General features: G+C 71.1%; 51 protein-coding genes and 1 tRNA gene. 18 read left to right on the forward strand and 34 right to left on the reverse strand.

Features of this window, described 5'->3' with window-relative positions; genetic code table 11:
- Window positions 1–122 precede the first annotated feature (122 nt).
- Window positions 123–2,990: a discoidin domain-containing protein gene (locus ABGB10_RS31950; protein WP_347664698.1), complete on the forward strand. Its 2,868-nt coding sequence runs from the start codon at window positions 123–125 to the stop codon at window positions 2,988–2,990.
- A gap of 183 nt (window positions 2,991–3,173) precedes the next feature.
- Window positions 3,174–6,857 (forward strand): discoidin domain-containing protein, encoded by a 3,684-nt coding sequence (locus ABGB10_RS31955; RefSeq protein WP_347664699.1) that lies wholly within the window; start codon window positions 3,174–3,176, stop codon window positions 6,855–6,857.
- On the opposite strand, the gene ABGB10_RS31960 is transcribed toward ABGB10_RS31955, so the two are convergent.
- The gene (locus tag ABGB10_RS31960) at window positions 6,844–7,659 is read right to left on the reverse strand and encodes a crotonase/enoyl-CoA hydratase family protein (protein WP_347664700.1); all 816 of its coding nucleotides are present in this window, start codon (window positions 7,657–7,659) and stop codon (window positions 6,844–6,846) included. The genes ABGB10_RS31955 and ABGB10_RS31960 overlap by 14 nt on opposite strands.
- Before the next feature lie 163 nt (window positions 7,660–7,822).
- On the opposite strand from ABGB10_RS31960, the gene ABGB10_RS31965 reads away from it, so the two are divergent.
- Window positions 7,823–8,677 carry a DUF2231 domain-containing protein gene (locus ABGB10_RS31965; RefSeq protein ID WP_347664701.1) on the forward strand — a complete coding sequence of 285 codons (855 nt, stop codon included), beginning with the start codon at window positions 7,823–7,825 and terminating at the stop codon, window positions 8,675–8,677.
- Window positions 8,678–8,771: 94 nt separating this feature from the next.
- On the opposite strand, the gene ABGB10_RS31970 is transcribed toward ABGB10_RS31965, so the two are convergent.
- The 12 genes from ABGB10_RS31970 to ABGB10_RS32025 are packed head-to-tail and all read right to left on the reverse strand — an operon-like array spanning window position 8,772 to window position 18,218.
- The gene (locus tag ABGB10_RS31970; protein ID WP_347664702.1) at window positions 8,772–10,289 is read right to left on the reverse strand and encodes a LysM domain-containing protein; all 1,518 of its coding nucleotides are present in this window, start codon (window positions 10,287–10,289) and stop codon (window positions 8,772–8,774) included.
- A gap of 14 nt (window positions 10,290–10,303) precedes the next feature.
- Window positions 10,304–10,753, reverse strand: coding sequence for a pilus assembly protein TadG-related protein (locus tag ABGB10_RS31975; RefSeq protein ID WP_347664703.1), 450 nt, complete (start codon window positions 10,751–10,753; stop codon window positions 10,304–10,306).
- Entirely contained in the window at window positions 10,750–11,217 is a 468-nt protein-coding gene (locus ABGB10_RS31980; protein WP_347664704.1) for a TadE/TadG family type IV pilus assembly protein, read from the reverse strand. Before ABGB10_RS31980 ends, ABGB10_RS31975 begins: the two co-directional genes overlap by 4 nt.
- Window positions 11,214–11,660 (reverse strand): TadE family protein, encoded by a 447-nt coding sequence (locus ABGB10_RS31985; RefSeq protein WP_347664705.1) that lies wholly within the window; start codon window positions 11,658–11,660, stop codon window positions 11,214–11,216. Before ABGB10_RS31985 ends, ABGB10_RS31980 begins: the two co-directional genes overlap by 4 nt.
- 5 nt (window positions 11,661–11,665) lie before the next feature.
- Entirely contained in the window at window positions 11,666–11,869 is a 204-nt protein-coding gene (locus ABGB10_RS31990; protein ID WP_347664706.1) for a hypothetical protein, read from the reverse strand.
- Between the two features lie 25 nt (window positions 11,870–11,894).
- Complete coding sequence (locus tag ABGB10_RS31995) at window positions 11,895–12,764, reverse strand: type II secretion system F family protein (RefSeq protein WP_347664741.1); 870 nt, start codon at window positions 12,762–12,764, stop codon at window positions 11,895–11,897.
- On the reverse strand, window positions 12,764–13,663 hold the full coding sequence (locus ABGB10_RS32000) for a type II secretion system F family protein (RefSeq protein ID WP_347664707.1): 900 nt from the start codon (window positions 13,661–13,663) through the stop codon (window positions 12,764–12,766). Before ABGB10_RS32000 ends, ABGB10_RS31995 begins: the two co-directional genes overlap by 1 nt.
- A 7-nt stretch (window positions 13,664–13,670) precedes the next feature.
- The gene (locus ABGB10_RS32005; RefSeq protein WP_347664708.1) at window positions 13,671–15,209 is read right to left on the reverse strand and encodes a CpaF/VirB11 family protein; all 1,539 of its coding nucleotides are present in this window, start codon (window positions 15,207–15,209) and stop codon (window positions 13,671–13,673) included.
- On the reverse strand, window positions 15,199–15,999 hold the full coding sequence (locus ABGB10_RS32010) for a ParA family protein (RefSeq protein WP_347664709.1): 801 nt from the start codon (window positions 15,997–15,999) through the stop codon (window positions 15,199–15,201). Before ABGB10_RS32010 ends, ABGB10_RS32005 begins: the two co-directional genes overlap by 11 nt.
- A 2-nt stretch (window positions 16,000–16,001) precedes the next feature.
- Window positions 16,002–16,664 carry an SAF domain-containing protein gene (locus ABGB10_RS32015; protein ID WP_347664710.1) on the reverse strand — a complete coding sequence of 221 codons (663 nt, stop codon included), beginning with the start codon at window positions 16,662–16,664 and terminating at the stop codon, window positions 16,002–16,004.
- 40 nt (window positions 16,665–16,704) lie between these two features.
- Complete coding sequence (locus ABGB10_RS32020; protein ID WP_347664711.1) at window positions 16,705–17,658, reverse strand: hypothetical protein; 954 nt, start codon at window positions 17,656–17,658, stop codon at window positions 16,705–16,707.
- Window positions 17,652–18,218: a hypothetical protein gene (locus ABGB10_RS32025; protein WP_347664712.1), complete on the reverse strand. Its 567-nt coding sequence runs from the start codon at window positions 18,216–18,218 to the stop codon at window positions 17,652–17,654. The genes ABGB10_RS32020 and ABGB10_RS32025 overlap by 7 nt, the downstream gene beginning before the upstream one ends.
- A gap of 787 nt (window positions 18,219–19,005) precedes the next feature.
- On the opposite strand from ABGB10_RS32025, the gene ABGB10_RS32030 reads away from it, so the two are divergent.
- Entirely contained in the window at window positions 19,006–19,686 is a 681-nt protein-coding gene (locus tag ABGB10_RS32030) for an A24 family peptidase (protein WP_347664742.1), read from the forward strand.
- A gap of 32 nt (window positions 19,687–19,718) precedes the next feature.
- Here ABGB10_RS32030 and ABGB10_RS32035 read toward each other — a convergent pair whose 3' ends face one another.
- Window positions 19,719–20,339, reverse strand: coding sequence for a phosphatase PAP2 family protein (locus ABGB10_RS32035; protein WP_347664713.1), 621 nt, complete (start codon window positions 20,337–20,339; stop codon window positions 19,719–19,721).
- Between the two features lie 170 nt (window positions 20,340–20,509).
- Between ABGB10_RS32035 and ABGB10_RS32040 the strand changes: the two genes are divergently transcribed.
- Window positions 20,510–21,100, forward strand: coding sequence for a hypothetical protein (locus ABGB10_RS32040; protein ID WP_347664714.1), 591 nt, complete (start codon window positions 20,510–20,512; stop codon window positions 21,098–21,100).
- 77 nt (window positions 21,101–21,177) lie between these two features.
- Here the strand turns inward: ABGB10_RS32040 and ABGB10_RS32045 are convergent, their stop codons facing one another.
- Window positions 21,178–21,642 (reverse strand): hypothetical protein, encoded by a 465-nt coding sequence (locus ABGB10_RS32045; RefSeq protein ID WP_347664715.1) that lies wholly within the window; start codon window positions 21,640–21,642, stop codon window positions 21,178–21,180.
- A 174-nt stretch (window positions 21,643–21,816) separates the two neighbouring features.
- On the opposite strand from ABGB10_RS32045, the gene ABGB10_RS32050 reads away from it, so the two are divergent.
- The gene (locus ABGB10_RS32050) at window positions 21,817–22,977 is read left to right on the forward strand and encodes a low temperature requirement protein A (protein WP_347664716.1); all 1,161 of its coding nucleotides are present in this window, start codon (window positions 21,817–21,819) and stop codon (window positions 22,975–22,977) included.
- 27 nt (window positions 22,978–23,004) lie between these two features.
- Window positions 23,005–23,901: a helix-turn-helix domain-containing GNAT family N-acetyltransferase gene (locus ABGB10_RS32055; protein ID WP_347664717.1), complete on the forward strand. Its 897-nt coding sequence runs from the start codon at window positions 23,005–23,007 to the stop codon at window positions 23,899–23,901.
- Between the two features lie 103 nt (window positions 23,902–24,004).
- Here ABGB10_RS32055 and ABGB10_RS32060 read toward each other — a convergent pair whose 3' ends face one another.
- The 3 genes from ABGB10_RS32060 to ABGB10_RS32070 all read right to left on the reverse strand — a co-directional run bounded on the left by ABGB10_RS32060 (window position 24,005) and on the right by ABGB10_RS32070 (window position 28,543).
- Window positions 24,005–25,912: an ABC transporter permease subunit gene (locus tag ABGB10_RS32060; protein ID WP_347664718.1), complete on the reverse strand. Its 1,908-nt coding sequence runs from the start codon at window positions 25,910–25,912 to the stop codon at window positions 24,005–24,007.
- 125 nt (window positions 25,913–26,037) lie between these two features.
- Complete coding sequence (locus tag ABGB10_RS32065; RefSeq protein ID WP_347664719.1) at window positions 26,038–27,468, reverse strand: extracellular solute-binding protein; 1,431 nt, start codon at window positions 27,466–27,468, stop codon at window positions 26,038–26,040.
- Window positions 27,469–27,772: 304 nt separating this feature from the next.
- Entirely contained in the window at window positions 27,773–28,543 is a 771-nt protein-coding gene (locus tag ABGB10_RS32070; RefSeq protein ID WP_347664720.1) for an IclR family transcriptional regulator, read from the reverse strand.
- Between the two features lie 130 nt (window positions 28,544–28,673).
- Between ABGB10_RS32070 and ABGB10_RS32075 the strand changes: the two genes are divergently transcribed.
- Window positions 28,674–29,162 (forward strand): hypothetical protein, encoded by a 489-nt coding sequence (locus ABGB10_RS32075; protein WP_347664721.1) that lies wholly within the window; start codon window positions 28,674–28,676, stop codon window positions 29,160–29,162.
- A 71-nt stretch (window positions 29,163–29,233) separates the two neighbouring features.
- On the opposite strand, the gene ABGB10_RS32080 is transcribed toward ABGB10_RS32075, so the two are convergent.
- The 3 genes from ABGB10_RS32080 to ABGB10_RS32090 form a co-directional block, all read right to left on the reverse strand.
- Entirely contained in the window at window positions 29,234–29,737 is a 504-nt protein-coding gene (locus ABGB10_RS32080; RefSeq protein WP_347664722.1) for a hypothetical protein, read from the reverse strand.
- A gap of 272 nt (window positions 29,738–30,009) precedes the next feature.
- The gene (locus tag ABGB10_RS32085; RefSeq protein WP_347664723.1) at window positions 30,010–30,627 is read right to left on the reverse strand and encodes a DUF2625 family protein; all 618 of its coding nucleotides are present in this window, start codon (window positions 30,625–30,627) and stop codon (window positions 30,010–30,012) included.
- A gap of 136 nt (window positions 30,628–30,763) precedes the next feature.
- A tRNA-Lys gene (locus ABGB10_RS32090) sits at window positions 30,764–30,835 on the reverse strand.
- A 599-nt stretch (window positions 30,836–31,434) separates the two neighbouring features.
- On the opposite strand from ABGB10_RS32090, the gene ABGB10_RS32095 reads away from it, so the two are divergent.
- Window positions 31,435–32,517 (forward strand): NAD-dependent epimerase/dehydratase family protein, encoded by a 1,083-nt coding sequence (locus tag ABGB10_RS32095; RefSeq protein ID WP_347664724.1) that lies wholly within the window; start codon window positions 31,435–31,437, stop codon window positions 32,515–32,517.
- Window positions 32,518–32,632: 115 nt separating this feature from the next.
- Here the strand turns inward: ABGB10_RS32095 and ABGB10_RS32100 are convergent, their stop codons facing one another.
- The 7 genes from ABGB10_RS32100 to ABGB10_RS32130 all read right to left on the reverse strand — a co-directional run bounded on the left by ABGB10_RS32100 (window position 32,633) and on the right by ABGB10_RS32130 (window position 38,505).
- Window positions 32,633–33,817, reverse strand: a complete 1,185-nt coding sequence (locus ABGB10_RS32100) for a hypothetical protein (protein WP_347664743.1) — start codon at window positions 33,815–33,817, stop codon at window positions 32,633–32,635.
- A gap of 78 nt (window positions 33,818–33,895) precedes the next feature.
- Complete coding sequence (locus ABGB10_RS32105) at window positions 33,896–35,086, reverse strand: GNAT family N-acetyltransferase (protein ID WP_347664725.1); 1,191 nt, start codon at window positions 35,084–35,086, stop codon at window positions 33,896–33,898.
- Between the two features lie 73 nt (window positions 35,087–35,159).
- Complete coding sequence (locus ABGB10_RS32110) at window positions 35,160–35,852, reverse strand: hypothetical protein (protein WP_347664726.1); 693 nt, start codon at window positions 35,850–35,852, stop codon at window positions 35,160–35,162.
- A complete protein-coding gene (locus ABGB10_RS32115; RefSeq protein WP_347664727.1) occupies window positions 35,849–36,694 on the reverse strand; it encodes an ATP-binding cassette domain-containing protein in 846 nt (281 codons plus the stop codon). The genes ABGB10_RS32110 and ABGB10_RS32115 overlap by 4 nt, the downstream gene beginning before the upstream one ends.
- Window positions 36,691–37,029: a PadR family transcriptional regulator gene (locus tag ABGB10_RS32120; protein ID WP_347664728.1), complete on the reverse strand. Its 339-nt coding sequence runs from the start codon at window positions 37,027–37,029 to the stop codon at window positions 36,691–36,693. Before ABGB10_RS32120 ends, ABGB10_RS32115 begins: the two co-directional genes overlap by 4 nt.
- Window positions 37,030–37,132: 103 nt before the next feature.
- A complete protein-coding gene (locus ABGB10_RS32125) occupies window positions 37,133–37,852 on the reverse strand; it encodes a protein phosphatase 2C domain-containing protein (protein ID WP_347664729.1) in 720 nt (239 codons plus the stop codon).
- A 92-nt stretch (window positions 37,853–37,944) separates the two neighbouring features.
- The gene (locus ABGB10_RS32130) at window positions 37,945–38,505 is read right to left on the reverse strand and encodes an XRE family transcriptional regulator (RefSeq protein WP_347664730.1); all 561 of its coding nucleotides are present in this window, start codon (window positions 38,503–38,505) and stop codon (window positions 37,945–37,947) included.
- Between the two features lie 55 nt (window positions 38,506–38,560).
- Here ABGB10_RS32130 and ABGB10_RS32135 point away from each other — a divergent pair, with 55 nt between their 5' ends.
- Window positions 38,561–39,814 (forward strand): benzoate/H(+) symporter BenE family transporter, encoded by a 1,254-nt coding sequence (locus tag ABGB10_RS32135; RefSeq protein WP_347664731.1) that lies wholly within the window; start codon window positions 38,561–38,563, stop codon window positions 39,812–39,814.
- 67 nt (window positions 39,815–39,881) lie between these two features.
- On the opposite strand, the gene ABGB10_RS32140 is transcribed toward ABGB10_RS32135, so the two are convergent.
- From ABGB10_RS32140 to ABGB10_RS32155, 4 genes are all read right to left on the reverse strand, one after another.
- On the reverse strand, window positions 39,882–40,253 hold the full coding sequence (locus ABGB10_RS32140) for a hypothetical protein (RefSeq protein ID WP_347664732.1): 372 nt from the start codon (window positions 40,251–40,253) through the stop codon (window positions 39,882–39,884).
- A gap of 263 nt (window positions 40,254–40,516) precedes the next feature.
- Entirely contained in the window at window positions 40,517–40,768 is a 252-nt protein-coding gene (locus tag ABGB10_RS32145) for a hypothetical protein (protein ID WP_347664733.1), read from the reverse strand.
- Window positions 40,769–40,849: 81 nt separating this feature from the next.
- Complete coding sequence (mscL, locus tag ABGB10_RS32150; RefSeq protein ID WP_347664734.1) at window positions 40,850–41,311, reverse strand: large conductance mechanosensitive channel protein MscL; 462 nt, start codon at window positions 41,309–41,311, stop codon at window positions 40,850–40,852.
- A gap of 39 nt (window positions 41,312–41,350) precedes the next feature.
- Entirely contained in the window at window positions 41,351–42,031 is a 681-nt protein-coding gene (locus tag ABGB10_RS32155; RefSeq protein WP_347664744.1) for a FadR/GntR family transcriptional regulator, read from the reverse strand.
- Window positions 42,032–42,117: 86 nt separating this feature from the next.
- Between ABGB10_RS32155 and ABGB10_RS32160 the strand changes: the two genes are divergently transcribed.
- Window positions 42,118–43,398, forward strand: coding sequence for an MFS transporter (locus ABGB10_RS32160; RefSeq protein ID WP_347664735.1), 1,281 nt, complete (start codon window positions 42,118–42,120; stop codon window positions 43,396–43,398).
- A gap of 13 nt (window positions 43,399–43,411) precedes the next feature.
- On the opposite strand, the gene ABGB10_RS32165 is transcribed toward ABGB10_RS32160, so the two are convergent.
- Window positions 43,412–43,768, reverse strand: coding sequence for an STAS domain-containing protein (locus tag ABGB10_RS32165; protein ID WP_179781714.1), 357 nt, complete (start codon window positions 43,766–43,768; stop codon window positions 43,412–43,414).
- A gap of 163 nt (window positions 43,769–43,931) precedes the next feature.
- Between ABGB10_RS32165 and ABGB10_RS32170 the strand changes: the two genes are divergently transcribed.
- Genes ABGB10_RS32170 through ABGB10_RS32195 form a run of 6 tightly spaced genes read left to right on the forward strand, consistent with a single transcriptional unit; the run spans window position 43,932 to window position 49,523 of the window.
- Window positions 43,932–44,792: an STAS domain-containing protein gene (locus ABGB10_RS32170; protein WP_347664736.1), complete on the forward strand. Its 861-nt coding sequence runs from the start codon at window positions 43,932–43,934 to the stop codon at window positions 44,790–44,792.
- On the forward strand, window positions 44,792–45,202 hold the full coding sequence (locus ABGB10_RS32175; RefSeq protein ID WP_112586344.1) for an STAS domain-containing protein: 411 nt from the start codon (window positions 44,792–44,794) through the stop codon (window positions 45,200–45,202). The genes ABGB10_RS32170 and ABGB10_RS32175 overlap by 1 nt, the downstream gene beginning before the upstream one ends.
- Complete coding sequence (locus ABGB10_RS32180) at window positions 45,199–45,618, forward strand: anti-sigma regulatory factor (RefSeq protein WP_347664737.1); 420 nt, start codon at window positions 45,199–45,201, stop codon at window positions 45,616–45,618. The genes ABGB10_RS32175 and ABGB10_RS32180 overlap by 4 nt, the downstream gene beginning before the upstream one ends.
- A complete protein-coding gene (locus ABGB10_RS32185) occupies window positions 45,615–46,628 on the forward strand; it encodes a SpoIIE family protein phosphatase (protein WP_347664745.1) in 1,014 nt (337 codons plus the stop codon). Before ABGB10_RS32180 ends, ABGB10_RS32185 begins: the two co-directional genes overlap by 4 nt.
- Window positions 46,625–47,980, forward strand: coding sequence for a sensor histidine kinase (locus tag ABGB10_RS32190; RefSeq protein ID WP_347664738.1), 1,356 nt, complete (start codon window positions 46,625–46,627; stop codon window positions 47,978–47,980). The genes ABGB10_RS32185 and ABGB10_RS32190 overlap by 4 nt, the downstream gene beginning before the upstream one ends.
- 4 nt (window positions 47,981–47,984) lie before the next feature.
- Entirely contained in the window at window positions 47,985–49,523 is a 1,539-nt protein-coding gene (locus tag ABGB10_RS32195; protein ID WP_347664746.1) for a SpoIIE family protein phosphatase, read from the forward strand.
- A 22-nt stretch (window positions 49,524–49,545) separates the two neighbouring features.
- On the opposite strand, the gene ABGB10_RS32200 is transcribed toward ABGB10_RS32195, so the two are convergent.
- On the reverse strand, window positions 49,546–50,373 hold the full coding sequence (locus ABGB10_RS32200) for an AraC family transcriptional regulator (protein ID WP_347664739.1): 828 nt from the start codon (window positions 50,371–50,373) through the stop codon (window positions 49,546–49,548).
- Between the two features lie 31 nt (window positions 50,374–50,404).
- Between ABGB10_RS32200 and ABGB10_RS32205 the strand changes: the two genes are divergently transcribed.
- Window positions 50,405–51,001 (forward strand): TIGR03086 family metal-binding protein, encoded by a 597-nt coding sequence (locus ABGB10_RS32205; protein ID WP_347664740.1) that lies wholly within the window; start codon window positions 50,405–50,407, stop codon window positions 50,999–51,001.
- The last annotated feature ends 47 nt before the right edge of the window (window positions 51,002–51,048 follow it).

Here is a 51,048-nt window from a genome sequence, read left to right on the forward strand (position 1 = left end):
CGCCCCCCCCCCCCCGCCCCCCCCCCCCACGCCACCCGAACGGAAGGAAGGAGGAACGAGGGGGACGCGCCGCACCGACACGGGGGGATCTGGCCTGCCTGACGAAAGGGAGAGCGCAGCTCATGGCCAACCACACCACCGGCACCCCGCACCACCTTCGACACCCGACCCGGGCAGGGTTGGCCGCCATTGCCGCCGCCCTGCTCGCCGCCACCTCGTTGACCGCTCTCGCGGTCACCGGCACCGCGACCCCGGCCTCGGCGGCCGGGCTGTCCCCCTTCGACATCCCCAACCGGGGCGCGACCGTGCCGTTCGTCGAGCAGGAGGCGGAGGAGACCGCCCACAACGGCACGAAGATCGGCCCGGACCGGCGCTACGGCACGCTGCCGTCCGAGGCGTCCGGCCGGGAGGCGGTCACCCTCGACGCCGTCGGCGAGTACGTCGAGTTCACCCTCACCGCCCCGGCCAACGCGGTCACCTTCCGGTACAGCCTGCCGGACAGCCCGTCCGGCACCGGCCGGGACGCCGCCATCGACCTGCGGGCCAACGGGTCGCTGCTGAAGTCGGTCCCGGTGACGTCGAGGTACGGCTGGTACTACGGCGGATACCCGTTCAACAACAACCCGGGCGACACCAACCCGCACCACTTCTACGACGAGACCCGGGCGATGTTCGGCAGCACCCAGCCGGCCGGCACGAAGATCCGTTTCCAGGTCTCCTCCACCGCGCAGTCGCCCACGTTCACCATCGACCTGGCCGACTTCGAGCTGGTCGCCCCGGCGATCACGAAGCCCTCCGGTGTCATCGACGTGGTCACCGACTTCGGCGCCGACCCGAGCGGCGCGACCGACTCGACCGCCAGGTTCCAGGCGGCGGTCGACGCCGGTAAGGCCCAGGGCCGGGCGGTCTGGATTCCCACCGGGACCTTCACCCTCTGGGACCACGTGGTGGTCGACGGGGTGACCCTGCGCGGCGCCGGACCCTGGTACTCGGTGCTCGGCGGCCGGCACCCCACCGAGCGGAACAGGTCCGTCGGCATCTACGGCAAGTACGTCCCCGGTGGTGGCTACACCGGCCCGGTCCGCGCACACGAGGCGAACGGGCCGAGCCGCAACGTCACCCTGCGGGACTTCGCCATCATCGGCGACATCCGGGAGCGGGTCGACGACGACCAGGTCAACGCGCTGGGCGGGGCGATGACGAACTCGGTGGTCGACAACCTGTGGTTGGAGAACACCAAGGTCGGGGCGTGGATGGACGGCCCGATGGACAACTTCACCATCCGCAACACCCGGATCCTGGACCAGACCGCGGACGGGGTGAACTTCCACACCGGCGTGACCAACTCGACGGTGACCAACACCTTCGTCCGCAACACCGGCGACGACGCGTTGGCGATGTGGGCGCAGAGCGTGCCGAACGTCAACAACTCCTTCACCCACAACACCATCGGCGTGACCCTGCTGGCGAACCACCTGGTCAGCTACGGCGGTCGGGACATCACCATCACCGACAACGTGACGGCCGACTCGCTGACCAACGGCGGCGGCATCCACGTCGCGAACCGCTACCCCGGTGTGCAGGGCGCCACCGGTGTCCAGGGCACCTGGACGATCGCCCGGAACACCCTGATCCGCAACGGCAACTCGGACTACAACTGGAACTTCGGTGTCGGCGCGATCTGGTTCTCCGCCCTCAACGAGGCGTTCCAGAACCCCACCATCAACATCACCGACACCGACATCCTGGACAGCTCGTACGCGGCGCTGCACTGGATCGAGGGCCAGACCAACGGGATCAACCTCGACAACGTGCGGATCGACGGCGCCGGCACGTACGCGCTCCAGGTGCAGGCGAACAGCCAGGTGTCGTTCACCAACGTGCGGGCCACCAACATCGCGCAGAGCAACCCGATCCACAACTGCGTCGGCGCCGGCTTCCAGATCACCCAGGGGTCGGGCAACTCCGGCTGGTACACCCCGACCCCGTACTGCGGCCCGTGGCCGAACCCGCAGTGGGGCGGAGGACCCACCTCGCCGCCGCCGACCACCCCGCCTCCCACCACCCCGCCCCCGACCACGCCGCCTCCCACCAGCGGGAACCTGGCACTGAACCGGTCGACGACCGCGACCAGCACCAACCAGAGCTACACGGCGGGCAATGCGGTGGACGGCAACGCGGCCAGCTACTGGGAGAGCGCCAACAACGCGTTCCCGCAGTCGATCACCGTCGACCTCGGCGCGGTCCGATCGGTCGACCGGGTGGTGCTCAAGCTGCCCGCCGGCTGGGGAAGCCGTACCCAGACGTTGTCGGTGCTCGGCTCCACCGACGGCTCGTCGTACGCCACCCTCGCCGGGTCCGCCGGCCGGGTCTTCGACCCCGGCACGGGCAACGCCGTGTCGATCGGGTTGCCCTCCGGTGACCGCCGCTACATCCGGGTCACCGTCACCGGCAACACCGGCTGGCCGGCAGCGCAACTCTCCGAGGTCGAGGTGTACGGCGGCACGACCACCACGCCACCGCCGACCACGCCACCGCCGACCACCCCGCCACCCACGACCCCGCCGCCCAGCGGCAACCTGGCGGCCGGGCGATCGGTCACCGAGACCAGCCACTCCGACGTGTACGTCGCCGCCAACACGGTGGACAGCAACCCGAACACCTACTGGGAGAGCGCCAACAACGCCTTCCCGCAGTCGCTGACGGTGGACCTGGGCGCCGACCGATCGGTGTCCCGGGTCGTGCTGAAGCTCCCACCGTCGTCGGCCTGGCAGACGCGTACGCAGACGTTGGCGGTGCTCGGCTCCACCAACGGCTCGACGTTCACCACCCTGAAGGCGTCCGCCGGCTACACCTTCAACCCGGCCAGCGGCAACACGGCCACCGTGACCTTCACAGCGACCAACCAGCGGTACCTGCGGCTCACCGTCACCGGCAACAGCGGCTGGCCGGCCGGCCAGCTCAGCGAGTTCGAGGTCTATTCCAGCTAGGCCGGCGGCCCCGCCCGGACCGGGCGGGGCCACCGGTCCGGTCCGGCGCAACGCGGCGTCGGCCGCCCACCCCGTCCCCCAACCCGCACCGTCCCCCACCTGTCGCGGAACGACGGGCGTACCCCTGCACCCGTCGCCGGGCAACGCACCCCACACCCACCCCCGAAAGAGGTGTAGCGACCCATGTTCAGAGACGGCACCAGACGAGGCACGCCGCCGCCCGGCGCGCCCAATCCCGTCCCCCGCACGAGCCACCGACGGCTGCTCGCCAGCGTGCTCGCCGGGATGCTCCTCGCGACCGCCCCGGTCGTCATCCCCGCGGCGAGCGCGGCACCGGCGGTCGACCCGGCCGCCGCCGCCGCGCGGATGGCCATGCTCGCCGGGCTCTCCGCGACCATGACCGCCAGCAGCTACAACCAGAACTACGTGGCGGGCAACGCCAACGACGGCAACGCCTCGACCTACTGGGAGAGCGCCAACAACGCGTTCCCGCAGTGGATCCAGGCGGACCTCGGCGCCACGGTCAACGTGGACCGGGTGGTGCTCAAGCTGCCACCGTCGTCGGACTGGCAGACCCGTACCCAGACACTGTCGGTGCTCGGCTCGACCAACGGCTCGTCCTTCACCACCCTGAAGGCGTCCGCCGGCTACACCTTCAACCCGAGCAGCGGCAACACCGCGACGGTCAGCTTCACCGCCGCCAGCACCCGCTACGTGCGGGTGCAGGTCACCGGCAACACCGGCTGGCCGGCCGCGCAGTTCTCCGAGGTCGAGGTGTACGGCGGCACCGGCAGCACCGACACGCAGGCCCCGAGCGTTCCCGGCAACCTGGCGTACACCCAGCCGGCCAGCGGGCAGATCCGGCTCACCTGGTCGGCATCCACCGACAACGTCGGGGTGACCGGCTACGACGTCTACGCCAACGGCGCGCTGCGCGGCAGCGTCAACGGCTCGACGCTCGTGTACACCGACAGCCAGGCGGACAGCGCCACCGTCTCGTACCACGTCCGGGCCAAGGACGCGGCCGGCAACCAGTCGGCGAACAGCAACACCGTGACCCGGACCGGCACCGGCAACCCGACCGGTTCCAACCTGGCGATCGGCAAGCCGATCACCGCCTCCGGGTACGTGCACACGTTCGTGGCCACCAACGCCAACGACAACAACGTGGCCACCTACTGGGAGGGCAACGGCAACCCGAGCACGCTGACCGTGCAGCTCGGCGCGAACGCCAGCCTCAGCCAGATCGTGCTCAAGCTGAACCCGGACTCGGCCTGGGGCGCGCGTACGCAGAACATCGCAGTGCTCGGCCGGGACCAGGGCTCGTCGAGCTTCACCACCCTGGTCGGCGCGGCGAACTACGGCTTCAACCCGGGCAGCGGCAACACGGTGACCATCCCGGTCAGCGGCGCGGCGGCCGACGTGCGGCTCTCGATCGCCTCGAACACCGGCGCTCCGGCCGGGCAGGTGGCCGAGTTCCAGGTCTTCGGCACCCCGGCGCCGAACCCGGACCTGACCGTGACCGGCATGTCGATCAGCCCGTCCGCACCCGTGGAGACCAGCACCATCACCCTCTCCGCGACCGTACGCAACGCCGGCTCGGCGGCCTCCGGCGCGACGAACGTCAACTTCTACCTGGGCTCCACCAGGGTCGGCACCGCGTCGGTCGGCGGCCTCGCGGCCGGCGCCTCGACCACGGTCAGCGCCAGCATCGGCACCCGCGACTCCGGCAGCTACCCGCTCAGCGCGAAGGTCGACGAGTCGAACACCGTCGTCGAGCAGGACGACACCAACAACAGCTACTCCAACCCCAGCCCGCTGGTGGTCAGCCCGGTCGCCACGTCAGACCTGGTCGCCTCTTCGGTGGCCTGGTCGCCGGGCAACCCGTCGGCCGGCAACACGGTCACCTTCTCGGTGTCGGTGCGCAACGCCGGCAGTGTGGCGTCCGCGTCCGGGGCGCACGGCATCACGCTCACCGTCCTCAACGAGTCCGGCACCGTGGTCCGTACGCTGACCGGCTCGTACTCCGGCGTGATCAACGCCGGCGCCACGGTCGGCCCGATCAACCTGGGCACGTGGACCGCCGCGAACGGCAAGTACACCGTCCGGGTGGTGCTCGCCGCCGACGCCAACGAGCTACCGGTCAAGCAGGCCAACAACACCAGCGACCGCCCGCTCTTCGTCGGTCGCGGCGCCAACATGCCGTACGACATGTACGAGGCCGAGGACGGCGCGGTCGGCGGCGGCGCCAGCGTCGTCGGGCCGAACCGGGAGATCGGCGACCTGGCCGGTGAGGCGTCCGGTCGGCGGGCGGTGACCCTCAACTCGACCGGCAGCTACGTCGAGTTCACCACCCGGGCCAGCACCAACACGCTGGTCACCCGCTTCTCCATCCCGGACGCACCGGGCGGCGGCGGCATCAACTCGACGCTGAACGTCTACGTCGACGGCACGTTCCACAAGGCCATCGACCTGACGTCCCGGTACGCCTGGCTCTACGGCAACGAGGCCAGCCCGGGCAACTCACCGAGCGCGGGCGGACCCCGGCACATCTACGACGAAGCCAACGTCATGCTCAACTCCACCGTCCCGGCCGGCAGCAAGATCCGCCTCCAGAAGGACCCGGCCAACACCACCACGTACGCGATCGACTTCATCAACACCGAGCAGGTGTCGCCGATCGCCAACCCGGACCCGTCCCGCTACACCACGCCGACCGGCTTCACCCACCAGGACGTGCAGAACGCCCTGGACCGGGTGCGGATGGACACCACCGGCAACCTGGTGGGGGTCTATCTGCCCGCCGGCAACTACTCCACCTCGTCGAAGTTCCAGGTGTACGGCAAGGCGGTCCAGGTGACCGGCGCCGGTCCCTGGTACACCCGGTTCAATGCCCCGTCGGGCCAGGACAACACCGACATCGGCTTCCGGGCTGAGGCGTCGGCGGCGAACTCGTCGTTCAAGAACTTCGCGTACTTCGGTAACTACACCTCGCGGATCGACGGCCCGGGCAAGGTGTTCGACTTCTCCAACGTGTCGAACATCGTGATCGACAACATCTGGAACGAGCACATGGTGTGCCTCTACTGGGGCGCGAACACCGACTACATGACGATCAAGAACTCCCGGATCCGGAACATGTTCGCCGACGGCATCAACATGACCAACGGGAGCACCAACAACCTGGTCAGCAACAACGACGCCCGGGCCACCGGCGACGACAGCTTCGCGCTGTTCTCGGCGATCGACGCGGGCGGCGCCGACATGAAGGACAACATCTACGAGAACCTGACCTCGACCCTCACCTGGCGGGCCGCAGGCGTGGCCGTCTACGGCGGCTACGGCAACACGTTCCGCAACATCTACATCGCGGACACCCTGGTCTACTCGGGCATCACCATCAGCTCGCTGGACTTCGGCTACCCGATGAACGGCTTCGGTGCCAACCCGCCGACCCGGTTCGAGAACATCTCGATCGTGCGGGCCGGTGGGCACTTCTGGGGTGGGCAGACCTTCCCGGCGATCTGGGTCTTCTCGGCCTCGAAGGTGTTCCAGGGCATCCGGGTCAGCGACGTCGACATCGTCGATCCGACCTACAGCGGCATCATGTTCCAGACCAACTACGTCGGTGGGCAACCGCAGAACCCGATCACCGACACGGTCTTCACGAACGTCTCGATCAGCGGGGCGCGCAAGAGCGGTGACGCCTACGACGCGAAGTCCGGCTTCGCCATCTGGGCCAACCCCATGCCGGAGGCCGGGCAGGGGCCGGCCGTCGGGTCGGTCACCTTCAACAACCTGCGGTTGAGCAACAACGCGGTGGACATCCAGAACCCCACCTCGACCTTCACCATCAACCGCAACTGAGCTGGCTCGCACCGGGCGCCGCCGGGAGGTTCACCCCTCCCGGCGGCGTCGCGCCGTGCCGGCCCTCGCCCGCGGCGAACCGGGCCGCACCGGCCGCCGCGTCGGTGGCCAGCGAGTCCATCCCGTACGCCAACTCGGTCGCCAGCGCCTCCGTCTCAGGCCGCCCGGCCGAGGTCAGCATCGCCGCCCGATCGTTGCGCAGGCAGGTCTGCGGGTGCCGGGCGATCGTCGCCGCCAACTCCTCGGCCGCCGTCCGTGCCCGGCCGGGTGGCACCACCCGATTGACCAACCCCATCGTGTACGCCTCGTCGGCCGGCACCGGGCGGCCGGTGAGGATCAGGTCCATCGCCCGGCTCTCGCCGATCAACCGGGGCAGCCGGACGGTGCCACCGTCGATCAGCGGCACTCCCCACCGGCGGCAGAACACGCCGAGCGTCGCGTCGGACTCGGCGACCCGCAGGTCGCACCAGAGCGCCAACTCGAGCCCGCCCGCCACCGCGTACCCGGCGATCGCCGCGATCACCGGTTTGCTGAGCGCCATCCGGGTCGGACCCATCGGCCCGTCCCCCTCCGGCTCCACCCGGTTGCCACTCGGGGTGCCGATCGCCTTCAGGTCGGCCCCGGCGCAGAACGTGCCGCCGGCACCCCAGAGCACGGCCACCGACGCGTCCGGGTCGGCCTCGAAGGCACGGAAGGCGTCGGCCAGCGCCCGGGCGGTCGGCCCGTCGACGGCGTTCCGAGCCGCCGCCCGATCCAGCACGACCGTCGTCACCGGCCCGGAACGCTCCACCCGCACACTCATCGACTCAGCATGCCCGCGCCGCCCGGCCCCCACAATCCTGGTCGATCTTGCATGACCGGTCGTTCAGGTGGGTGTCGGGCCCTGCAACTGCGAGATCGCGCTGAGTGACAGTTTTGTCGCCCGCGACCGGTTTGCGACACCCTTCGCCGGGAAGTCGGTACGGGTGCGAGCACTTTTGACGAAGGTTGAGCAGGCATCCAGGCTGGACCGGACCGGTGACCGGTTGCAGCGAATCGTCCTCAGCACGCTGCGTCCGCGGCGGCTGCGGGACCTGCTGCACGGGGTCACCATCGGGCACCCACTGCACCCGGCGATGGTGCAGGTGCCGGTCGGCGCGTGGATCAGCGCCGCCGTCCTGGACCTGATGCCCGGGCAACGGCGGCCCGCGACGATGCTGGTGGGCCTGGGCACCGTCAGCGCGGTGCCGGCGGCGGTCGCCGGGCTGAACGACTGGGCGGCACTCGCCCGGGACCAGCGCCGCGTCGGCTTGGTGCACGCCGCCGCCAACACCGTCGGCGTGACGCTCTACGCCGGCTCGTTGGCCGCGCGACTGTCCGGCCGGCACGGCGTCGGTCGAGCCCTCGGCTTTCTCGGGCTCTCCACCGTCAGCCTCGGGGCGTACATCGGGGGTCATCTCGCGTACAAGCAGGGGGCGCAGGTCAACCAGAGCATCTCCGAGCTGCGCCGGATGACCGACGGCTGGCACTCGCTCGTCGACATGGCGACGCTGCCGCAGCGCACCCTGATCACCCGAGAGGTGGACGACGACATCTCCGTGATCCTCTACCGGCACGGTGACGAGGTGACCGTGATGTTGGAGCGCTGCCCGCACCAGAGCGGGCCTCTCGGCGAGGGCGAGGTGCAGGAGATCGACGGCCACGCCTGCGTGGTCTGCCCGTGGCACGGCAGCGCGTTCCGGCTCAACGGCGGCGAGGTCATGCAGGGGCCGTCCGGCAACGACCAGCAGATCCTGCCCACCCGGATCCAAAATGGCGTGCTCCAGACCCGCCTGCCCTGACGGCGGTCTCCGGCCTGACGCTCCGCGCCTTGGCGGTGGTGCTGCTCTGCCCCGGCCGGCTCGCCGGTCCGGATCATTCCCGGCCCGGCCTGGATCAGCTGCGCCGATGGCGGCCGACCGGCGGCCCGTCCGGTACGGAATCCAGGCCGTGCCCTCCACTGAACAGCCCACCCTCGGCACCATCACCAGCCCAGCCGTCGTCACCGCCCCAACCCGGTGCGCCAGAGGGCCCCGCCGTGCCGCCGTGGGGTGCCGCGCCACCGGAGAGAGCCATCCCTCCGCCGGGAAACGCCGTGCTACCGGGGGGAGCCATCCCGCTGCCGGCGGGTGGTCTGCCGCTGTCGCTCGGGGCGGTGCCGTTGTCGCTCGTCGCCATCCGACCGGTGGGTGGTGCCGGAGCTTCGATGGCTGCGGCTGCCCGGCTGGCAGCCCAGGCCGCACCGCTTCCAGCCGCTCCACCGGTGGTCCGCCGGTTCGCGCCGGTGCTCCGCGCCGCGCTGCTGGTGGTCCGGCCCAGGCTGCCGGTGCTGCCTCGGGGCTTGCGGGAGGACGCGGCCAACCGGGGAGCCGCCCCGGCCGTGGCCGGGCGTCGACGCAAACCCAGGACCGCGCCGATCTGGGCACCGACAATGCTCGCCACGGCCAGGACGGCGGAGACCGCCAGCGGCCGGTTCACCCGGTCGGCCGCACCGGCCCGGGCTGCGCCGACCGTCATCGCGGGTGGTTGGCCCGCTGACCCCGTACCGCTGGGTGGTGCCGGGTCCACCCGCTCCGGGGCGGCCCGCTCGGGTGCCGGCCGGGGCGCGGGCGGTTTCGGCGCCGCGGGCCGGCCGACCAGGCGGCCACCTGCATGCTGCCGGGCCCCCTGGTCGGCGGCCTCCGTCGGGAGTCGGAGCAGTTGGCCGGGGCGGATCCGATCCGGGTCGTCGAGCTTGTTCAGCTTGGCGATCTGTCGGTAGTCACCGAACTCGTCCAGATAACGCTCGGCCACCTCACCGAGGTAGTCGCCCCGCGCCACCCGGTACACCGGCGCGGCCTCGCCGCTCGTCGACGGGCCGCCGGGTGCGGCCAACTCCGTCCCGGCCAACCCGAGTGGCCCGCCGCGGGCCAGCGGGGCTGCCGTGTCGGGTGTCGCGCCAGAGCGGGCCGGCGCGGCCAGGGTGGCCACCGTCGGTGCGCCCGGACCCGGGTACGCCGGAGGGCCGTAGATCGCCGCGGCGCTGGCGGCGGCCGGGCTGGCGATCAGGATCAGCGCGACCGAGCCGACCAGCGCGGCGGCGGCCTTCTGCTGGCGTCCCATTCCGGGCAACTTCGGTGCCGGCCGGCGCAGGGTCTGTGCGCCCAACTCGACGAGGACGGAGAAGGCGAACGTGGCCCAGCCGAACCAGCCGGCCACGGCCAGTGCGCGTAGGAAGAGCTGACCGTCGTCCCGGCTGGTCAGGGCGGTGCCCACCTCGCTGAGGGTGGGAAGGTGGTCGGGCAGGGGATTACCTGCGAAGGCCAGCAACGCGATCGGCGCGCCGACCAGCAGTACGAGGAGCACGGCCAGCGCGCCGATGCCGGTGAGGATCCGTCCGGTCCGTCGTACGACGGACCCACCCGATGCGGACATGGCTGCCTTCCTTCCTACGGTGCTGTGGTGATGGCACTCGCGGTCGCCTCACCGGTGACGGTGACGGTCTTGTCGTGGACGAAAGGCCCGAGCATCGAGCGGTGGTAGGTGATGGTGACGGTCACCCGGATCTGGGTTTCCCCCCCGACCTCGGGGAAGCTCACGCTGTGACCGGCGGTGTCGACGGCGTCCAGGTAGTTGGCGACCGCCACGGCCGCCTCCTGCTGGTCGATCCGCTTCGGTCCGCCCTCGATGGCGGTGGCCCGGTCGATGGCCTGACCGCCGGCCCGAGCCGCCTCGGCGGCCAGGTTCTGGGCGCGCTGCAGGGTGCGGAGCTGCCCGGCGACGTCGAAGGAGAGGCCGATGATGGCCAGCACTCCGATCATCGTCACCGCGAGGAAGATGCTCACCCGGCCGTGTTCACCCGAGTGCGAGTGGTCGGGTGCCGGCGTGGTGGCGGTCATTGCCGGCTCCGGTAGCGGTCCAGGGGCGAGGTGAAGTTCGCGGTGATCTGCTTCCCGCCGGGCATCCCGGGCAGGATGCCGAGCGAGATGTCGTCGAACGACACCAGGCAGACGATCTGCACCGACACCGTGGCGTCCTCGCCGACCGTGCTGCCGAAGGCGCTGTCGAAGCTGGTCGCCGTGCCGGCCACCGAACCGGTGAACGTGGGGTTCAGGTCGTTCGCGCAGGCCAGGCCGTGCCAGTCGAGCTGCTGCTCGGCGGCCTCCCGTGCCGCGGTCTTCGCGGTTTCCGCGTCCCGCGAGATCGAGGCGGCACGGGCTGCGTCGTGAACGGCGGCCTCGACCGCCTCCGCGGCGAGCGCGGTACGCCCGACCACGCCGGCCAACACCATCAGCGCGATGAACGCGGGCGCGAGCACCGCCACCTCGATGGAGACCGAGCCGCGCTCGGCGGTGCGGTTCACGGCGGCGTCACCCTCTCCACCGTCCCGTGGGCGGTCTGCTGAATCGCGAAGTCCACCCCCGGTACCACCGACAGGGACCGGCCGCTCACCGTGCAGGTCACCTCGACGTCGTCGATGATCACGCAGTTCGGGCCGGGTGCGTTCCAGCCCACCAGCCAGCCGCCGGCGGCCTCCAGGAACTGGGTGGCGCTGGCCACCCCGGCGCCATCCGCCGCCTGGTAGGACCGCTGGGCGTTGACGCCGCCCTGCGCGGCGTTCAACGCGGTCGAGCGGGCGAGGAAGACGGCCGCGATCTGGATCGAGGCGAAGAGCAGCACCAGGATCAGCGGCATCATCACGGCCAGCTCCACCGGGTTGGCACCCCGATCCCGGTCGCCGGCCGCGAGGTGGCGCCGGGCGGCGTCGACCGCCCGGTGCCACCTTGCGAACACGGCTCGGCGCATCCCGGTTACTCCGGCTCCGTGTAGTCCGGGATGTTGTCCATCCAGTCCTCCGCCTTGGTCAGGGCCAGCGCGGTGACGGCCATGGCGACCACGACCAGGCCGGCGATGATCACCGCTGTGGGCACCGGGCTGTCGCCGCGCTCGCCGTCGCGGCGCAGCTCGGCCAGGCGCGTCGTCAACACGACGTGCAGGTAGCTGAAGATGGGCATGGCGTTCTCCTCCAGGTGGACAGGGTCACAGACGGGCGACGAACGGATAGAGGACGAAGCCGAGCAGCACGAAGACGAGCAGCGCGCCCGGGATGTCGAGCTTGCTGGTCACCGCCTCGGCGCGAGCGAGGTTGTCGGTGCGGATCTGGTCGCGTAGGGAGTCGGCCCGGCTGCGCAGGGTCTCGTGCACCTGCGCGCCCTCACTGCCGGAGGAGCGCATGATCGCGCCGACGTCGCCCAGCTCCGGGATGCCGATCTTGTCGGCGAGGTCGCGTAGCTCGTCCCAGGGCGCGTGCATCTGCATCTGGGCCATCCGCAGCGACTCCTGGAGCCGGTCGAACACCCAGCCGTCGCAGACCGCCGCAGCCCGTTCCAGCGACTGCACCGGGCCGTGCGCCGCCGAGAGTTGCAACGCCACCAGATCCAGGTAGATGCAGACGGCCTGGCGGAACTCGTCGCGGGCGGCGTCGGCCTTGGTCAGCACGGCACGATGTGCCAGCAGAGCGCCCAGCAGCGCCAGGCCGAGGCTGCCGAGCACCGGTACGACGAACGGAAACGAGACGCCGAGCAGCAACAGCATCACCCCGAGCAGGGTGGGCGTGGCCAGCCCGATCAGGGCTGAGAGCAGCACCGACAGCGCGTACTGCTCGGAGGTCTGACCGATCAGGGCGAGCTGCCGGTGGGGTGGCCGCAGCCAGCGGGAGAACCCGCTCAACCAGTCCAGCCGGCGGGAGGCGGGCGTGGCGATCTGGCCGGTGCCCGGCGGCTGGTGCAGCCGGCGCAGCGCCGGCCCGAGCGCCGGAGTCGCCGGTACCAGCTCCCGGATCACCAGGAACACGCCCAACCCGACGCCGGCACCGCCACAGACCGCCGTGACCAACTGCCAGTTGACCATCATGCGATCACCTCGCTCGGATCGGGCGCCGGGAGGAACCGGGCCGGCCGCTGCGGCTGGCTCATCGACCGCACCCAGGCCAGCAGGCCGATGAAGGCGGCACCGAGGACGGCCATCACCACCTGACCGACAGGCGTGCCGTACGGCCTGATGTACTCGGTGTTGATCAGCCCGTACGCGAGGGTCGCCAGGGTCATTCCGGTGAGGAAGCGGACCGCGAACCGGGGCTGGGTGCGCTTGGCCTCGATCTCCCGGCGGGTGGCCACCTCCGCCGACGCCGCGCCGGCGATCGAACCAAGCACGTCACCCAGCCGCTCACCCCGGTCCGAGAGGTGCAGGATCAACGCCGCGACCACCTGGTCGCAGACCGGGTCGGCGATCTCGTCGGCGAACGCCAACAGCGCGGAGCGGGCCATCCAGCCGGCCTGTAGACGGGCGGCGAGCAGCCGCACCTCGTCCTCGATGCCGGGCGGCACACTGCCGATCGTGCCGATGATCGACTGTTGGAGGCCCTGCCCGGTGCCGGACACGTCCTTGAGTCGGCGGGTCCACTCGCCGACCGCCTCGATCCGGGCGATCGCCCGCTGTTCGGCCTTGCCCACACCGAACAGCCACGGGGTGCCGGGCACCGCGACCGCCACCAGGAGACCCACCACCGGCAGCCCGGTCAGCAGGAACGCCAACGCGCCCGCGACCAGCGCGGCGACCAGCAGCGCCTGGTAGGACCGCTGCTCGGCCGGCGTGCTGCCGGGTCCGCGCCACAGCCGACCGAAGCCGGACCCGCCGCCTGGGGGCGCGCCGGGAGGTCGACGGGTGCCGACCAACGCCACCACGGCCAGCAGCAGCCCCGCCACGCAGGCGGCCCCGGAGACCACGGCGATCAGTTCCAGGCTGCCCATCACCACGTCACCGCCGGGCCAGTCGGGTGTGCCGGGGTCGGCGCCAGGCGCCCGTACCGGCCTCGATCCACCGGGTGAGCAGCCGCACGTCGTACCCCACCCGCAGCAACTGGTCACGGACCCGCTCCGGCAGGTGCCGGGGGACCGCACGACCGTCCGGGCCTGGCCCGAAGACCGTGGTGGTGGTGATCCGACCGGCCTCGCCGGCCCCGATCACCTCCTCCACGTGGGACACGAACCGTTGTTTACGTCCGCCGATCGCGGTCTCGTCCTCGACGGTGACGTAGACGATCAGGTCGAGGGCGTTGCCGGCCATCCGGCGGGCCTGGTCGACGGTCATCTCCCGGCCGTGCGCCAGCGCCAGCTCGACGATCCGCTCACCCACTCCGGCAGCCGTGCGGGCGTGGATGGTGCACATCGAGCCCCGGCTGGTGGTCATCGCCTGGAGCATCGGCACGATCTCCCGGGACCGCACCTCCCCCACGATGATGCGCAGCACACCCATCCGCAGCGACAGCGGGATCAGGTCGGCGATGCTCACCTCGCCGGCCGGGCGGCCGTCGAAGCCGCGTTCGCCGTGCCCCTCCCGGGCCTCGAAGCTCATCACCGCCCGGTGCCGCTCCCGGCGGCGGGCCGGTAGCAGTTCGCGGCTCTCCTCCAGCAGCACGTACGGCTCGTCCTGCGGGATCTCGTTCATCAGCGCTCGGATGATCGTGGTCTTACCGGCGCCGGCCAACCCGGCGACCATGATGTTCAGGCCGGCGCGCATCGCCGCGCGGAGGAAGTCGCGCAGCAGCGGGTCGATCATCTCGTCCAGGTCGCCCCGGGCACCCGACACGTCGTCCAGGCTCACGTCCAGGGTGTTGTGCTTACGGATCACCGCGTACGGGCGGTGGCTGACCAGGAACACCGCGGCCAGCCGGCTGCCGTCGGGCAGTTGCAGGTCGAGGGTGGGCTTCACGGTGGACAGGGACCGCTCGGTCGCACCCGCCCGACGGGCCGCCGCCTGGAGGATCTCCACCAGCTCGGCGTCACTGTCGGCGATCGGCTCGGCCCAGTCCACCCCGCCGCCGTGCCGGGTGATGCGTACCTGGTCGCAGCCGAGGATGTGCACTTCCTCGATGGTGTCGTCGACCAACAGGGTCTGCAGCCGGCCGAGCCCGACCAGTTCGGCGGTCACCTGGTCGAGCAACAGGCGTTCCTCACCAGCGGCCATCGGCCTGCCGGACCGGCGTACGGAGTCCGCGTACGCGGCGACCACCGTGACGGCTAGTCGGGCCCGCTCGGTGTCCTCCTCGTCGACGGTGAACTCCCGGCCACGCTGCCACAGGGTGAGCCGCTCGGTGAGTTCCCGACGCAGCTCCCGGACCACCTGGAAGTCCATCCGGGGTCGGGGCGTCGGTTCCGGTGGCGTCGTGGCCGGGGGCGGCGGCTGCGGCACCGGCCCGTGCTGCTGCCGGCCGTTCGGGGTGGCCAGGGGCGGCGCGGTGGAGGTGACGCCCGGTGGCTGTTGACGCGGGTCGGCGGAGACCGGCTCAAACCGCATCCGGCACCCCCTGCTGCACGGGCCACGCCAACCGGGCCCGCCGCCGTTCCAGCAGCGCACCGATCGGCACCTCCAGCGCGGCCGCCGCGCGCATCAGCGGCCGTCCGGCCCGCACGGTTCCGCCCAGAGCCAGCACCCCCGCGGTACGCGGATCGTGCGGCAGCCGTGCGATCACCGGCAGTTTCAGGGCTCGGCTGATCTCGGCTCGTCCGTGCCCACCGCCGACCAGCAGCAGCCGCAGGGTGCCCGGCGGCACCCGGTGCTCGGCGAAGTCCCGTTCGATCGTGCTGACCACCGCGCGGGTGCCGGAGAGGTCCGGCAGGTGCGCCCGGGTCACCAGCAGCACCACCGAGGCGGCTCGCAGCAACGGCCACGGCGGTCCGGTGACGTGCAACCGGCCACAGTCGACCAGGACGTCGTACCCGGGAGTGCCACGGTCCAGGGCGTCGAAGTAGTCGGCGAAGCGTTGCCAGAGGGGGGTGACACTGCCTCCCTGGGCCGGGTCGACGAGCCCGGGCAGCAGCAGTCGTTCCCGACGGGGGGCGTCCAGGTCGACCAGCTGAGACCAGAAGGCGGTTTCCAGATTGCCGTCGCGTAGCTCCCCGACGGCCAGTTCGCCGAGGCCGCGCGGGCCGTCCAGCTGGCCGCCGAGGTAGCCGGCGAGGATCGAGCCGCCGGCGGGGTCGCACTCGGCGAGTACCAGCCGTCGGTGCCAGGCCAGCGCGCAGGCCAGCGCCGAGGTCGTGACGCCGGGCGAGCCCTTCGCGGACACCAACGCGATGATCGCCATGCTCAGGCCGTCTCGGTCAGCACGACGGCGAGCCGGTTCTGTGCGGCGAGCGCCACCACCGCCGGTACGTCGCGGGTTTGCAGCGCCAGGTACAGGACCTTGTCGTCGTTCGCCGGGCTGACCATGTCGATCACGGTGGCCGAGAACCTCGTGCCGGCGGCGGCCGCGTCTCCGGTGGTGTTGCTGCGGTCCGGGGTGCTCACCAGCAGGACCTTGTCGCCGGGGTGCAGTGCGCGGGCCGGCACCTGGGCGGTCTTCAGGCCGAGCGCGATCTGCTGTTGGCCGGGGCCGAGCAACGGGTCGTCGGTGACCTGCCCCAGGGTGAGCAGGGTGCCCGGGACCAGCGCCACGGCGGCGCGTTTGCCGACCACCTCGTCGAGCCGGCCAGCCGGCACCGGTCGCAGCCCCTGACCGCCGGCGACCTGCACGCTGACCAGGTCGGCGGCGCTGATCTCGCGACCCACCTCCACCGGCCGGGCCACCGCCAGGTAGCTACCGGTGGCCCGGACCGAGGTCACCGCGAAGGCCGCGCCGAGCCCACCCAGGGCGATCAGGAGTACGGCGAGACCGAGCAGCCCGGGGCGGACCCGCCGCTGCCGGACCACCGTCGGCGGGTTGACCGGCGCGTCGACCGAGGCGGTCCCGTTGCGCGTCGCGAGGCTCACTGGGTCATCTCCGTTCGCGGGGATGGCATCATCGGCGCACTCACCGGGTCACCACCTGGAGTTCGTTGATCTGGATCTGCACGTTGCCGCTGCGGCGGGTCACCAGGATCTCGCCGGTCTGGCCACCGCCGCGCCAGGTCACCGTCCAGTGCGTGGTGGCGCTGACCGTGTACTCGCCGGCCTTCTGGTAGCCGTCGGGGTCGCCGCAGTCCGGGGACGGGCGGCCGGCGAGGTCCTCGTTCTTCGCGTCGTACGGAGTGCCGGCCGAATCGCAGGTGATCTGCTCGTCGTTGCCCATGTCCCAGACGATCCGGCTGACCACCGCGGTGATCCCGACGGTCACGTCCCGGTCGGTCGCACTCGCGGTCAGCGGGCCGAAGTAGTCCTCGCCCGGGTTGGCCCACAGCCACACCGGCAGGCCGACCAGGCCGGGGCCGATGCCCTTGCGGGGCGCGACCTTCAGTGGTGCCGGCAGCAGCTTGATCGATGCCAGGGCGCGACGGGCCAACTCCTCCGGATTGGGTGGTGCGCCGAACCCGGCCGGGGGCTCGTCCAGCAAAACGGTGGTCTGGTTGCCCACGTCCTCGCCGCCGTTGCAGGTCTGCACGTACCACTGCTGACCCTCGGGTGCCTCGGGCTGCGGCGTGGCCAACTTGTAGTAGCAGCCGTCGCCGCTGTTGAACCAACCCTTGAACTCGTCGTAGCAGGGGATGGTCCGCCCGTCCCACCGGCAGACGCCGCCACCACCACCGCCACCACCGCCGTCGTCTCCACCGTCGTCACCGCCGCCGCCCGGGTCACCCGGGTTGCCGGGTTCGTCGTCCCAGACGTTGCAGTCCGGCTGGTCCGGGGGGCAGTTGGCACCCGGGTCGGCACGTCCAGCGGCGGCGGCCGGCAGGCTGGTGCCGGCCACCAGCAGGATGGCGAGGCCGATCCCGGCGAGGGCCCGCCAGGGTGCGCCGGCGCGGCGCGAGCGTTCTCCCCACGTCAGCACGGCTGGTCCCGGTGCGTCGTACCGGAGTTGATCAGCCAGCGCCCGTCGGGGTACCGGGTCGCGGTGGCGGTGGAGAAGTGCCTGCCGCCCCCGCTGCCCGGAACCACGCGCTTGTCCTTGGCGTAGACCAGCCGGTAGCCGGTCGTGTCCAGGCAGTCCTGGATCTCCACAGTGGCCGGCTTCGCGTCCAGGCTGACCGCGATCACGGTCGGGTCCGACTTCACCGTCCCGGTACGCATAGCGCCGTGCTCCTTAGCGTCGCGAATGGACAATTGCACCCGAGTGAGAAGTGGATCAGCGAGATACCGGGCGAGTTCCGGCGCGCGTGGATCACTGCGCCCGCTCGCCGTACGCGAGGCCGCGAGATAACCGGAGTACGCGTCAAGTGCCGCCTTTTCGGCGGCCTGCCGTTCGATCTCGGGATCGGTCCGTCGTTCCTCTTCACGGGCTGCCGCCGGTCGTTCGACCGACTCCTGTCCGCTGGCGCAGGCGGTGAGCGGCGCTGCCGCCATGACCGCCAGCAGGCAGATCGCCGCTCGTCTGAGCTGCCGTCCGCGCACCGTCGAGCCTCCTCGTGGTCGCCCGGAACGGTGAGGGGTCACCGCCGTCGGGCATGCGGAAGCGCGCCCGGATCAGCACATCCGGAGCCGTTCATTGCGCTTCTGCATTCACCGTTACGGATCTTCTACAAATGCAAGGTCCTGTGTCTGCCGTTGCCGAGGTGAGTCTTGCGTCACACCCAAGGGGCGAGCATAGGCTGACGCTCGCCGATGCAACAGAGGCAATTCAAGTGAACACTCTGAGTGATGACAGGTGGTGGTGGCGGGTGTCCGCACTGCGACCCGGGCATTGGCCGGGCGAGAGGTCGTCGGGGATCGGGCGTCACCGGGGCGGGTGGGCTCGCCGCTGCCCCGATGCTGGTCCCGGGAGTAGGACATCACGGCCCCATCCCGGCATCCCACCGGCGTCGTCGGTCAGTCGAGGGGCCGCCTGGTCTGGCGAGTCGCCCGGCCGGAGTCCGGTCGAAGGCGCCCTCCGGCGGCTGGACGGGAAGGTCGCTTTCTGCGCCATCCGCCACACCCCAGCGATCGTTCAGTCACGATCCGTGTTCACCTTGGTGGGCGAGCGCCGGGGCGCAACGGAGGCGACATGGCGCTGACCGGCCCTCCGGCGGCCGTCCCGGGTCGGGAGAACCCACCCGATCGGAGCCCGGCAACCCCACCGACCGGCGGCACGACGGAATCCGTCCGCCCGGCAGCGGGCCGTGGCCGCCTGGCGAAGCGCGTTTCGGCGGTGGCGCACACCCGGCTGTCGACGGTGCTCGCGATCCTGGCGATCGGCCCGCTGATGCGGATGGCCGCGCTGCGCTACGCCGTACCCCCGGGCATGCCCAGCCGGACCGGCTGCGACGCCTGCACCGCGCCGGTCGGCCTGACCCGGCCCTGGCCGGCGCTCGGTCCGGCCGCCCGGTGCGGTCGCTGCCGGGCACCTGTCGGCCCGCCTCCCGGCGCGGTCGAGTTGGCCCTGCTCGCCGCAGTGGTGCTGCTGCTCGCTCTGGCCGACTCGGCGGGCGGGGCGCTGCCGGCGCTGGCCTGGTGGCTCGGCTGGACGATCCCGGCGGTCCTCGTCGACCTGGCCGTGCACCGGTTGCCGGACCGGCTCACCCTGCCGGCGGCTGCCGGGACCTGGCTCCTGCTCGGTGTCGCCGCGCTCGACGCCGAGCCGGGGCACTGGCTGCGGGCGGTCATCGCCGGCGTCGCACTGGCGCTCTTCTTCGCCAGCACCACGTTGCTGCTCGGGCGTCGTGGCTTCGGGCTGGGCGACGCCAAGCTGGCGCTCAGTGTGGGAGCCCTGCTCGGCTGGTACGGCTGGCCGGTGCTGCTGGTCGGGCTGCTGCTCGCCTTCGGGCTGTCCGCCCTGCTGAGCCTGGGCCTGCTGGCCGCGCGTCGGGCCCACTGGAACACGCACCTGCCCTTCGGCCCGTTCCTCCTGCTCGGCACGGCAGGCGCACTCCTGCTGTCACTCTGACCGCCCGGCCGGCCCTGGGCGGGGGCGCGTGATCAGGGGTGGGGGCGGCCGGCCAGCTTGGGGATCGGGCTCTGGGCGCGGCGGCGGAGCAGTTCGGTGGTGGGCCGGGCCAGCAGCGGGGTTGCCACCACGGCGACCAGGGCACCGAACAGCACGCCCGCGATGACGTCGTGCGGGTAGTGCACCCCCACGAAGACGCGGGAGAAGGCGCCGAGCGCGGCCAGGGGCAGCGCGACCAGGCCGAGTCGGCGGGAGAGCAGCAGCGTGGTGACCGCCAGCGCGCCGGCAATGGTGGCGTGGTTGCTGGGGAACGACCAGTCACCCGGTGGTGGGCAGGTGCCGGCGATGATCGCCCGGCCGACCGTCCGGCAGGGGCGATCCTCGTCCACCACGGTCTTGAACCATTCGCTGCCCACGTACGCCAGGAGGGCTGGCGCCGGCGCGATCAGGGCGAGCGCCCGGTCGCGCGGCCCGCCGGAGCGGCGGCTCAGCGCGGCAATCAGCAGCAACGCGCCGAGCAGCAGGATCACTCCCTCGGTGGCGTGCCCGACGAACCACTGCACCGGCTCTGGGCTGGCGGCGGCGGCGTCGACGACGTCGCTGTACCACTCTTTACTGATCTCCGGAACGTCCATGCTGCCGTTGTCGGCCATGCCTCACCTCTCTTCATGTTCATACCTCGTTCATCTTGGAGACACCCTAGGAACACGGCAGATGGCGGCGCCGCTGTCGAAGGTCGGGCTGCTGTCACGACCTTCGTCCAGGGTTCGTACAGCCGGCTCTGCTTGGCTGGTCAGGGTCGTCGGCATCCACAGGAGGCTTCGTGCACACCAGTTCGGCCACCGACCAACCGCCACCCGCCGCCGGTACGGGGGACGACGAGACGTGGCGGATCCGGCGTACGGCGGCGGACCTGGACCGGCTTGGCGAGACCGAGTCGATCTTCGCGTTGGGTAACGGGTGGGTCGGGTGGCGTGGGGTCCTCGACGAGGGCGTGCCGTGCAGGATGCCGGGCAGCTACGTCAACGGCCTGCACGAGCGGCGCGAGCTGAGCTACCCCGAGGAGGGGTACGCGTTTCCGCAGGCCAGCGACACCGTCATCAGCGCGCCGAACGCCGCGCTGATCCGGCTCTGGGTCGACGACGAGCCGTTGGACATCCGGACCGGGACACTGCGCAGCCACGAACGGCTGCTCGACCTGCGTACCGGTGTGCTGCTTCGGGACACCGAGTGGATCTCCCCTGCCGGGAAGGGGGTGCGGATCCGCAGCACCAGGCTGGTGTCCCTGCCGCGCCGCCCGGTGGCCGCCGTCCGGTACGAGGTCGAGGCGCTGGACACCCCCGTCGAGTTGCGGGTCTGTCTCCGCCGAGGCGGACGCGGCCCGCGCGGACGGCTTCGACGCTCTCCTCGCTGATCAGCGGGCCGCCCTGGACGCGGCCTGGCAGGTCGCCGACTGAGCCTCTGGCCGGCGCTGGTCGCTGCGGCGCTGGCTCAGGTCGGCGCGGGACCGCCGGCCATCCGTTCGCGGACGGCCTCCAGCGCCTCGAAGGCGTACGCCCAGTTGTGGCACTTGAAGCTGCGCAGCCCGTCGATCGCGGTGTGACAGTCGGAGCAGCGCACGCCGGCGATGGCATCGGGGATCTCGGTGTTGACGTACTTACGCTCGCCGAGGATGACCGTGGCGATCATGGCCTTGTCGTGCAGGCCGGAGAGCGCCGACGAGACGATGTCGTACCAGGTGACCCGCCGGCCGCACTTCGGGCAGTCCGGTTCGTCGCCGCTGACCCAGAGCGGTGCGCCGATGCTGCGCGCCGGCATGCCGAGCAGCTTCTCCAACCGCCGGACGTCCGACTCCGGGGTGGTCCAGCGGTGTCGGCCGGGCAGTGACGCGGGCGAGTCGTACACGGCGCGGAACAGGTCGTGGTCGACCTGCACGGTTTCGCGCTGAGCGGTCATCGGCTTACCTCCTCGTTGAGTCGGTGCCCCCACCGTGGTCAGCGACGACCATGGGCGCTGCCGGATCAACGACACGAGGGGTCAGCGGGTCGTCGCCCAGACGTTCCGTCTCCGTCGGCCGGCTTCGGGTGGTACGACGGACGTAGGGCGGGTGCGCCTCCGGGGGGAGCACCGATGGCGAGCAGACCTGAACGGCTGCTGCGGGGAAGGGACTCGCCGCTGAGCGCCTCGTTCCTGGAACTCTTCTTCGATCTGGCGTTCGTGCTGGCCCTCAGCCAGCTGGCCGAGCACCTGCTCCACGACCTCACCGTGGTCGGCGCGCTGCGCACCGCGGTGTTGCTGGCCGGGGTCTGGTGGATCTGGGTGACCACCACCTGGTTCGCCGACTGGTACGACCCGGAGAGCTCTGCGGTGCGATGGCTGCTGGTCGGTGCCGCGCTGGGCAGCCTGCTGGCCGGGGTGGCGATCCCGCAGGCGTTGGATGGGCGGGGTCTGCTCTTCGCCGGCGCGTACGTCTCGGTGCACATCGCCCGGGGCATGGTCACCGGGTTCGCGCTGCGCGGTCACCCGAGGCAGAGCCGGGCGCTGCGGATCCTCTGTTGGTTCAGCGTCTCCGCCGTACCGTGGCTGGTCGGCGGGTTTCTGCCGGAGTGGCGGGTGCCGCTCTGGCTTCTCGCCCTCGCCATCGACCTCACCGGCCCCCGACTCGGTTGGCCCACGCCGCTGATGGGCCGGATCGGGCAGCAGGAACTGCACCTCGCCGGTGAGCATTTCGCTGAGCGGTACCAACAAATCATGATCATCGCGCTCGGTGAACTGGTCCTGGTCGCCGGCCTCTCGTACGCCGACACCGACCTCCACCTCCCGCAGACCGCCGCGTTCCTGCTGGTCTTCGCCATCGCCGTGCTGATCGGTCTGCTCTACGTCACGCCCGCCGGGCAACGCCTCGGCCCGGCCATCGAGCACGCCGACCCGTCCCGGCTCGGGGTCATCACCGGGTACCTGCACCTGGTGATGATCGCCGGGCTGGTGGTCACCGCCGTCGGTGCCGAGCTGAGCATCGTCCACCCCTCGCGGACCGGTGACCTGACCGCGGTCGTCGTCATCCTGAGCGGCCCGATGCTGTTCCTCGGCGGGCGGATCCTCTTCTCGGCGGCGATCCACCGGCGACTCTCCTGGCCCCGGGTCACTGCCCTGCTCGTGCTGGCCGGTTCAGCGGCCGTCCTGCGGCTGCCGCTGTTGGCGGTCAGTGCGGTCGCCGCCGGCGTGCTGCTCGCGGTGGTCGTCCTGGACCACGCCGGCATCCGCTCCTACCGGCACCGATCTGGCGCGTAGTCGATAAGCCTGACTAAAGTCAGGCATATGGACTCGGCCCTCATCGCCGCCGTGCGGCGGTTCAACCGGACGGTCACCCAGCGGGTGGGTGCGCTCGACGACGAATACATGGCCCAGGGACGCCCTCTCGGGCAGGCGCGTCTGCTCTGGGAGATCGGCCCCGCCGGTGCCGAAGTCGCCACGCTGCGGGCCCGGCTCGGCCTGGACTCCGGACACCTCAGCCGGCTCCTGCGGATCCTGGAGAACGACGGCCTGATCACCGTGGGGCCGGCCGACCGGGCCGCCGGCGACGGCCGGGTACGCGTCGCCACCCTCACCGACGCCGGCCGGACCCAGTGGGCAGACCTCGACCAGCGGTCGGACGATCTCGCCGCCTCGATCCTCGAACCGCTCACCGAACGCCGCCGCGAACGACTCGTCACCGCCATGGCCGAGGTCGAACGGCTGCTCATCGGATCGATGGTCGTCATCGAGCCGTGCCCGCCCAGCGACCCACGGGCGCGCGCATGTCTGCGGTCGTACGCCCGGGACATCGCACGACGATTCGACGGCGGGTTCGACCCCGCACTGAGCCAACCGGTCCATGACGAGGCGCTCGTCCCGCCCAACGGGGTGCTCCTGCTCGCCACCCTCAACAGCGAACCGATCGGCTGCGGCGCGGTCAAACTTCACCCCGACGCATCCGCCGAGATCAAGCGCGTCTGGGTGGCGGACACCGTACGTGGGCTCGGCGTCGGGCGGCGGCTGCTGGGTGAGCTGGAACGGTACGCCGCCGAGCGGGGGGCGCAGGCCGTGCGGCTGGACACCAACCGCAACCTCACCGAGGCGATCGCCCTGTACCGGTCGGCGGGCTACCGGGAGATCGAGGCGTACAACTCAGAGCGCTACGCCCACCACTGGTTCGAGAAGCGGATCGGGCAGTGACGGCGTGCTCCACAAACGGAACGCCGGAGCCTTGTCGCATCGGCTGATCCGGCCGCTGGCGCCTCTCGGTGACTGACCGAAACGCGCCAGCGGCCAGGCCGTGTCACCCCTTCACCGCGCCCGCGGTGAGCCCTTCGGTCAGGAAGCGCTGCCCGAGGGCGTACATGACGACCACCGGGATGCTGACGAGCAGCGACGCCGCGGCGAGTTGTCCCTGGGGCACGACGTCTCCGGCGATCATCGACTGCATCCCGACGGGGAGCGTCTTGTACTCGTCCTTCGTGATGAACACGAAGGCGAACAGGAACTCGTTCCAGGCGTTGGTCAGGGTGAAGAGCGCGACCGCCAGCAGCCCTGGCTTGGCGAGGGGCAGCACCACCTGGCCGAACGCCTGGATTCGGGTGCAGCCGTCGACGAGCGCGGCCTCCTCCAGCTCGATGGGGATCGACGAGAAGTAGCCGACGAGCAGCCAGGTGGCGAACGGCAGCGTGAAGGTCGGATACGTCACCACCAGGGACCACAACGAGTCGGTGAGCCGCGCGCCGATGAGCATCTGGTACAGCGGGATGAACAGCAGCGCGCCCGGCATCACGTAGGTGAGCAGCACCGTGACGGTGAAACCCTGCGCCCCACGGAACCGCAGCCGGGCCAGCGCGTAGCCCGCCAGGGCGGCGCAGACCAGCGCCACCGCGGTGGACGCCGCGGACACCAGCAGGGTGTTGAGATACCAGCGGCCGAACGGCTGGTTGTCGAACAGGGCACCGAACTGTTCCAGGGTCCACGGCGTCGGCCACAGGTCGTCGGTGCGCATGACGACCTGGCCCTCGGACTTGAAGGCGGTGACGGCGATCCAGTACAACGGGCCCAGCACGAAGAAGAGCAACCCGGCCAGCGCGACACCGGACCCCAGGCCCGACACCACGGACGACGCCCGGCGACCGCCCCGGGACTGCAGGGTCGACACGACCCGGCCGACCGCCGCCGCGATCAGCAGGATCACCCCGAGGACCACCGCCGCCTTCCAGAAGATCTCTGGCGATGCCCAGAAGAGCAGACCGGTGACCACTGCGGCGACGACCCACGGCAGCGCCTTCCGCGCCGTCCCGGCCCACCGCCGCGCCCCGATCCGCCACGCTGCCTGGCGTCGCCGGGGCAGCCTGATGTTGGTGTCCTGACGCAACAACCGGACCAGGACGAACACCAGCCCACCGATGATCGGCAGCATGACGAGAGTGACCGCCGCGCCAGCTCCGTACTGCAACTGCAAGATCGCCTTGGAGTAGGCGATGAGCACGTACGGCGCGGTCACGTCGCCCGGGCCGCCCTGCGTCAGCAGCCAGACGAGGTCGAAGTTGTTGAAGGTCCAGATCGACGACAGGGTCACCGTCACGGTGATCACGTGGCGCAGCCCGGGCAGCGTGACGTGGGTGAACCGCTGCAACGACGAGGCGCCGTCGATTGTCGCCGCCTCGTAGAGGTCCGCCGGGATGGCCTTCAACCCCGCGAGGAAACACACGGTGAAGAACGGCACCCCCTTCCAGACGTTGACGAGGATCACCGACGGCATGGCCAGTGACGGGTCGGACAGCCAGCCCGCAGGCCAGCTGTCGACCAGGTGTGCGCTGGCCAGCAGCGGCCCGATTCCGGTGGCGGTGAGCAGGGTGTTGACGCTGCCGAAGATCGGGTCGAGCAGCGCGCGCCAGCTGAATGCCGTCACCACCGTCGGCACCACCCACGGCACGAGCAGCAGCCCGGTCAGCACGGCCCGCCCGCGACGCCGCTGGTGCAGCAGCAGGGCCGCGGACAAACCCAACACAACCTTGAAGACCTCGGCGTACGCGGTGAAGACGAACGAGTTCACCACGCCCGTGTGGAACTGTTCGTCCCCGACGAGCGCGAGGTAGTTGTCCAGGCCGACGAACACGGTGTCCTGCCCGTGCCGTTCGGTGGTGCTGGTGAGGATCGACCTGGCGATCGGCACGAGGACGAGTCCGCCGACCAGCAGGGCCATCGGCGCCAGGAACAGTGTCGCCAGTCGCCAGTCACGCCCCAGCCGCCGCTGCGTCTTGGTGAGAGAGCCGGGTCCCGACGGCGGGGATCTCCTCGCCGTCGGGACCCGCGCAGGACGGACCGAGCTCACTGCGGCAGCCCCTGCTGGTTGAAGATCTGCACCATCTTCGTGTGGGCGGTCGTCACGGCCTGCGTCGGCGCGGTTCCCTGAACGACCTGCTGCATCATGTCGGTGAGGACGTAGGCCGCGCCGACGGCCTGCTGGCCCGCGCTGGCCTTCTGCGGGAAGGCCAGACCGTTCTTCGTGTTCAGCGGCAGCTTCAGCTCAGTGATCTTGCGCAGCATGGGGAACGCCGGGTCGCCACTGGTGAAGAACGGGTCGGCGTCCCAGACCTTCTCCCAGGCGGGCATCACCAGGCCGGGCGCCTCCTTCGCCACGCCGAGCAGCGCGGGCGCGCTGACCAGGTACTGCGCCAGGAGCTTGGCGAGCCCGGGGTTCTTGGCACCCTTGAAGACGACGAAACCCTGCGACTGGCCGAGCAGCAGGGGGTTGTTGGTCGCCGGGCCGATGCAGTCGGAGAACACGTGGGTGTTCGCGTACACCGGGTTCTTCTTGGTCCGGGAGTCCGCGTAGACGCTGAACTGGTTGCGGGTGTAACCGAGGATCCCGGCGAGCCAGTTCTCGTTGTTGCTGGTGTCGGTCCAGCTCGCGATCCCCGGCGGCAGCATCGGCTTGTACCTGGGGTTGGTGTAGATGTCGCCCAGGAAGGTCACCGCCTGCACCGTCTCGGGGGAGTTGAACGTGACCTTCCGGCCGTCGTTGGAGGCGATCGATCCGCCGTACGCGTTGATCAGGGCCTCGATCATGCCGTTGCCGTCACCGGACCGGTTCACCGTCATGCCCCAGCCGAACCGGCGCTTGGTCGGATCGGAGATCTCCAGGCACAGATCCCGCAGCTCTTCCCAGCTGTAGATGTCCTTCGGGGTGATGCCCTTGTCCTGCATCCAGTCCTTGCGCAGGAACGACCCGATCCCGATGAAGTGGTAGGGGATCGCGAACCACTTGCCGTCGAAGACGCAGAAGTTCTTGGCCTCGGCGCAGGGTTCGCCGTACTTGGCCGTCAGCGCCTGGACGACGTCCGTCACGTCCTCCAGGTCACCGAGCGCCTGGAACTGCGCGACGAAGCGTGAGTCGGTCATGAACGCCAGGTCGCGAGCCACCCCGCCCTCGACCTCGGCGTGGATCTTGGCCACCACGTCACCGGCGTCGGCCTGGACCAGGCTGTTCTCGATCTTCGTCCCGGTGGTGTCGGCGAACTTCTTGATCGAGCTGTCGAGTGCTTCGTTCGCCGCCGTCGAGTACAGCTTCTGCGACAGCATCCCCATCGAGGAGCCCTTCATCGCCGCCGCGGCGTCGATCAGCTCCTGCGGAACCTCCGGCTGCACCTTGGGGGGCGAGTCGGACTCGCCCCCGCAGGCGGCCAGACCGGCCGCGCCGAGCACCCCCACCCCCATCCCCAGAAAGCCGCGTCGTGACCAGGCTGGATTGTTTTCCATGGACATTCGCCTCCTTCAAGTCCCCGCCGCACGGCACGCCGAGGGCGTAGCTCGTGCTTCGGGTGTGTCTTCATGACGGCGACCACGGATGCGCGTCGCCCGCATCGTTCAGTGCGTTGAGGCGATCGGCGGCCGGGCCGAGAAGGCGGCGCTGATGTTCCAGTTGGGTCGAGCCACGGGACCACCGCCGTTCGAAATTTCGAACTCAGTTCGAAATACCGCATCAAGTGGTCGCGACGCTAGAACAGCCTTGAGAAGTATGTCAATGTTTCGATGGTGTTTCGAACCGAAAACGGGAGGTGGGCTATCGAGGCAGGGCCCGGTAGCCCATCCGGGCGGACAGCGTGGCCGCGCCCTCGCGGACCAGCTCGGTCCACTCCCGGTACGCCTGGGCTGTCCAGCGGATGATCGGCGCGGACAGGCTCATCGCGGCGATGGTGGCGCCGGAGTGGTCCCGGATTCCTGCGGCGACGCAGCGCATTGCGGTGTCTGACTCGCCGATGTCCACCGCCACGCTGTCCGCCCGTACCCGCGCGAGATGTGCCCGTAGGCGGTCCGGGTCGGTGATGCTCGCCGGCGTCATGCCAGGCAGGGCGTCCGTGGTCAGGACGGCGTCCAGGCCGGCCGGATCGAGGCCCGACAGCAGGATCTTGCCGACCGCCGTGCAGTGAGCCGGCAGCCGCCGCCCGACCGCGGAGACCATCCGAACCGGGTGCGTGCTGTCGAACTTGACGAGGTAGATGACATCGGCGCCGTCGAGCACGGCCACGTGGACCGCCTCGTCGCACGCGGCGGCCACGTCCCGCGCGACGCACTGCGCCTCACGGACCAGATCAAGCCGCCCGGCGAACGCCGCGCCGAGCTGGAACAGCGGCATGCCGAGCCGATAACGCACCGGCTGACCCGGTACGGAGATCAGGTACGAGCGCGTCTCGAGCGTGACGAGCAGCTCGTGGACGGTGGTGCGGGGCAGGTCGAGCCGCTCCATCACCTGGCGGGCCGACAGTTCAGGGCAGTCCACGAACAGTTCGAGGACGTCGAGTGCGCGGTTGACCGCCGGTACCACACGGGGCATGTCGATAGTCCCTTCCCAGTGCCGGCCCCGCGTCAACGATCTCCACTTGAGCCAGCACCTGAAGAGGATATCTGCGCCAGCGCCGGGCGCCAGGCTCCAGACTGTTGCAGAACCTTGCGACCATGACGCCATGACGCCCGGCCCGCCCGCCACCCAGGCCCAGGTATCCGACGCGGTCCTCACGGCGGTCTACACCGTGGTCGGCGCCCGCCGCACATCCCTCGACACGATGATGTGGCAGGTTCCCGCGCTGGCTACCGCGGCTCAGGCCTTCCTTCTCACGATCGCACTACAGCCCGGCAGCTCACCCGCTGCCCAAGCCCTCGCCGCCGTCCTCGGCACGATCCTCGCTGTCCTGGCGGCGCAGTTGATGGCCAAACACCGCCATCCTGAGATGAGCGACAGTCGGCTCATGGAGCGGATCGAGGGACAGCTGCGCCTTGAGCGAAGCCTCGACGTCCCTCCCCACGCCGCCGGGCGTCGCCGCCTCGGCGACCACCAACCCTGGTGGATTCGCATGTCGTCGTACCGGCTCTGGCTGCTCGGTGTGACCGGCTTCGGCGTCGCGGACCTGGCCGTGGCGGTGGACGCCGTGGCAGACCTGGGACTCTTCCGTTGAGCCGACACCGTTGACCCGGGCGGAGCGCCGGGTCGATCCTCATCGCCTGAGCTGAGGATGATTGCGAATCGTCAGGGTTTCCGTAGCGCGTCACTGTTCTGAAGAGCTACTTTGCCGCCGGCGGCGATGGCGGTCAGGATAACGGCGGCGCCGACGCTGAGTGCTGCCTTGTTGACCCACCTGTCAAGGTAGTGCTTGTTCTCGGAGTCCTTCGCGGATTCCTTGTCGGCGGTCTGCATGAGGCAATCGGTGAGGTACCTCCGCTCTTCCGGGCTCAGATCGTCCCGTTGGAGCTGAGCGATGATCGCCGCTCTGGCTTCCTGGTAGCCCCGATGAACGTTCTCCTGACTCTTCTCGTTGAACGAGAGGGTGGATTCGTGCATCCTCCGCACCGTGGTCATCGCCTTGACGGCGAATTTTGTGATCTCGGGGAGCTGCTCGATTACTTTTAGCTGAACCTCCTTCTCCATCTCCGGCATCATGGCCACGAGTTGGATGACCTTGTCCTTGGAGAGATTCCGCCAAGTGTCGATGCCAAGGGCCTTCTTGGCGTCCTCTTCACTGCTGATGGCCATCCTGCGTCCTGCCCGTCGAGAGGTCCAGTCGGCAAGGAGCGTAGCGGGGCCCTGCTCGTCCGCGCTGCATTCGATTCGCCAAGCGGCGTGGGTGCCTTGTCGGCACCGGCGCCGTGCTGCTGCGTAGCCTGCTCAACCCGCTGGCGTCGGTAGAGATCGCCCGGACCACCGCTACACCGATCGCCCGGTGCGAAGTCGGCAAACCTGGGCCTGCCGCCCGAACGCCACGACGACACCGCGTTCGGGCGTCGTCCAACGAGGCGGCGGTTTTCTCAGAGGAAACCGAGCTGGCGAGCCGCACCCTGGTGAACCGAAACGAGTTCAGCAAGCCGGATCGGCTTCCGAGACACCGTCGAGAGATCCTTGCCCTCCGTGGTCCACGGCGGCGGCAAAGCGCTGATCCCCTGATCCAAGGCAACGCCGGCGACCTCGACTTCCCACCCCGGCCAGCGCAAGCCGCCATAAAATCCCGTCACTGCACCGGTGAGCATCGCCTCCAGCCATTCTCCATACCCAAGCTCAAGGTCCTGCCAAGTCAGGTCCTCCGGGCCGAAGTAGTGCACCGTCGGTCTCGCGCCCGGATCCGCCTGCAACCACGCGAACTGCCCGCCCATCACATCGAATGCGACCACCAGATGACCGGCCCCCGGGATTAACTCGGCAGTCAAATCCGGCAGCTCGTCGTGCCCGCCGCCCAGTACCCGAAGCCAACCATGGTCGATTGCCAGTCCGCCGCTGTTGGCCACCACTGCCCCGAGCCACGACCTGGTCGTGATGCCCAAGGCCGTCAGGCATGCTTCCGCCCGCTGAGGATCGACCGGAAGCACCTTCACCGGATACGAGGCTGCCGCTATCAGCGCCCAAATCTCCGACCATGCAGACTGTTCCACCCCGTCAGTCTTGCCGGAGGGTCAACCATGCGACTCTGAGGGCGTGCCGCACACAGGCAAGATCGTCTAGCTGGACGTGTCACGGATCAAGTGACAGCGATCCGTAACGCATCAGGGTCGCTGACCTGCGGAGGAGTGGGCCGCCAGGGACTCGAACCCTGAACCTATGGATTAAAAGTCCACAGCTCTGCCATTGAGCTAGCGGCCCGCGCGCTCAGGTTACCTGACAGGGAGCGATGCCGGCTCTCGGCTTCCGGCCAGGCGTCGATGCCTGGCGATAGGCGGACCTGATCGTCACGAGGTCGGCGATCTGGCGGTGTCCGGCGCGATGGAAACCGCCACATCGGGGCTGTGGAGTGGATCAAGTGCGTGCTCGGCGGACGTGCATGGTTTGGGGCGACTGGGGTCGGTTGGATCTGCCCGCGTTGTCCGGCCGCCACCACCGGCCGGCGGGGGACGGGGGCCAGCACGGCTGCGTCCGGCAGTCCCTCGCCCTTGATTGACTCGGGTTTCCTGAAGTCGGGCTGTCGCGCACACCTGGATACCGCGACTTTCAGGAAGTCGAGTGGATCAAGGCGGCGGGGCGGGGCGGCTGTGTCGGGCGGGCGGACCTGGCCGCGCCGAAGAGGACGCGAGGGCCGTGCGGGCCGCGCCGTGCCGGCCGCGCTGGGCGGGCCGGCCTGGGCGGGCTGCGCTGGGCGGGCCGGCCTGGGCGGGCTGCGCTGGGCGGGGAGGCCCCGCCTTGCGCCCGGACGGAGAGCGTGAGAGCGGTGGTTGAGCTGCCGCTGGGCGGGTACGGGGTCGGGCATGCGGATCGTGGTGGTGGGGGCCAGCGGCAACGTCGGTACGGCCTTGCTGCGGCGGCTGCGCCGGGAGCGGGGCGTGGAGTTGGCCGGGGTGGTCCGGCGGTTGCCCGGCCCGGATGCCGGCGAGCCGTACGACCAGGTGGAGTGGCACTCCTGCGACGTCGGCGCGCCGGGCGCGGCGGGGCAGCTCGCCGAGGTGTTCGCGGGCGCGGATGCGGTGGTGCACCTGGCCTGGCAGATCCAGCCCAGCCATGACCAGCGGGTGCTACGCCGGACCAACGTCGACGGCAGTCGGGCGGTGATCGACGCGGTGGTCCGGGCCGGTGTGCCGGCACTGGTGTACGCCTCGTCGGTAGGCGTCTACGCGCCCGGCCCGAAGGACCACCCGATCAGCGAGCGGTGGCCGGCCACCGGGGTGCCCGGCTCGTCGTACAGCGAGCACAAGGCGGAGGTGGAGGCACTGCTGGACGAGGTCGAGCGGGATCATCCGACGCTGCGGGTGGTGCGGATGCGACCCGGTTTGATCTTCCAGCGGGCGGCCGGTGTGGAGATCACCCGCTATTTTCTCGGCCCGCTGGCGCCGGTGCGGCTGTTGCGCTTCGGTCGGATCCCACTGGTGCCGACGAACCGCCGGTTGCGGATGCAGGCGGTGCACGCCGACGACGTCGCCGACGCGTACACCCGGGCGGTGTTGGGTGATGCGCGCGGTGCCTTCAACGTCGCCGCGGACCCGGTGCTCAGCCCGGAGCTGGTGGCCCGGCACTTCCACGGTTGGACGGTGCCGGTCGCCGCGCCGGTGCTGCGGGTGGCCGCGGCGCTGAGCTGGCGGGCGCGGCTGCAGCCGGTCGACGCGGGCTGGGTGGAGCTGGGTCTGAACGCCCCGCTGATGTCCAGCGAGCGTGCCGAGACCGAACTGGGCTGGCAGCCCAAGATCGACGCCCTGGCGGCGCTCAAGGAACTCTTCGCCGGAATGGCCGACGGCGCCCACACGGGAAGCCCGCCGTTGTCCGGCACTCGCGATCTACCCGGCCGCCCCGCCGCCCTCCTGAAAGCCCGCCCCCCGGGCCAGGAAAACCCCTACTGATCCAACCCAACCAGCGGGGCGGACGCGCAGCCGCACCCGGGGCGGACGCGCGGCGAGCCCGGGCGGACGCGCAGGCGAGCCGGGGCGGACGCGACGGGCCGCGCCTGCGGTCAGCTCAGCTCAGCTTGGAGCCGGTGACCGTGGGGTTCTGGGCACCCAGGAAGAAGATGCCGGGGAAGCCGCGGGTCTCGAACTTGCCACTGGGGTTGCGGCGCAGGGTCGAGCTTTCGATCCGCATCGTGCCGGTGCGGTTGTTGCTCACGAAGAAGATCGCGCCGCCGCCTTCGTTGGCCTTGTTGTTCTCGATGATCGTGCCGGCGATCCGGACGGTGAACTCGTTGCCGTCGCAGTAGATCGCGCCGCCGCTGCCGCCGCCCGGCGTGCCGGACTTGGCCGGGTTGGCCCCGCTGCCGATCGCCTCGTTGTTCCGGAGCAGGCTGTTCAACACCACCCACGACACGCCGATGCTGCTCAGCGCCCCTCCGTTCGAGCAGGAACCGCCGTCGAAGGTGCTGCCCACCACGTACACCGGCTTGTTCTCGTGTTGGCTCAGCACCCGGACGGCCGCGCCACCCAGGTCGGGGCCGGTACGGTCGCAGCGGTTGCGGACGAAGCGCGAGTTGACCACCTTGAACCGTCCGCCCCGGACGAAGATCGCCCCACCGCCGCCGCCCTCGGCCTTGTCGCCGGTGGAGTTGCCCTCGGCGAACGTCAGGTTCTGCACGGTGAGCTGCGGATGATCCTGGTTCTGGCAGTGCGAGGTGGTCCAGCCCTGGGCCTCGTCGCAGGTGTTCATGTAGAGGATGCGGCGCTGCCCCTGGCCGCTCAGCGTGACCTTGCCGCCGCCGTCCAGCACGACCTTCGGCCCGTTGGCGTTGCGGACCTTCGCGGTGGCGGCCATCTTGATCGTCACCGGTGCCGGGCCACAGTCGAACGTGATGACACCGCCCGCCGCGACGGCCTTCACGACCGCCGCGGAGGTGCAGCTCGCCGGGGTGCCGGTGCCGACGGTCCGGGTCGGCTTCGAGGTGTCCACCGCCCGAGCCTCGGCCGGCACGCTGGCCTTGCCGTTCGGGTTTCCAGCCGCGAGGACCTTCTCGGCGGGCTTCGGGCTCGCGCTGGCCCCCGGGCCACCGAGGCCGTCACGGGCCTCCGGCGCGGCGCTCTGGTCGCCGGTCGCCAGCGCCGTCGGCGAGGTGGACGAGCCGGACTGGAAAGCGGGAGCCGGGTCGTCGGCCGCGCAGGCGGGCAGGGTCGCGGTGGCGACACCGAGGACGAGCAGAGCGGCAAGCGACGTCATGCGCACCCCGTGATGCTAGGAGCCGTGACGGTGTCGCGACGAATCCGCCGTGCCGGTTTAACCCCTGGTTAAGGGAGATCAGAAGTCGGCGAAGAGGTACGGCACCCGGCGGGGGAAGATGCCACGCAGCTCGGCGGCGGCGTCCACCGGCACCTCACCCAGGCCCCGCAACGGCAGCTCGGCCGGGTCCAGCACCCCGTACGCGAGGGCGGAGAGCCCGGCCGCGGTGAGGGTGGCGGTCGGCGTACGGACGGCGGTGTCGCCGACCAGCTCCAACGCTCCGGTCGTGCCGTCCAGCAGATGGGTGCCGGCCAGCCAACGGTCCCCGGTCAGCTCGACCCGTACCCGACCGGGTCCGGCGGGCAGCCCGTGCAACGCGCCCATCGACAGCAGCCGGGCCATCGGGGCGGACGAACCCGGTACCGCCGTCCGCGCCTCGACGTGCACATCCAGGTCGGTCAGCCACAGCTCCGGCAGCTCGTCGGGCGGAACCTGGACGGTGACCCGCGCGATCTGGTCGACGTGCCGGGCGAAGAACTGCAACAGCAACGTCCGGGAGAGCGGGTCGACAAACAGCATCTCGTTGCCGTGCAGCGTGCCGCCGTACTCGTCGATCCGGTACGTCACCGCGCCGGTGACCTCCCCGCCCACCCGGGCGGTGAGCAGCCAATACTCGTCCCGGTCGCGCATCCCGACCGCCCGGTAGTCCGGGAAGATCGAAAAGCCGTGCCGTTCCTGGAGGTTGCGCTCGGTGAACGCCCGCCACGCCGGATAGCCGGCCGCGATGCGTTCCCAGCCCACCTCGCCGGGCAGGTCCACCCGGAGCAGCGACCCCAGGTTGGCCGGGGCGAAGGTGGCCCGGCGCGGCTTGGGCAGCCCGACGTAGCCGAACCGGGCGTAGAAGCTGGGCCGGAACGGATAGAGCGCGCTGAGCGGATGCCCCTCGTCGCGCATCTCGTCGAGAAGTTGGTGCAGCAACGTCCGGACGTGCCCCTGCCTGCGGGCCAGCGGATGGGTCGCCACCCCGGCGACGCCGGCCATCGGCAGCACCACACCGCGCAGGTTCTGCCGCATCGGAATCGCCGAGACGGCGGCCAGCGTGGCACCGCCCTCCTCGGCGATCAACGTCCGGTTGCCCTCCTGGTAGGGCAGGTAGTCGCGGAACTCGTCGATCCGTGCGGCACCGAGCGGCGAGGACTCGAAGGCGTACGCGGCCAGCGGGAAGCTGGTGGTGAGACGGTCGTCGGCGGTCACCCGGCGGATGGTCATCCGCCCATCTCAGCCTGCCGCAGGGGTCGCAGCAACCGGATTGGGCCGATCCGCGGCGTCGACCAGCGCGGCGTCAGCCGACCGGCAGGTGTCGCAGGTGCCGGCGGCGGCGCAGGCGGACGCTGGACACCGCAGCCACGCCCAGGGCCAGCAGGGCGGTGACGACGAGCCCGTGCAGCAGGCCACGGGAGAGGTAGCCCTGGTCGGTGTGGTCCACCGCCCAGGTGGCGATCTCCCGGGTCGACCAGAACGGCGTCAACCTCGCCCCGGACCCGGCCGGGTCGATCAACATCTGCACCGTCACCACGGTGAGCAGCAGCAGCGTGCCTTCCAACTCGCGGGGCAGCAGCGCACCGATCAGCATCCCGAACGGCGCCGCCACCGCGACGGAACAGAGCAACGCCGCAGCCAGGCCGCCGTACCGCAGACTCGCGCCGTCGATCATCGGGAGCAGGAAGAACGGCACGGAGATGACCAGCCCCACGGTCCACAGGCCGAGCATCCGCCCGAGGTAGAGGTGGTGTGGGCGGTAGCCGGCCAACCGCAGCCTCGGCTCCAGCTCGCGGGCCGCGGTGGTGGCGAACAGCGCGGCGGTGCTCACCGCCCAGCCCACACCGAGCAGCAGCGAGCGGACCGACTGCCCGAGGTAGGCGTCCCGCCGGATCAGGTAGAAGGTCAACGGCATCAACAACAACAGCAGGAGTACGCCTCGACGCCGCAGCAACTCCCGCAGGGTCATCTCGGCGACGGTGACGAGCTGGTTCACAGGTGGCCTCCCTGACGACCGGGCGCGTGCCACTCGGTCTCTCGTGCCGGGGTCAGGTCGAGCACGATGTCCACCCGGTCGAGTTGGTTGAGCAGGTGGGTCACCACGACGACGGCCGTGCCGGCGTCGCGCAACCTGCTGAGCTGATCCCAGAAGTTGACGTACGTGCCCTGGTCGAACCCCTGGTACGGCTCGTCGAGCAGCAGGACGTCGGGGGCGCTGAGCGTGGACATGGTCAGGTTGAGCTTCTGCCGGGTGCCACCGGACAGGTGACGGGCCTGCACGTCACCGCCCGCTTCCCAGCCGAGCTGGCGAGCCGCCGCCCGACCGGCGCGGCGGGCCGGGCCCCGGGTCACGCCCTGACCGGCGCCGACGAGCACGAAGTGCTCGTCGGCGAGCAGGAAGTCGGCGGTGCCGCCGGACTGCGGGCAGTAGCCGAGCCGCCCGGAGACGGTCACCTCACCGGCGTCCGGTGACATCAGTCCGGCGCAGATCCGGAGGAAGGTGCTCTTGCCGCAGCCGTTCGCGCCGACGACCGCGGCGATCTGTCCGGCCCGGACGGTCAGTGTGGCGTCGCGCAGCACGGTTCGCCGGCCGTACTTCTTGGTGATGCCCGCCGCGTGCAGCCGGACCGGCCCGGGGCGTGGTCCGGGCGCGGTGCCGATGCTCTCCACGACCGCGCCCGCGTACTGCTGGGGTGGACCGAAGACGACCCAGGGGTCGCCGCCCCCTTCGCGCAGGTGTGTGGCGGCCTCGGCGACCACGTGCCGGGCGGCGTCCGGCGCGACCCGGCGCTGGTGCAGTTCGGCTGTGAGCGTCCGCAGCCAATCGTCGGCGTTCACCGGGTGACCCCCTTCGTGACGATGTCGTTCACCGGCCGAACGAAGGTGAGCCAGGCGTTGCCGCCGGCGCGGAGCGCCGCGTACCCGTCGTCGGTGAGCCGGTAGTACTTGCGGGCCGGCCCGGCACTGCCCTCCCGCCACTGCGCGGTGACCAGGCCGGTCTTCTGCAGGCGCAGCAGCACGGGATAGAGCGTGCCGCCCTGGATCGGCCCGACGCCCGCCGTGTCGAGCGCCTGGGCCAGTTGGTAGCCGTAGGACTCGCCCTCGGACAGCAGGGCCAGGACGCAGATGTCGAGCACCCCTCGCAGCCACTGCCCGCGTCGGTCGGAATCCACCCGATGGACAGTAGCGGCGCGATCTAGATGGCACAACCACCTACTGCGGGCCAGCAGAACCAGAACCGGCTGGTTACACGAACCGCCGAGTGAGTCGTACGGGTCAGCGCGCGACGACGTCGGAGACCACGACTGTCACGTTGTCCGGAGCGCCGGCGTGGTGGGCCAGCTTCACCAGTTGCTCGCCGCACTGCTGGCGGTCGGAGTACATGCCCAAAGCCGCCGCGATGGCGTCGTCCTCGACGTAGTCGGAGAGCCCGTCGCTGCACAGCAGCAGTCGGTCGCCGGGGACCACGGTGAGCACCCCGATCGCCGGTGGGGTGTCGGCGCCCTGCACGGCCCGGGTCACCAGGGACCGCTGCGGGTGGTGACGGGCCTGGTCGGGGGAGAGCGTGCCCTGGTCGACCAGCGCCTGCACGAAGGTGTCGTCGCGGGTGAGCTGCGTCAGCTCCCCGTCGCGCAGCAGGTAGCACCGGGAGTCGCCGACCTGGGCCAGCACCAGCGTCTCCCCGGCCAACAGCGCCGCGGTGAGCGTCGTGCCCATCCCTTCCCGGGTCGGGTCGACGGTGATGGCGGCGTGGATGCGCTGGTTGGCGGTGCTGACCACGGCGCGCAGGGCGTCGGCGGCACCGTCGGGGTCGGTGGGCGGGGCCAGCTCGTCCAGGATCCGGATCACGATCTCGCTCGCCACCTCGCCCGCGGGCAGCCCACCCATGCCGTCGGCGACGGCGATCAGGCGGTCACCGGCGAGGGCGGAGTCCTCGTTGTTGGTGCGCACCAAGCCGATGTCGTTGAGGATGGCCGAGCGGAGGATCAGCGTCATGGGGTCAAGCTTGCCAAGAAGACCCTGCCTTCGTCTCTACGCACTACTGCGTGGGGCGAAAATGATTGAGATATGGGTCGTCGGAACCGGTCTCAGCGGCGCGGGTAGCGCAGCAGCAGGCTGGCGGCGACCTCCTCGTCACCCACCGCCGCGTAGCTGTGCGGCACGTCGGACACCCAGCGGAGGTGGCCACCGGCCGGGGCGGTCAGCGGTGCGTCGGCCGGCCCGGCGCGCAGCACTCCGGCGAAGACGGTGATGTGTTCGGTCACACCTGGTTGGTGGGCGGGGGAGGTCTGCACGACGCCCGGCGCGACGCGCATCCGGTACAGCTCGTAGGTCGCGTCGGTGTCGGTGAACACCTCCAGCAGGGTGGCGGTGACGGCGGTGCCGTGCACGATCGGCTCGGCCGCCGGTTCGGCCAGCAGGGCGGTGAACGGCACGCCGAGCTGCGCGGTGACCGCCCAGAGCGTCTCCAGGGTGGGGTTGCGGGTGCCGTGTTCCAGGCCGGAGAGGGTGGCCTTTCCGACACCGGCGAGCCGGGCCAGTGTGGAGAGCGAGATGCCCCGCTCCTCGCGTAGGGCGCGGACCCGGCGGCCGACGACGACGGGATCCACGTCGAGGCCCGGGCGACGGGCTGGTGGTGGCTGCGGCACCCGACTATGGTGCTACACGCTGTCGTTCCGTAAACGGAACAGTCGTGGGGGTGGGATGGCCGGGCGTGTGCAACCACTGTTGGCGGGTGTGGTGACCGCGCTGGTCGGCTTCGCCAGCTCGTTCACGGTGGTGTTGGCCGGACTGCGCGCGGCCGGCGCGTCGGACGCGCAGGCCGCCTCCGGCCTGCTCGCCCTCTGCGTGGCGTGCGGGCTCGCCGCCGCCTGGCTGGGCTGGCGGCACCGGATACCGATGAGCGTGGCCTGGTCCACACCGGGCGCGGCGCTGCTGGTGGCGACCGGGCCACCCCCGGGCGGTTGGCCGGTCGCGGTGGGCGCCTTCCTCGTCTCCGGGGTGCTGATCGTCGCGGCCGGGCTGTTTCCGCCACTGGGCCGCGCGGTGGCCGCCATCCCCAAGCCGGTGGCCGGCGCGATGCTCGCCGGGGTGCTGCTGCCGCTGTGCACCGCCCCGGTCCGCGCACTTGTCGAGCTGCCCCTGGTGGCCGGGCCGGTGGTGGTGGCCTGGCTGCTGCTGCACCGGTTCGCCCGCCGCTGGGCGGTGCCCGGCGCGCTGGTGGTCGCGGTGGCGGCGATCGCGCTGACCGCGCCGCCGGCCGGTCTGACCGGTGCCGCGCTGATCCCGTCGGTCACGCTGACCATGCCCGCCTGGAACGCGTCCGCGCTGGTCGGACTGGCCCTTCCGCTGTTCCTGGTCACCATGGCCGCGCAGAACGTACCCGGCATGGCCGTACTGGTCGGCTACGGCTACCGGCCGCCGTTCGGCGCCGCCCTGCGGGCCACCGGCCTGGCCAGCCTGCTCGCCGCCCCGGCCGGCGGGCACGCGGTGAACCTCGCGGCGATCACCGCCGCGCTCGCCGCCAGCCCCGACGCGCACCCGGACCCGGAGCGCCGGTGGGTCGCCTCGGTCACCGCCGGCCTCGGGCTGGCTCTGCTCGGGTTGGGCGCCGGAGCGGCCACCGCGCTTGTCGCGGTCGCCCCACCGATCCTCATCGAGGCGGTCGCCGGGCTGGCCCTGCTGGGCGCCCTCGCGACCGCGCTCGCCTCGGCGGTCGCCGACCCGACGACCCGGGAGGCCGCAGTGGTCACCTTCGTGGTGACCGCCTCCGGGGTGACGTTGATCGGCGTGGGCGGCGCGTTCTGGGGTCTGGCCGCCGGTTGCCTGATGCTGTTGCTCTTCCACCGCCGCCCACCCGCCGTCGCGGCGCCCGACCAACCCGCAGCGCCCGACCAACCCGCAGCGCCGGAGCAGCCCGCCCCTGCCGCGCGGGAAAGATCCACTCGGGTTTCATGAAGTCGGGCTGTCCCGAGGCTGCGGACACCCCGATTTCCGTGAACCCGAGTCGATCAGGGCGGTGGGGTCACTCCTCGGGCGGCAGATCGGCCACCCCGACGGCCAAGAGGACCCGGCCATCGGCCACCGACCCGATCCGGTCGGCCGGTACGTAGACCGCCCCGGTGCGGGTCAGGTCGGTCGAGACCTTCAGATAGCCGCTGTGCAGCAGTCGTGCCGCCAGGTCGGCCGGAACGTCCGGCTCCTCGACCGCAGTCGCCTCGATCAGCTCGTCCAGGCTGCTGCCCGGGTCGGCGGTCGATGTCTGGACGGTCACCGCGTTCGGGTCGCCCCGCTGGACGAGGTCCACGGTGCCGACCTCGGTGCCGGCTGAGTCGATCACCGGCATCCCGGTGGTGATCCGCGAGATGGTCGCCTGCTGCTCGTCCTGCTGGTCCATCCCGCTGCGGTTCCCAGGGCGGCGCGCCGCTAAACGCCGCCCGTCCGCGCCTGCCTGCCCGCCGTTCGGCCGGCTCCACCCGCCCGGGCGCTCAGCGGCAGCCGCAGCCTCGGCGTGGGCCGGCACCTTGTCCCAGAGCAGCGGCCTGGAGGCCCGGAGGCGGGCCTGGCGGAGATGGTCCGGAGAGCGTTATGACTCTGAGTCATATTTATGCCTCAGAGTCATAGCCGTCGAAAGCAATACCGCCTCCACGGCCCGCCCGCTCAGCTGTTCGGGAGGGTCCAGCTGCCCGGTGGGCGGGGGGACAGCTCCCGCCAGGTGTCCGGGCCGTCGAGGAGGGCCCGGACGGTGTCCTCGGCCTCGTCCGCACTGCCGTACTCGTAGAACCGGGAAATGCCCTCGGCCCCGCCGGCGCGCTGCTCGACGTGCCACCGGTTGGCGTCCACCCGCAGGAAGACGTCCCGCCGGGCCAGCCGCCCCCACTTCCCGTTCCACCAGTGCTTCCGCTGCTCCATGGCGGGACTCTATCGAACACACGTACGAGAAGGTGCGGCCCCTGCGGGATTCCCGCAGGGGCCGATGTGCATCCGATCGGGTCAGCGCTGCGTCGGCGGTTCCGTCCGGCGGCCCAGCACGTCGTCCAGCGCCCCACGCTGTTGGCCCGGGGTGGTGTGACCGGCGGAGACCAGCGCGTCCCGGATCTCGGTGAGCAGCTTGACCTCCTCGCTCGGCGCCGCAGGCGGCGGCTCCTCGCCCCGCTGCCGCCGCTCGGCGAGCTTGTTCATCGGGAACACCACGAAGAAGTAGAGCACCGCCGCGGTGAGCAGGAACGTGATCAGGGCGTTGATGAACCCCGCCCAGTCCATGTAGTTGCCCTTGCTGATCTCCCACTGGCCGGCGAACTGGTCCTCCCCGCCGCCGACCAGCTTGATGATCGGCTTGAGGAACGAGTTCGTGAGGGCGGTGACCACGCCCGTGAACGCGGCGCCGATGACGACACCGACCGCCAGGTCGACGACGTTGCCGCGCATGATGAAGTCTTTGAAGCCCTTGAGCATCCGTACTCCCGAGGTGTCCGCTTTTCTGTCGGGGACAACCTATGCCCGTTCGGCGGGCTCCAGGAAAGCGCCAGCTTCGAGTGCCGCCCGGCCCGGGTCGCCGGCCCGGATCGCCTCGACCAGTCGGCTGTGGTCGACGTAGCGCTCAGGGGTGAGCGCGTCGCCCATCGCCTGGGCGACAGTGCTGCGCAGGGCGCTGCCGACCGAGGCGTACAGCTCGGCGAGCATGGCGTTGTGCGCGGCGGCGACCACCGCCGTGTGCAGCGCCGCGTCGGCCTCGACGAACGCCTCGACCCGGCCGCCGTGCCAGGCGGCCTCGCGCTCGGCAAGCGCGCCGTCGAGCGTCGCCAGGTCCTCAGGTGTACGCCGCAGCGCGGCGAGCCGGGCGGCCTCGACCTCGAAGGCGCGGCGTACCTCGATCACCTCGGTCATCCGGTCGTCGCCGAGGCGGCGGGCCACCACCGGTGCCAGCTCGTCGGTGGAGATCACGTACGTGCCGGAGCCCTGCCGGCACTCCAGCACCCCGGCGTGCACCAGTGCGCGGACCGCCTCGCGGACCGTGTTGCGGCCGACGCCCAGCGCGGCGACCAGCTGCGGCTCGGTGGGTATGCGCCCGCCGACCGGCCACTCGCCGCCGAGGATCCGAGCGCGGAGCTGTTCGATCGTCTGCCGGACCCGGTGGCCGCGGGGTGGCACGGCGGGCTGGCCGCGAGGCGGCACCGGCGGTGCGGAGCGGAAATCAACCGACGGTGGCACTGGTTACATCACCGGTCCCAAATTCATCCCATGATTGTAGGTTAGAGGTCATGACCCCGCCACCCACCGCCGCTCCGGCTCCGCCCGCTCCCGCCGCCGTCGACACCCGCGTGCCGCGGGAACCCGGTGCGGGCCGGCGGACGCACCCGGCGACCGGTGGCGCGCTCGTGCTGGTCGGAATGCTGCTGGTCGCGGTCAACCTGCGGGCCGTGGTGACGAGCCTCGGCGCGCTGCTCGACGAGGTCCGCGACGGGCTGGGCCTCTCCGGTGCCACCGCCGGTCTGGTCACCACCCTGCCGACCATCGCGTTCGCCGGTCTCGGCGCGCTCACCCCGTGGTTGGTACGCCGGGTGGCGCCGGCCCGGGTGCTGGTGGTCGCCATGCTCGCCCTCGCCGTCGGTCAGGTGCTCCGGGTCGTCACCGACTCGACCTGGATCTTCGTGCTCACCAGCGCGCTGGCGCTGTCCGGGATCGCGGTCGCCAACATCCTGCTGCCGATGCTCGTCAAGCAGCACTTCCCACACCGCACCGGCCTGGTCACCGGGGCGTACACGATGGCGTTGACCGTGGGCACGACGGTGGCCGCCGCCACCGCGGTGCCTATCGCGCACGCCTTCGGGTCCTGGCGGGCCGGGCTCGGCATCTGGGCCGCGATGGCCGCGGTGGCCGTACTCCCGTGGGTGCCGCTGGCGCTGCGGACCCGGACGGGCGCGCGGCGGGCGACCCCGACGGCGGTCGCCGCCGCGACGGCGCGGATCCGGCCGGCGCGGACCCGGCTCGGCTGGGCGATGGCCGTCTACTTCGGGGCGCAGTCGCTCAGCGGGTACGCGATCATGGGCTGGTTGGCCCAGTTGTTCCGCGACGCCGGCTACCAGCCGGAGTCGGCCGGGCTGCTGCTCGCCGGCGTGACCGCGCTCGGCGTGCCGATCGCGCTGCTGATGCCCACCCTGGCCGGCCGGCTGGGCAGCCTGCGCCCGCTGGTGCTCGGGCTGACCACCGCGTCGGCGTTGGCCTACCTGGGGTTGGCGCTGGCTCCGCGCGGTGCCGCGCTGCTCTGGGTCGCGCTGCTGGCCATCGGGCAGGGGGCGTTCCCGATGATCCTGACCGCGATCGGTCTGCGCGCCCGCACCGCCGAGGGGACCGTCGCGCTCTCCGCGTTCGCGCAGAGCACCGGCTACGTGATCGCCGCCCTCGGCCCGCTGATGGTCGGCATCCTCTACGAGGCCACCGGCGGTTGGACCGCCCCGATCGGGTTCCTGTTGGGCGCTCTCGCCGTGCAGACCACGGCGGGCATGGCGATCGCTCGTCCCCGTTACGTCGAGGACGAGTGAGGAACGGCTGCGGTCAGGAGGAGGCTGGCGTCGATTCGCCGGCGACTGCCTCGTCCACCGTCGGATAGGTGTGCAGCACCTCGACCAGCCCGCTCACCTCGAGGATGCGCAGCACTCCCCGCTGCGGTGCGGCCAGCCGGACCACGCCGCCGGCCTCGTCGCAGCTGTTCTTGGCGCGGACGAAGACCGACAGACCGGTCGAGTCGCAGAACGAGACGTCCGCCAGGTCGAACACCAGCCGGCTGCGGCCCTTGTCGAGCAGGTCGGTGATCTGGTCCTGAAGCTGCGGTGCGGTGGCCATGTCCAGCTCGCCCGCCACCGACACGACGACCACGTCGCCGCGCTGTTCCGTGTGCACCGTCAAGGACATTCGCCAGACCTCCTGTTATCGGGGGAACGGTATCCCACGACCGGGGTCGAACGCAGAACGGGAGCCGGCATCCGGTGGTCATCGTCATTCCGTTGCTATGGGGCAAGTAGTTGATCAGTCCCCGGTGATAGAGTCCGCCCGGTCCAGGTCAAGGGGGTTCGAAATGGCGTTGAGCACCGAAGAAAGTGGTCGGCTTGCCGCGCTGCTCGGCGGGCAGGCCGAACGGGTCACGACTCGGTGGACCGAGATCGTCACCAGTTCGTTGCGGGGCCGGCTGAGCCAGGCCGAGTTGCGCCGTCAGGTCGAGGACCTGCACCGTGCCATCGTCACCACCAGCGAGCAGGGCACCATCGACCTGTCCGCCGACAGCGCCGCCGAACTGCGCGCCGCGCTCTCCGAGCTGTCCCGTGGCCGGGCCCGGCAGGGCTTCTCCGCCACCGAGACCACGATCAGCATCTTCGCGCTGAAGGACGTGCTGGCCGAGCTGGTGCAGGAGGCCGGTGGCCCGAACGCGCTGCACGACTACGTCTCCTTCTCGAAGCTCGTCGACGAGATGGGCCTGTTCACCTTCGAGAGCTTCGTCCGGACCCGGGAAAGCCTGATCGCCGACCAGGCGGAGCAGCTGCTCGAACTCTCCACCCCGGTGGTCAAGCTCTGGGAGGGCGTCGTCGCCGTGCCGCTGGTCGGCACCCTGGACTCGGCCCGGGCCCAGGTCGTCATGGAACGGCTGCTGCAGACCCTGGTCGACACCAGCTCGCCGTACGCGATCATCGACATCACCGGCGTACCGGCGGTGGACACCCAGGTCGCCCAGCACATCCTGAAGACCGTGGTGGCCGCCCGGCTGATGGGCGCCGACTGCATCATCTCCGGCATCCGCCCGCAGATCGCGCAGACCATCGTGGCGCTCGGGATCGAGTTCGGCGACATCGCCACCAAGGCGAGCCTCGCCGACGCGCTGCGCCACGTGCTGCGGCTCAACGGGGTGGAGACCGCCCGTCGCCAGCCGCGCCGGGACGCCTGATGGAAAGGGTGCCGATCCTCAAGATCGGGGACATCCTGCTCGTCTCCATCCAGCTCGACATGTCCGACCAGACGGCGGTCCAGCTTCAGGAGGACCTGGCCGAGCGGATCGTCGCCACCGGATGCCACGGCGTCATCATCGACATCACCGCACTGGACATCGTCGACTCCTTCGTCGGGCGGATGCTCTCCACCATCGCGTCGATCTCCAAGGTGCTCGACGCCGAGACGGTGGTGGTCGGGATGCGTCCCGCCGTGGCCATCACCCTTGTCGAACTCGGGCTGTCGCTGAACGGCATCCGTACCGCGCTGAACGTCGAGCGCGGCATGGAGCTGATCGCGGCGGCCCACGCCGACGAGCTCGACTACCAGCTCGACGACGATCCGGACGCCGAGACGGCCACGCCGTGACCGCGGGCGTCGACCTGGGCCAGCCACAGGCGCAGTCGGTCCGCAGCGATGAGGACGTGGTGCGTGTCCGGCAGCTGGTCCGCGCCGTGGCGGTGGCCAGCAAGCTGTCCCTGGTCGACCAGACCAAGGTGGTCACCGCGGCGAGCGAGTTGGCCCGCAACACCCTGGTGTACGGCGGCGGCGGTTCGGTCGAGGTGACGGTCGTGGACAACGGCCGACGCAAGGGCGTGCAGATCGTGTTCGCCGACTCCGGGCCGGGCATCGCCGACCTCGACCTGGCCATGACCGACGGCTACACCAGCGGCGGCGGCCTCGGCCTCGGCCTCAGCGGGTCGCGACGCCTGGTGGACGAGTTCCAGATCGAGACGTCGGCGGAGACCGGCACGCGGATCACGGTCACCAAGTGGTCCAGGTGAACGCCGACGCGGTCACCGACAGTGGCATCTGGTTCCGGGTGGAGGCCAGCAGCGCGGCGAGCGCCGTCCGGCGTGCCGCCGAACGTCTCGGCGCGCAGGTGGAGATGGGTGCGGCGCGCATCGCCGATCTCGCCATCGTCGCGGCCGAGTTGACCAGCAACCTGGTCAAGCACGCCGACGACGGTGTCCTGCTGCTCCGGCCGGTACGCCGCGCCGGGCAGGCCGGTGTGGAACTGGTCGCCATCGACTCCGGGCCCGGGATGGCCGACCTGACCGTCTCGTCCCGCGACGGGCACTCCACCACCGGCACGCTCGGCATCGGTCTGGGTGCCATCGTGCGACAGGCCAGCTGGTTCGACGGATACTCGCTGCCCGGCCGGGGCACCGTCCTCGCCGTGCAGGTCTGGCCGGCCGAGGCGGCACAGCCGTCCTGGGCCGGTGCTCTCACCCGGCCGTTGACCGGCGAGACGATCAGCGGTGACGGCTATGCCGTCCGGGTCGTCGACGGGCGGCACCAGGTGCTGGTCAGCGACGGGTTGGGGCACGGCCCGCTGGCCGGGGCCGCCACCGACGCGGCGCTGGCCGCGTTCCGCGACGCCCCCGCCGGCCCACCGGCGACGGTGGTCGGTCACCTGCACCGGAGCATGTCGCACACCCGGGGCGCCGCGCTCGCCGTCGGCGAGCTGATGCCGGAGGCTGGCGTGCTGCACTACGCCGGCCTGGGCAACATCGCCGGCGTGGTCGTCGAGGGTGACGGCCGCCGTCGAGGGCTGGTGTCGCTGCCCGGCATCGCCGGCCACCAACGGCCGACCATCCGGGAGTACGACTACCCGTTCGGTCCTGGCGCCCGGCTGGTGATGCACAGCGACGGGGTGGTCGACCGGTGGCGGATGGCCGACTACCCGGGCCTGGCCGAGCGATCCCCGTTGGTCATGGCGGCGACCCTGCTCCGTGACGCCGGTGTGCGCCGTGACGACGCCTGCGTACTGGTCGCGAGGTCCTGGGCATGAGCGGGCCCGCGCTGCCGCTGCTCCAGATGGCGCTGCGGGTCGAGCAGGACATCTTCGTGATCCGTCAGCGGGGCCGCGAGGTGGCCGCCGTGGTGGGCCTCGAACACCAGGACCAGGTTCGGATCGCCACCGCGCTCAGTGAGGTCGCCCGGGATCTGCTGCGGACGACCGGAGGAGCGGACGTCTCGTTCCACGTCGACGCGGGTGCCGACGGCCGGTTCCACCTGCGCGCCGACCTGGCCCCGGTGGCCCCGCTGCCGGACGGCCGATACGAGCCACAGTCCGGCGCGGTGTCCCGACTGGTTGACACACTGAGCGTGTCGACCGTCGAGGGGGTTACGGTCGTAAGGATGTCCCGACGAGTCCCGGCCAACGCGCCGACGCCGACCCCGGAGCGGCTCGCCGAGTTCCGTACCGAACTCGGCCGTACCGCGCCGGGCAGTGCGCTGGACGAGCTGACCGTGCAGAACGGGCAGCTCATCGCCGCACTCGACGAGGTGCGCAGCCAGCGCGACGAGCTGGCCGTGCTGAACGAGGAGCTGGCCGAGACCAACCGCGGTGTGCTGGCGCTCTACAACCAGCTCACCGAGGAGCTGGAAGAGACCAACCGCGGCGTCGTCGCGCTCTACGCCGAGCTGGACGAGAAGTCGGCCCAACTCCGTGCCGCGAGTGAGTCGAAGAGTCGGTTCCTGGCCAACGTGAGCCACGAGCTGCGCGCCCCGGTCACCGCGATCATCGGCCTGGGGCGGTTGCTCACCGACTCCGCCTCCGACCCGCTCACCGACGAGCAGAGCCGCCAGGTCGATCTGATCCGCTCCTCCGCCGCGGACCTGCTCGGCCTGGTCAACGAACTCCTCGACCTGGCCAAGGCGGAGTCCGGCCGGATCGAACCGGACCTGGCCGACGTCGACCTGCGCCCGGTCTTCGGTCAACTGCGCGGCACGCTGCGCGCGCTGGCCACCCGACCGGACGTGGAGCTGGTCGTGGAGGAGCCGGCCGCGCCGGCCCTGCTGCGCACCGACGAGGTGCTGCTCGGCCAGGTGCTGCGCAACCTGCTGCACAACGGGTTGAAGTTCACCGAGCGCGGCGAGGTGCGACTGCGAGCCCACCGGCAGGATGACCGGTGGAAGTTCGAGGTCAGCGACACCGGGCCGGGCATCGCTCCCGAGCTGCACGACCGGATCTTCGAGGAGTTCTACCAGGTGCCCGGTGCCACCCGGGTCGGCGGCACCGGCCTCGGTCTGCCGTACGCCCGGCGGTTGGTGACGCTGCTGGGCGGGACGCTGGAGCTGACCAGCGGGCCGGGCGAAGGCAGCACGTTCACGGTCTCCCTGCCCACAGGTGGGGCGTGACGGCGTGGACGGCGTGCCGACAACCATCCTGGTGGTCGACGACAGTCGTACCAAGCGTTACCTGCTGGTCAGCTGGCTGACCCGGGCCGGGTTCACCGTGCTGGAGGCCGAGAACGGCGCCGAGGCGTTGGCTCGGGTCGAGGTGGATCGGATCGACCTGGTGGTTCTCGACGTCCGGCTGCCCGACCTGAGCGGTTACGAGGTCTGCGAACAGATCAAGGCGCGGCATCCGGTGATGCCGGTGATCCATGTGTCGGCGCACGCCGTGGACGTGGCCGACCGCGCCCAGGGGCTGACCCGGGGTGCGGACGCGTACCTGACCGAGCCGATCGAGCCCGAGGAGCTGATCGCCACCACCCGGGCGGTGTTGCGCTACTACCAGGCCCGGCAGCGCGCCGAACTGCTCGCCGAACGGTTGCTCGGGTTGGCCGACACGACCGTTGCCGTGCACGCCGCGCCGACCTTCGCGCGCCTGCTGGAGGCCGCCGCCGAGGGCGCCGCCCAGATCTTCAAGAGCCCGGCGGCGGTGATCGCCGAGACCTTCGACGGCGACTGCCTCGCCGGCGTCTGCGCCGGTCCCGGCGCGGTGGCCGCCGTGGTGCCGTGGGTCGTCGACGACACCGGGGTGCCCACCGGCGCCACGGTGCGGGTGGAGGCCCCGGCGGACTGGGCGCTCGTCGACTGGCCGGCGGACGACACGGTGACGGTCGCCGCCGCCCGGCTGCGCGAGGACCGGGCCCCGCTGTACGTGGTGGTCCCGACCGCCACCCAGACCGCGCGGACCCCGGTGCTCAAGCAACTGGCTCAGGCGGTGGCGGCGGCCGTGGAGGCGCAGCGCTCGTTCGACGAGGAGCACCGGATCGCGGTCACCCTCCAACGCAGCCTGCTCCCGCGCGGGCTGCCCACCGTGGCCGGCCTCGACCTCGCAGTGCGCTACGAGCCGGCCAGCGCCCAGACCGAGGTGGGTGGCGACTTCTACGAGTTGGTGATGCTCGACGGGCACCTGCTGCTGGCGATCGGCGACGTCGCCGGCCACTCACTGCACGCGGCGACCGTGATGGCCGAACTGCGGCACGCGGTGCGGGCGTACGCGGTCGAGGGGCACCAGCCCGGCGAGATCCTGCACCGGGTCAACGAGCTGATGCGGACACTGCTGCCGAACGAGCTGGCCACGCTCTGCGTACTGCTGCTGCACCCACCGACCGGACGGGTCCGGCTGGCCAGTGCCGGGCACCTTCCCCCATTGATGATCATGGACGGCAAGGTCGAGTTCGTGCAGCACTCCGCGCCGCTGCTCGGCGTCCGTGCCCCGCGCCCGGCCGACCTGGAGTTCGTGCTGCCGGCCGGGGCCACGCTGGTCTTCTACACCGACGGGCTGATCGAGCGACGGGACGCCACCATCGACGAGGGGATGGCCGCGCTCGCCGCGCTCTCCGCCACGGTCGACGACGACCTGGACCGCTTCTGTGACAGGCTGCTGGTGGAGCTGGCCCCACCGGAGATCCAGGACGACGTCGCCGTGGTCGTCCTGCGCCGTCGCTGATCTGTCAGCTGTCTCGGCTTCCTCAACGCACCGAGCGGGCGTACGCGGCAGGGGACACCCCGGCCACGGCGGTGAAGTCTCGGACCAGGTGGGCCTGGTCGCTGTAGCCGAGGTCGGCGGCGAGGTCAGCCCAGCTCAGCGGGCCACCAGCAGCCTGTTCGACGGCCTCCTGGAGCCGGTAGCGGCGGATCACCCACTTCGGCCCGACCCCCACGTACTCCATGAAGAGCCGCTGCAACCGGCGGACCGGAACGTCGTGCCGCGCGGCGAAGTCGCCGACCCGCAGCACCGTCCGGTCGGTACGGATCGCCTCGGCCAGCCGGGTGGCCTCCTCGGCCATCGGGTCCGGCTCCGGCCGCCAGGCGGTGAGGAGGGTGTCCAGCGCCCGGCAGCGCTCGTCGTCGCCGGCCGCCGAGGTGGGTGCTCCCGGGAACGTGCCCGCGCCCACCGGGACGTCCGGGTGGGTCAGCCGGCCGAAGGGCAGCGGCACCCTACGGCCGGTCAGCTCACTGACCGAGCGCCGCCAGAACGGGTGGAAGCCGCCGGGGCGGAACTGCACCCCGGACACCCGGCCGACGCCGTTGAGCGTGATCCGGAACAGGTCGTGACCCACCCCGGCCACCTCGCCGGACTCGGGCCCGTCGTCGTCCCGTAGGAACACCACGTTCACCGCCGGGTGCGGCACGACCCGCTGCTCGAACGGCGCGCTCAACGCCCAGTCGATCAACCAGTAGTGCTCGACCCACGGACGTAGCGACTCCGCCGGCAGGTGTCGGCGGAAGCGCATCTCGCGCAGCAGGCGCCCGGGGTCGAGAATTCCCCGGCTGTCGCCACGCGGTCGCTGTCGCATTTGTTCAAGACCACCCTCATACGCTGGCCCTATGTCCACTCAGACTAGCGAGCTGCTGGCGGCCGCCGCGCCGCGAACCGTCGATGTCGTACGGGGCATCTCCGACGACCAACTGGACCGGCCCACACCGTGCAGTGACTACCTGGTCCGTGATCTGCTCAACCATCTCTTCCAGGTGGTGGTCAACTTTCAGGATCTGGCCCAGAAGCGACAGGTGGAGTGGGCCGAGAAGCCCGACCACCTGGGCGACGGCTGGCGGGACCGCTTTGAGGTGGAGACCGGCCGGTTGATCGCCGCCTGGTCGGACCCGTCCAGCGTGGAGGGCATGTCACCGCGTATGCCCATGCCGCAGTCCGTCATCGGCGGCATGGCCCTGCTGGACCTGACAGTGCACGGCTGGGATCTCGCGGTCGCCACCGGCCAGCCGTACCACCCGGCCCCGGAGGCGGTGGCCGAGCTGCACACGCTGGTGGAGCAGTTGGGCCCCACCGCCCGCAAGATGGGCGTCTTCGCCGACCCGGTTGCCCACCCCGCTCCGACCCCCACACCCGACCTGGCCCCGCCGCTCGACCTGGCCTACCTCCTGACCCAAACCGGCCGCACCCCCACCTGGCCCACCACCCCCTAACCCGCCGCCCTCACCCCCACCCGCCGCCCTCACCCCCACCCGCCCCC

Source organism: Micromonospora sp. B9E7 (genome assembly GCF_039871815.1).
Lineage (GTDB): Bacteria > Actinomycetota > Actinomycetes > Mycobacteriales > Micromonosporaceae > Micromonospora.

What these genes read in the sequence shown, in the direction of transcription:
- ABGB10_RS32070 (WP_347664720.1), bottom strand. Translation starts at nt 28,543, where the DNA reads ATGCCCCGTGTGGTACCGGCGGTCAACCGCGCACTCGACGTCCTCGAA.
- ABGB10_RS32055 (WP_347664717.1), top strand. Translation starts at nt 23,005, where the DNA reads ATGGACTCGGCCCTCATCGCCGCCGTGCGGCGGTTCAACCGGACGGTC.
- ABGB10_RS31985 (WP_347664705.1), bottom strand. Translation starts at nt 11,660, where the DNA reads ATGCGCCGAGCCGTGTTCGCAAGGTGGCACCGGGCGGTCGACGCCGCC.
- ABGB10_RS31975 (WP_347664703.1), bottom strand. Translation starts at nt 10,753, where the DNA reads ATGACCGCCACCACGCCGGCACCCGACCACTCGCACTCGGGTGAACAC.
- ABGB10_RS32170 (WP_347664736.1), top strand. Translation starts at nt 43,932, where the DNA reads ATGGCGTTGAGCACCGAAGAAAGTGGTCGGCTTGCCGCGCTGCTCGGC.
- ABGB10_RS32005 (WP_347664708.1), bottom strand. Translation starts at nt 15,209, where the DNA reads ATGCGGTTTGAGCCGGTCTCCGCCGACCCGCGTCAACAGCCACCGGGC.
- ABGB10_RS32165 (WP_179781714.1), bottom strand. Translation starts at nt 43,768, where the DNA reads ATGTCCTTGACGGTGCACACGGAACAGCGCGGCGACGTGGTCGTCGTG.
- ABGB10_RS32080 (WP_347664722.1), bottom strand. Translation starts at nt 29,737, where the DNA reads ATGGCCATCAGCAGTGAAGAGGACGCCAAGAAGGCCCTTGGCATCGAC.
- ABGB10_RS32010 (WP_347664709.1), bottom strand. Translation starts at nt 15,999, where the DNA reads ATGGCGATCATCGCGTTGGTGTCCGCGAAGGGCTCGCCCGGCGTCACG.
- ABGB10_RS32035 (WP_347664713.1), bottom strand. Translation starts at nt 20,339, where the DNA reads ATGGCCGACAACGGCAGCATGGACGTTCCGGAGATCAGTAAAGAGTGG.
- ABGB10_RS32175 (WP_112586344.1), top strand. Translation starts at nt 44,792, where the DNA reads ATGGAAAGGGTGCCGATCCTCAAGATCGGGGACATCCTGCTCGTCTCC.
- ABGB10_RS32065 (WP_347664719.1), bottom strand. Translation starts at nt 27,468, where the DNA reads ATGGAAAACAATCCAGCCTGGTCACGACGCGGCTTTCTGGGGATGGGG.
- ABGB10_RS32145 (WP_347664733.1), bottom strand. Translation starts at nt 40,768, where the DNA reads ATGGAGCAGCGGAAGCACTGGTGGAACGGGAAGTGGGGGCGGCTGGCC.
- ABGB10_RS32100 (WP_347664743.1), bottom strand. Translation starts at nt 33,817, where the DNA reads ATGACGTCGCTTGCCGCTCTGCTCGTCCTCGGTGTCGCCACCGCGACC.
- ABGB10_RS32125 (WP_347664729.1), bottom strand. Translation starts at nt 37,852, where the DNA reads ATGACGCTGATCCTCCGCTCGGCCATCCTCAACGACATCGGCTTGGTG.
- ABGB10_RS31990 (WP_347664706.1), bottom strand. Translation starts at nt 11,869, where the DNA reads ATGCCCATCTTCAGCTACCTGCACGTCGTGTTGACGACGCGCCTGGCC.
- ABGB10_RS32190 (WP_347664738.1), top strand. Translation starts at nt 46,625, where the DNA reads ATGAGCGGGCCCGCGCTGCCGCTGCTCCAGATGGCGCTGCGGGTCGAG.
- ABGB10_RS31960 (WP_347664700.1), bottom strand. Translation starts at nt 7,659, where the DNA reads ATGAGTGTGCGGGTGGAGCGTTCCGGGCCGGTGACGACGGTCGTGCTG.
- ABGB10_RS31970 (WP_347664702.1), bottom strand. Translation starts at nt 10,289, where the DNA reads ATGTCCGCATCGGGTGGGTCCGTCGTACGACGGACCGGACGGATCCTC.
- ABGB10_RS32050 (WP_347664716.1), top strand. Translation starts at nt 21,817, where the DNA reads ATGGCGAGCAGACCTGAACGGCTGCTGCGGGGAAGGGACTCGCCGCTG.
- ABGB10_RS32205 (WP_347664740.1), top strand. Translation starts at nt 50,405, where the DNA reads ATGTCCACTCAGACTAGCGAGCTGCTGGCGGCCGCCGCGCCGCGAACC.
- ABGB10_RS32045 (WP_347664715.1), bottom strand. Translation starts at nt 21,642, where the DNA reads ATGACCGCTCAGCGCGAAACCGTGCAGGTCGACCACGACCTGTTCCGC.
- ABGB10_RS32095 (WP_347664724.1), top strand. Translation starts at nt 31,435, where the DNA reads ATGCGGATCGTGGTGGTGGGGGCCAGCGGCAACGTCGGTACGGCCTTG.
- ABGB10_RS31950 (WP_347664698.1), top strand. Translation starts at nt 123, where the DNA reads ATGGCCAACCACACCACCGGCACCCCGCACCACCTTCGACACCCGACC.
- ABGB10_RS32105 (WP_347664725.1), bottom strand. Translation starts at nt 35,086, where the DNA reads ATGACCATCCGCCGGGTGACCGCCGACGACCGTCTCACCACCAGCTTC.
- ABGB10_RS31955 (WP_347664699.1), top strand. Translation starts at nt 3,174, where the DNA reads ATGTTCAGAGACGGCACCAGACGAGGCACGCCGCCGCCCGGCGCGCCC.
- ABGB10_RS32200 (WP_347664739.1), bottom strand. Translation starts at nt 50,373, where the DNA reads ATGCGACAGCGACCGCGTGGCGACAGCCGGGGAATTCTCGACCCCGGG.
- ABGB10_RS32030 (WP_347664742.1), top strand. Translation starts at nt 19,006, where the DNA reads ATGCGGATGGCCGCGCTGCGCTACGCCGTACCCCCGGGCATGCCCAGC.
- ABGB10_RS32160 (WP_347664735.1), top strand. Translation starts at nt 42,118, where the DNA reads ATGACCCCGCCACCCACCGCCGCTCCGGCTCCGCCCGCTCCCGCCGCC.
- mscL (WP_347664734.1), bottom strand. Translation starts at nt 41,311, where the DNA reads ATGCTCAAGGGCTTCAAAGACTTCATCATGCGCGGCAACGTCGTCGAC.
- ABGB10_RS32000 (WP_347664707.1), bottom strand. Translation starts at nt 13,663, where the DNA reads ATGGGCAGCCTGGAACTGATCGCCGTGGTCTCCGGGGCCGCCTGCGTG.
- ABGB10_RS32140 (WP_347664732.1), bottom strand. Translation starts at nt 40,253, where the DNA reads ATGGACCAGCAGGACGAGCAGCAGGCGACCATCTCGCGGATCACCACC.
- ABGB10_RS31995 (WP_347664741.1), bottom strand. Translation starts at nt 12,764, where the DNA reads ATGGTCAACTGGCAGTTGGTCACGGCGGTCTGTGGCGGTGCCGGCGTC.
- ABGB10_RS32135 (WP_347664731.1), top strand. Translation starts at nt 38,561, where the DNA reads ATGGCCGGGCGTGTGCAACCACTGTTGGCGGGTGTGGTGACCGCGCTG.
- ABGB10_RS32060 (WP_347664718.1), bottom strand. Translation starts at nt 25,912, where the DNA reads ATGGCCCTGCTGGTCGGCGGACTCGTCCTCGTGCCGATCGCCAGGTCG.
- ABGB10_RS32075 (WP_347664721.1), top strand. Translation starts at nt 28,674, where the DNA reads ATGACGCCCGGCCCGCCCGCCACCCAGGCCCAGGTATCCGACGCGGTC.